We start from the raw sequence: 54,506 nt of genomic DNA on the forward strand, positions 1-54,506 counted from the left end.
AGACCCCTACCCACCGCAGCCTGACCGCTCAACCCGGCGAACCTTCCCGGTCACAGCACTAGCACCGGAGCGGCTGCCGGACCGGGTGCCGGCCCACCCGTAACTCCGGTGGACACGGGGCCCGGACGGCCGGACGATGGAATCACCTCGTGAAGGTGCCCCGGGCCGCCCCTGCGGGCGGGGCCCACGAGGCGCGGGGCCCGTGTGAGGGGCCACCGCTCCGGGAGGCCCGCGGGCCCCCGTTCCTGCCGGGCCCGGCACGCGCCGCACGCTGATCGCCGCGTGGTGCCCGCTCGGCCGTCGCGTGGTCCCCGCTCGGCCGCCTTGTCTCCGAGAGAAGGACGAACAATGAACCGACGTGTACGACTGGCCGTACTGACGCCGCTGGCGGTGTCCTCACTGGCCTTCGGGTCGGTGTCGCTCCTGGCGGGTTCCGCGCAGGCGGCGGTGCCTTCCCTCACCTGCAGCGTGAAGCAGACCCCGACGAGTCCGGGCCACTACGACGTCAACGTCAAGGGCGCGCAACCCGGAGTGGAGGTGGTCGTCGAGGGCGGCTCCGCCACCCACAGCTTCACCTCCAGCGGCAACGCCAACGACAACGGTGAGTTCAACTCCACCAGCGGCTTCATCCCGGCCGGCAAGGTGACCGCCTCTTCGGGCGGCGACAAGGCCACCTGCGGCACGGTCAAGGAAGCCGAACAGCAGGACGCGCAGGCCCAGTACTCCAAGGGCTTCAGGAAGGGCTTCGACGACACGAAGACCACCTGCAAGGCGGTGGGCGAGCAGAAGCAGAACAACCTCACCCAGCTCGACCCGAATTACGAGAAGGGCTACAACGCGGGCGCGAAGGCCGCACTGGAGAGCAAGTTCTGCTGACGCCGCCCGGCCGCCGGGCATCGCACCCGCGCAAGTAACGGGGGTTGACGAGCCGTCAACCCCGGTGCGCGACGGCCCTGCGGCACCCGGCGCCCCGACCGACCGACCGCTCCGCAAGCCCCGCCCGGGCCGTCCCGTTCCCGCAGGGCCCGGCCGGGCTCGCCTCCGTCGAGAGGCCCCGGCCGGCCCCCGCCCCGGAGGCACCGAAGGCACCCGCACCCGCGCCCGCGGCGCTACGCGTCCAGCACCGTCCGCCACTCGGCCACCGCGGTCGCCGTCACCGGGCCCGACCAGCCCGTCGGGCGGGCCGCGCCGCCGATGTGGAAGGCGTTGATGCCCGCCTCCCGCAGCGCCGGGAGGTGGTCCAGCGCCAGGCCGCCGCCGACGAGGATCCGCGCCCCGTAACCCGGTTCGCCCCGTCGCGCCGCCTCCGCCACCAGGACCGGCAGCCCCTCGTCCACCCCCGCCGCCGACCCGGCCGTCAGGAACGTGTCCAGTCCCGGCAGGCCGGCGAGGGCCTTGCGGGCCTGGTCCCGGTCGGCCGCCCGGTCGATGGCCCGGTGGAAGGTCCAGTGGCAGCCGCCCAGCTCCGCGACCACCGCCTCGACGGCGGCGAGGTCCGGCTCGCCGTCCGGGTTCAGGAAGCCGAGGACGAACTCCCGCGCGCCCTCCGCCCGCAGCTCCCGCGCCTGCGCGACGAGGAGGTCGACCCGGCCAGCGGCGAACCCGTCCGTCCGGCGGAGCATCACGCGCAGCGGGATGTCGACCGCCGCCCGGATCGCCGCGAAGGTCTCGCGCGGCGGGGTGAGCCCGTCGGCGGCCATGTCGGTGACCAGTTCGAGTCGGTCCGCCCCACCGGCCTGGGCCGCGACCGCGTCCTCCACGTCGAGGGCGATCACCTCCAGGAGCGCACGGTTGCTCATTCGATCGATCCCATCCTCGGAAAAATAGGTCTAGTCCAATCTCAGAATACGGGCCCGCGCCCACCCACCACCAGCACCACGACCGGCACCGCCACGCCACCCCCACAATGTGCCCATGACCACAGACCTCCGCGACCGCTGGCAGGCCACCACCGCCGCCGCCGGCGCCGCCCCCGGGCTCGACGCCACGCCCTACGCCGACCGCCTCCTCGCCGCCTGGGCGGAGCCGCAGCGCCGGTACCACACCACCGCGCACCTGGCCGACGTACTCGCACGCATCGACGTACTCGCGCCGCACGCGCAGGACCCCGCCGCCGTCGAGCTCGCGGCCTGGTTCCACGACGCCGTCTACCGGCCCGACCGGTCCGAGAACGAAGAGCGCAGCGCCGCCCTCGCCGAGCGCGCCCTGCCCGAACTGGGCATCGACCCGGCCCGCACCGCCGAGGTCGCCCGGCTGGTCCGCCTCACCGTCACCCACGACCCCGCGGCCGGTGACACCAACGGCGAGGTGCTCTGCGACGCCGACCTCGCCGTCCTCGCCGGGTCCCCGGACGCCTACGCCGCCTACGTCACCGCCGTCCGCGCCGAGTACGGCTTCGTCCCCGACGACGCCTTCCGCGACGGCCGCGCCGCCGTACTGCGCCAGCTGCTCGGCCTGCCCCGGCTCTTCCGCACCCCCTACGGCACCGCCCACTGGGAGGCCACGGCCCGCCGCAACCTGGCCGCCGAGCTGGCCACCCTGACGGACGCGACCTGACAAATCCGGCAGGGACCGGGAATGCGTCACCGTTGTGGCTGGTTTGTGCACTACATGCCCGCAGCCCCCGAACGCTCCCGCATGCCCGTCGCCGTCTACGTCCTCGGCCTGTCCGTCTTCGCCCTCGGCACCAGCGAATTCATGCTCTCCGGGCTCCTGCCGCCCATCGCCGAGGACATGGGCGTCACCATCCCGCAGGCCGGCCTGCTGATATCGGCCTTCGCGATCGGCATGGTCGTCGGGGCGCCACTGCTGGCCGTCGCGACCCTGCGCCTGCCGCGCCGCACGACCCTCGTGGGCCTGATCTCCCTCTTCGGCCTCGGGCAGGTGGCGGGCGCGCTGGCCCCCTCGTACGAGCTGCTCTTCGCCTCCCGCGTGGTCTCCGCGCTCGCCTGCGCCGGGTTCTGGGCGGTCGGCGCGGCCGTCGCCATCGCCATGGTCGACAAGGACCAGCGCGCCCGGGCGATGTCCGTCATGATCGGCGGACTGTCGATCGCCAACGTCCTCGGCGTGCCCGCCGGGGCCTTCCTCGGCGAGCAGCTCGGCTGGCGCTCGGCGTTCTGGGCCGTCGGCGCGGCCTCCGCCGTCGCCCTCGCCGGGATCCTGGCGCTGATCCCGCGCATCCCGCTGCCCGCCGAGAAGCCCCGGCTGCGCAGGGAGCTGCGGATCTACCGGGACCGCCAGGTGTGGCTGTCGGTCGGAGTCACCTCGCTCGCCGCGGGCGGGGTCTTCTGCGCGTTCAGCTACCTGTCCCCGCTGCTCACGGACGTGGCCGGGCTGGACTCCGGCTGGGTGCCGTGGATCCTGGGCCTGTTCGGGGTGGGCGCGCTCGTCGGTACGACCATCGGCGGGCGGGTCGCTGACGCGCACCTGTTCGGGGTGCTGCTGTGGGGCATCGCCGCCTCGACGGTGTTCCTCGTCTCGCTGGCCCTGCTCGCGTCCTTCGCGGTGGCGGCGGTGGCGCTGTCGTTCCTGATCGGCCTCTCGGCCTTCTTCACCGCCCCGGCGCTGAACGCCCGGCTGTTCAACGTCGCCGGGGCCGCCCCCACCCTCGCGGGCGCCACGACCACGGCCGCGTTCAACCTGGGCAACACCGGCGGCCCCTGGCTCGGCGGCACCGTCATCGACGCCGGTTTCGGCTTCGCCGCCACCGCCTGGGCGGGCGCCGCGATGACGGTCACCGCCCTCGCCCTGACCGCCCTCGCCCGGCGTCTCGACCGCCCCACGCGCTCCCGCGTCCTGGCCTCCTCCACGCCCCGCCCGGCCCCCGCCGACGCCCTGACCAGGGGCTGAGCAGGCGGCAGGCAGGCCCGAGAGGCGGGGCGGGCAGGGCGGGCGGGGCAGGACCGCTCAGACCGTGCGCCCCTTCGGGCGGCGCAGGCCCGCTTCCGTGATCCGGCGGACGAGCTCCTTGCTGCCCACCTCCACCGCACCCGCCGCCACCGCGTCCGCGTACCGGTACGACGGCACGTCGTAGTGGTCCCGCTCGAACGCCCGCGGCGGGCAGCCGATCGACGCCGCGAAGGCGTGCAACTCCTCGTACGAGACGTCGCTGACCAGGTGCGACCACATCCGGCCGTGACCCGGCCAGGTCGGCGGGTCTATGTACACCGTCACCCGTCGCTCACCGCCGGCCGAAGACGGGGCCGAGTCCGCCCACCGCCGCCACCCGCACGCCCGCCTCCGAGCACACCCAGTGCGGATCCGGCCCGAGCTCCGGCTCGACGTCCAGGGAATGCGGATCGCCGTGCGCGCACACCGGGCACAGCGGCCACCGCCCGTACTTCTCCAGCAGCGCGTCCTGCACGTCCTGCGCGACGAGTCCGGCGAGGTAGTCGACCCCCTCCGGCCACTGCTCCACCCACCACCGGCGGTGCGTGACCGAGTCCTCCACGAGGGACACGACATCGGCCTCGGCGACCTCGCCCGCGACGAGATCGGCGAGTACAAGGGCGCGGGCGGCGTGCAGCGCCTGCTCAAGGGGGGTCGCGTGGTCCATGGGCCCATTGTGAACCCGTACGGGCGAGTACGGGGAAAGCCGATGCGTCTTCACCCGCGGGCCCCGCCCCGGGCATGGCGCCTTGACCCCCACCCCGGACGAAAATACGGTGCCGACCTCAGCCCCCGACGCGAGACGCCCCCAGCGCTAGGACCCGCCCATGACCGCCCACGCGGAACTGCGTGCCCAGCTCGACGCCCTCACCACCGAGGCCTTCCGCCCCGACCTCGCCGAGATCGACCGGCTGCCCACCCTCGACATCGTCCGCCTCATGAACGCCGAGGACGCCACCGTCCCGGCCGCCGTCGCGGACCGGCTCCCGCAGATCGCCGCGGCCGTCGACGCGATCGCCGCCCGCATGGCCCGCGGCGGCCGGCTCGTCTACGCGGGCGCCGGCACCGCCGGCCGCATGGGCGTGCTCGACGCCAGCGAATGCCCGCCGACCTTCAACACCGACCCACGCCAGGTCGTCGGCCTGATCGCGGGCGGCCCCACCGCCATGGTCAAGGCCGTCGAAGGCGCCGAGGACTCCACCGCCCTCGCCGCCGACGACCTCACCGCACTCGGCCTCACCGCCACCGACACCGTCATCGGCGTCTCCGCCTCCGGCCGCACCCCGTACGCGATCGGCGCCGTCGAGTTCGCCCGTACCCGCGGCGCGCTCACCGTCGGGCTGTCCTGCAACGCCGGCTCCGCGCTCGCCGCAGCCGCCGAGCACGGCATCGAAGTCGTCGTCGGCCCCGAATTCCTCACCGGATCCACCCGGTTGAAGGCCGGGACCGCGCAGAAGCTGGTACTGAACCTCATCTCGACCGTCACCATGATCCGCCTCGGCAAGACGTACGGGAACCTGATGGTCGACGTCCGCGCCACCAACGACAAGCTGCGCGCCCGCTCCCGGCGCATCGTCGCGCTCGCCACCGGCGCCCCGGACGACGAGATCGAGGCCGCGCTCGCCGCGACCGGCGGCGAGGTCAAGAACGCCGTCCTCGTCATCCTCGGCGGAGTCGACGGCCCCACCGCCGCCGCCCTCCTCGCGGACACGGACGGCCACCTGCGCGCGGCCCTCACCCGGACGCACTGATCCCCACCGACCGGCAGCCGCCCACCCGACCAGCAGCGAGGCGATCCCACCCATGTCCCCCGACACGCACCGCGCCACGGCCGCCGCGATCCTCCCCCTGGTCGGCGGCCCGGACAACGTCACCTCCGTCGCGCACTGCATGACCCGGCTGCGCATCGGCCTGCGCGACCGCGCCCTCGTCCAGGACGAGGCGCTCAAGGCCGTCCCCGCCGTCCTCGGGGTCGTGGACGACGACACCTACCAGATCGTGCTCGGACCGGGCGCCGTCGCCCGCGTGACGCCCGAGTTCGAGGCGCTGGTGCGCGAGGCGCCCCCCGCACGGACCGCGCCCCCCGCCCGCCCCGCCACGGCCGGGGCCCTCCTGGAACGCGGTACAGCGCTGAAAGAGGCCAGGAAGGCGCGCAACGCCACTCCCGTCAAACTGCTCCTGCGCCGCATCGCGAACATCTTCGTCCCGCTCATCCCGGCCCTCATCGGCTGCGGCATCATCGCCGGGCTGAACGGCCTGCTCACCAACTCCGGCCTGCTGCCCGCCGTCGTCCCCGCCCTCGCCGCGATCGCGTCCGGCTTCATGTCCCTGATCGCCGTGTTCGTCGGCTACAACACCGCCAAGGAGTTCGGCGGCACACCCGTGCTCGGCGGCGCGGTCGCGGCGATCATCGTCTTCCCCGGCGTCGCGAAGATCGAGGCGTTCGGCCAGCACCTCGCGCCGGGGCAGGGCGGTGTGCTCGGAGCGCTAGCGGCCGCGCTGCTCGCCGTGTACGTGGAGAGGTGGTGCCGGACCTGGGTCCCGCAGGCCGTGGACAACCTGGTCACGCCCACCCTCACCGTCCTCCTCCCCGGCCTGGTCACCCTCTTCGGGCTCATGTACCTGGCCGGTGAAGTCGCCGGGGGCATCGGCTGGTTCGCCGACCGGCTCCTCGCCACCGGCGGGGCGTTCGCCGGGCTGGTGCTGGGCGGCCTCTTCCTGCCGCTGGTCATGCTGGGCCTGCACCAGGCCCTGATCCCGATCCACACCACCCTCATCGAGCACTCCGGCTACACCGTGCTGCTGCCGATCCTCGCGATGGCGGGCGCGGGCCAGGTCGGTGCGGCCATCGCGGTCTACTACCGCCTCCCGCGCAACCGGTCGCTGCGCACCACCATCAAGTCGGCGCTCCCGGCCGGTTTCCTGGGCGTCGGGGAACCGCTGATCTACGGGGTCTCCCTGCCGCTGGGCCGCCCCTTCGTCACCGCCTGCGTCGGCGGGGCGGCGGGCGGCGCGTTCGTCGGCCTCTTCAACCAGCTGGGCGCCGGCTTCGGCTCAACGGCCATCGGCCCCTCCGGCTGGGCCCTGTTCCCGCTCCTGGACGGCCCGACGGGTCTCGGCCCGGCCATCGCCGTCTACGCGGGCGGCCTGTCGGTCGGCTACGCGGTCGGCTTCGCCGCCACCTACTTCTTCGGCTTCACGCCGCAGATGCTGACGGACCTCAACACCGACCCCGGCCCGTCCCCCACCCTGACACCCCCCTCCCCCGAACCGGCCCCGGCTTGACCGGTTCTCCGGCCCGTACGAGGACGGCGTGCATAAGGTGATCGGATGATCGAGATTCGTCGCGCCACGCCGTCCGACGGGGACGTGCTCGGGGAGATCCACGCCGCCTCGTGGGAAGCGGCGTACGCCCCCTTCTTCGAGGCGGAGTTCGCCTCCCGGGAGGTACGCGCCCGGCTCACCCGCTGGCACGCCCGGGTCGCCGACGACACGGCCACGATCCTCCTCGCCCGGCTCGACGGCCGCCCGCTCGCCATGTCCTCCTCCGGCCCGTCCGCGGACCGGCCCGCCCTCGCGGAGATCCACACCTTCTACGCCCACCCCGAGGCCTGGGGCACCGGCATCGCCGACGCCCTCATGACCGCGACGCTCCAGCGCCTGCACGACGACGGATACGGCGGCGCCCACCTCTGGACCCTGCGCGACACCCCCCGCTCCCGTCGCTTCTACGTGAAGTCCGGCTTCACCGAATCCGGTTCCGTGCGCACCCACGACTTCGGCGACGGAGCCCCCCTCGCCCAGGTCGAATACCTCCGCCCCCGCTGATCAGGCCCCGCACCCCCCGGCGGCGGTGCGGAGGTAGGCCACCAGGTCCTCCACGTCGTAGCCCAGCTTCGGGCCGCGCTCCGCGGCCATCAGCAGCAGCTGGCCCACGATCTCCGCGCCCCAGCCGTCCGGGCCGTCCTGCGACCACTCCCACAGCTTCTCGATCCCGAGGCCCGTCATCAGCAGCCCGTACCCGGCCCGGATCTCCCCGCACAGCGGCGCCACCGCGTCGAGCAGCCGCGCCCCCGGCCGCTCGCAGCGGAGCCCGAAGCACCCGCCGAAGTCCTCGACCACGCACCCGGTCGGCGGGCACGCCTTGATCGCGTCATAGCGCCGGTCGTCGAACCCCGGGAACTCCCCGGCCGGGCTGTGCACCAGCGAGAACCGCTGCCAGCCGGGCGGCGGAGGCGGCTGAGGCCGCCACGCCTTGAGGCCGAACGCCTCCTGCACCAACGCCGTCGCCTCGTCCGCCGTGTCGGCCGTCTCGCTCACCCTCCGCTTCCCGTCATCGCCGACAGCGGTCCACAGCCCGCTGCGCCCGTCCTGCGACACCCGTACCGAAAGGCCCATGCCCGCACGCTTCCACCCGGCCCTCACCATTCCCTTCTCCAGCCAGCACAACTTCCACGCCAGCTCGAACTCCCATCCGCGCGCCGCCTCCGCCAGCCCCTTCAAGACCGCCTCGCACCGCGCCCGTTCGTCTCCCGTCACGGATGCGCCCGCTCGTGCAGCACGGCGGCCAGCCGTAGCGCGGTGTCCAGGTTGCAGCGCCCGAGGTCGACCAGGGGCAGCCCGTACGTCCCGGCGGCGGACACCCCGTCCACCCCCAGCGACGGGAAGACCACACCCACATCCCCGAGGGCCTCCTTCAACTGCCCCACGGCCTCCTCGGCCGCCAGCATCCGTTCCTTCGGCGAGAGCACCATGACATGTCCCTTTCGCTCTGAGTAATCACGTTCTGCACACAGAGTGGCTACTCGGTAGCTAGCCTTTCAACGTCGGACCCTGCACAAACGCACGTGTTGGACCAGGAGTTGCCATGCCGGGACCAAAGAACCTCGACCCCTCCTCCTCGCCCCGCGCCCTTTTGGGCGCGGAACTCCGCGTCGCCCGCGAACGCGCGGGCCTCACCCAGGCCGAACTGGCCGAACGGCTGTTCGTCAGCGGCTCGTTCATCGGCCAGCTCGAAGCCGGGACACGCCGGATGCACCTCGATGTCGCCCGCCAGATAGACGAGATCCTCCGTACGGACGGATTCTTCGCCCGCAACTGCGAGGCGGCGGCCAAGTCCAAGTACCCGGACCACTCCGCGGCGGCGGCCGAAGCGGAGGCGCTGGCGAAGACCATCCGGGAGTACGCGCCGCTGATCATCCCAGGTCTGTTGCAGACGGAGGCGTACGCGCGGGCCGTGTTCCGCGCGTACCAACCGACGGCGACGGAGGACGTGATCGATGAGCTGGTCAGGAACCGCCTGGAACGGGCGGCGCTGCTCGGTGATCCAACAACCCCCGTGTTCTGGTGCGTGCTTGACGAGGCGATCCTGCGCCGGAGCGGGGACGACCCATCGATCCTCGCCGAGGCCCTGCGTCACATCGCGAGCCTGATCCGGTCACACCGGATCGTCGTGCAGGTGTTGCCGTTCAGCGCGGGTTTCCACGCGGGGCTGCTGGGCTCCCTCAAGCTGATGTCCTTCGAGGACGCTCCCCCGCTCGCCTACGTCCAAGGCATGGGAACAGGCCAGTTGTTCGACGATCCGTCCACGGTCGCCCAGCACACTCTGACCTACGATCTCCTCATGGCCAACGCGCTCTCCCCACGGGAGTCGCTGGCTCTGATCGAGTCGGTGGCGGAGGATTTCGAACATGATCAGCTTGCATGACTATGACCTGACGGCAGCCAGTTGGCACAAGTCCAGCTACAGCGGTGGCGACGGCGGCGACTGCCTGGAGATGGCCACCTGGCGGAAGTCCACCCACAGCGGGGGCGACGGCGGAAACTGCCTCGAAGTCTCCGACGGCCACCCCGGCATCGTCCCCGTCCGGGACTCCAAGCGGCCCGAGGGCCCGCACGTGGTGTTCCGCGCGCAGGCCTGGGCCGACTTCGTGGGGTCGCTCAGAGACCGTTGGTGAACAGCAGCCGGTTGGGGCTGCCCGGGCTGACACCGGTCAGGACGTCCTTGGTGGACGCGTCGCCCAGGAACTCGGCGACCTCCGCCGGGGTCGCGGCCGGGTGCGCCTGCTTGTAGAGCACCGCGACACCGGTGACGTGCGGCGAGGCCATGGACGTCCCGTTCAGGGCCACGCTGCCGCCGCCGAGCTTCGCGGAGGTGATGTCCTGGCCGGGGGCGTAGAGGCTGACGCAGCGACCGTAGTTGGAGAAGCTCGTCTCCTCGTCCCACCTGTTGCTCGCCGCCACCGTCACCACGCGGTCGGCGGACGCCGGCGAGATGTTGCACGCGTCCTCCGAGCTGTTGCCCGCCGCGACGACGGGCAGGACTCCCCGGTCGGAGAGGGCGTTCGCGGCGTTGTTGACCGCCTCGGACCAGGGGCCGCCGAGCGAGGCGTTCAGCACCGCGGGCTGCTTGGCGTTGTTCGCGACCCAGTCCATGCCGGCGATGATGCCCGAGTAGGAGCCCGTGCCGTCGCAGCCCAGGACGCGGACGGCGACCAGGTCGGCCTTACGGGCGACTCCGTACGTCCTGCCGCCGACCGTACCCGCGACGTGCGTGCCGTGGCCCTGGCAGTCCATGCCCTGCCTGCCGTCGCCGACGGCGTCGTAGCCGAAGGTCGCGCGGCCGTCGAACTCGTCGTGGTCGTAGTCGATGCCGGTGTCCAGGATGTACGCCGTCACCCCGGCGCCGTCGCCCTTGGTGGTGAAGTCGTCGTCGAGCGGCAGCGTCCTCTGGTCGATCCGGTCCAGGCCCCAGAGCGAGGTCGGGGAGCCCATCGCCCGCCGGTCGTCGTGCGAGCCGTCCGACACGGCGGAGATCCTCGTGTCCTCCTCGACCGTCTTCACCCCGAGGGTCTTGCGGGCGGCCTCCAACTGGAGCCGGGTCATCGGCACGGCGAAGCCGTTGATGGCGTGGCGGTAGAGGTACCTCGGCTTCAAGCCCAGCTTCTTCGTCAGCGCGCCCGCGTCGACGCCCTTGTCCAGCGTCACGATGTACTGGCCGGGCACCGCGTCCGTCGAGGCGATCAACGGAGCCGGGGTCGGCTCGGGGGCCGCTGCGGACGCGCTGCCGGCGAGGGCCGGGGTCATGGCGAGCAGGGCGGCGGTCGTCACACGGGCGAGCAGGCGCATGGAGGAACTTTCGGGCAGGTGGCTGAGGATGCGAGGCACCGCCACCTCACGGACGGGTACGCCGAAAGGGGCGCGCCCCTTCCATGCATCGGGCACCTACCGGTGCGCCTTGAGGAGCCACCCCCGGTTGGCCGACAGGGAGGGGGCGCATTCGGCGTTCACCACCGCCGGGCCGGGGCGCGCCGCCGGACGTCGTTGACCGGGACCCCCGTGCGTGATGGCGTCGCGGCCATGCGCAACCGACCCCGTTGGACCCGCCGGGCGGCCGTCGCCGTCACCGCCCTCGCCGCCGTGGCCGCCCTGCCCGCCACGGCCGTCACCGCCGCCACCCACGGCTCCGCGCCGCGCGCGGCCCACCCGGCTCCGGACGAGTGGCCGACGTACGTGGTGACCGTACGGCGGGGCATGGACCCGGCCATGGTGGCGGACCACCACGGGATCAGGCCGGTGCACGTCTTCCACACCGCGATGAACGGCTTCGCCGCCCCGCTCTCCCCCGACCAGGTCACCGCCCTGCGGGCGAACCCCCTCGTGGAGTCCATCGAGGAGGACGGCGTCGGCTCCTCGTTCGGCACCCCCGCCTGAACCCGCCTGAACGGACCGGTCAGCTCTGGTCGGTCTCCAGCGTGTCCGCGTGACGGTGGCAGACCTTCCACTCGCCGCCCTCGCGGCGGTAGACCTGGGTCACGCGCAGCACGTAGCGGCGCGGCTCGCCGTTGACGCTGACCCGGGTGCGCTCGTAGCCGGTGGTGTACGCCATGTCGCCGACGACGTCCGCCGCGACGATCTCGTACGCGTACGCGGTGCAGTCCGAGAACGAGTCCGCCAGCCGGTGGAAGAGCTCGCTGATCTGCTCGTACCCGACGGCCGACATCCAGGCGCCCATCACCGAGACCGGCTCGCGCCGGGACCAGAGCGCGAAGCGCGGCCCGGCGTCCCCGTTGTGCACGGCGCTCTCCGCGTCCCGCAGCCGGGTCCGCGCCCATTCGAGGAACGCGTCACGCTCGTCGCTCATCTCCGGCCTCCCGGGGCTCCACTTCGACCCGCTCACTTCCCACCGTAAACGCCGCAGTGCGCGGGGGCCCGTGGGTGGAGACTGGGAGGACCGGGAATCTTGGAGGCGTCATGGCTCAGGCCGAACAGGTCTTGTGGCGGTCACACGCGGCGAACCGGTGGATGCAGGCGACGGCCGTCTTCCTCGCCCTCGTCGCGGTCGGGCTCGCCGTCGTGGGGCTGGTGGGGCCGGTGGCCCTGGTGTGGGCGCCGGCGGCGGTGCTGCTCCTGTCGGCCCTGCTGCTCCTGGTGTTCGCCTCCGTGACCGTGCGGATCACCGGCCGGGCGCTGGAGGTGGCGTACGGGCCGCTCGGACGGCCCGTGAGGCGCTGGTCCCCCGGGGAGATCGAGGTACCGGCCCGCGTGGAGGAGCGCAGGCCCATGCAGGTGGGCGGCTGGGGCTACCGCATCAGCGGGCTCGGTACGACGGTGATGGTGCGGCGGGGCCCCTGCCTCGTCATCCGCTCCCGGGGCAGGGACTTCGCGGTCAGCGTGGACGACGCCCAGCGGGGCGCCGCCCTCCTGAACTCGCTGCCCCGGTGAGGTGGCGCCCCGGCGGCCGGCTCAGGGCCCGGTTTCGAACTCGGGCGGTTCGAGGCCGTTCAGGCACCCGGTCTCGGGTGCGGCCGGGGTGTCGAAGAAGGAGACGGCGATCTCCTGGGCGCACTTCGAGGTCGCGAACACCACGTGCGGCTCGTAGGGGACGGTCACGACCTTGGCCCTGCTCAGCGTACGGGCGACGTACGGCCCGTTGTCCGCGCCGGTCTGGGAGTCGAAGCTGCCCGACAGCGCGAGGGTGGGGATGTCGCCGCGCGTGACCTCCCGGATCGAGGGCGCCGCTGCGGGGACGTTCCAGACGCCGCAGTCCTCACGCAGGAACGTGAGCTGCGGAGCCTGGGCCTGCACGGAGCGGGGGAAGGACGGGAACGCCGCCTGGCCGCCCCGCAGCGCCTGCTCCTGGCTCTCGTACGGTGTCCACTCGCTGCAGAAGACGCCGTAGGAGAGACCGTGCGCGACCCTGCCCACGGCTGCCGGGCTGAGCTTGCCGCCGGCCCACTGCTTCGCGATCCGCTGGGGTTTGCCGTGCGCCAGCTCGTCCAGGGCGGCGGGAACTTGGGGCGCCACGTGGGTGGCGGAGGTCATCCAGTTCACCAGGGCCCCTCCGTCCAGGACGACCTTCACCGGCTTGTCGCTCCCCGGGAGCGTGACGGTGGTCGTGACCGGCTTGGCTTCGAGGTCGCGGACGAGCTTGTCGAAGGTGGCCGGCAGGTTCGGGTAGCGCTTGGCGCAGGCGGGCTGGTCGGCACATGCCTTGAACAGGCCGTCGAAGCCCTGCCGGGCGCTGCTCCAGGTCAGGGCCGAGCCGCCCTTGGACGGCGGCAGTATGCCGTCGAGGGCCACCGAGCGGAGTCCGCCCGGGTGCAGGCGCATGTAGACCAGTGCCAGGTGGGTGCCGTAGGAGATGGAGTACAGGTTCCACTGCTTGATGCCGAGCGCGGTGCGCAGGTCTTCGTAGTCCGCCGCGCTCTCCGTGTCGTTGTAGGCGCCGAGGTCGATGCCGCGGGCCGCCAGCCGGTCGTGGCAGGCCTTCGTGGCCGCGACGTGCAGGCGCTCGGTGGACGGCGCGTCGTAGACGAGACCGACCGCTTTCGCGTTGAACTCGTCGATGTTGGGGCACAGCAGGTTCGGCTCGGCCGAGTACGTGCCGCGCTGGGACATGAAGACCACGTCACGGTCGCGGTTCAGGCCGCCGTCGATCGCCATCTTCGCCTCGCCGACCGCGTCGTCCCCGGGTCCGCCCGCGAGCCACACGATGGGGTCGGGTTTCGGTGTGGCGGACTTGGCGGGCACGATCGCGACACCGAGCCTGATCGTCTTGCCGTTCGCCCCGGCCCGGTTCTCGGGGACGGTGAGGGTTCCGCAGCGGGCTCCCTTGAGCGCCTCGATCGGTTCCGGCGTCCTGGGGCAGGGGCCCGGTTGGTAGCGGGCGTCGCCCGCGGTGCGGGCCGTGGTGCCGATGGGCGCCCCGGGGCCGGGGCCGACGTCGGTGCGGGACCGCGCCTGGGCTGCGGGCGCTGCGAGCAGACCGGTGGCGAGGAGGGCGGCCGCCATGCGCACGGTGCTGCGGCGGGGCCCGTGGTGGGGTGTCATCTGCCCTCCCGGTTACTTCGGGACGATCGTGAACGGTTCGGGTTCGAGACCGTCCACGCACGAGGTGTCGGGAGCGGTCGGGCGGGCGAAGAACGAGGCGAGCACGCGCTGCGCGCACGGGGACTGCGGGACCACCCAGTGGCCGATGCCGGGGATCTGTACGGCGGTCGAACGGGACAGGTCGCGGGCCACGCCCTTCGCCCAGCTCGCCCCGGTCTTCACGTCGAACGTGCCGGAGACCACGAGCGCCGGCACCGAACTGACCGTGGGCACCCGCTGGACCTCCGAGCGGTCCGGAACGTCCCAGATCCCGCACACCGGGTACTGGAACGGCAGTTGCGGAGCCTGGGCCAGGACCGAGTCGGGCCACCCGGGGAAGGCCTTGCGGCCCGCCTTGAGCACGTCGTGTCCCGAGTAGCCCGGAGCCCATTCACTGCACGCTATCGAGTTCGTCAGGCCGTGCGCGAACATGCCGACGTGCTGGACCGAGCCGGCCGCGCGGGCCTCGGCGAACCGCTCCGGGTTCCCGCGGCTGAGCTCGTCGAGCGCCGCCGGGATGTCCTTGGGCCGGGGGGTGAAGGCGACGATCAGGTTCAGCAGCGCGCCCCCGTCGAGGACGGTCTTGACCGGCTTTCCGCCGTTAGGCGGCGTGACGTCCAGCGTCAGGGGGTGGGCCTCCAGCTTGCGCACCTGTTCGGTCAGCGTGCGGGGGAGGTCCGGGTAGCGGTCCTTGCAGGCGGGCTGCGCCGCGCAGGCCTCGAAGATGTTGTGGATGCCTTCGGCGGTGCTGCCCCAGGTCCACGGCAGGGTCACGAACTGGGAAGGTGCGACCGAGTCGATCGCCACCGCGCGGATCCCCTCGGGGTGCAGGCGCAGGTAGGTGAGGGCCAGGTTGCTGCCGTAGGAGTACCCGTAGACGTTCCACCGGGGGATGCCCAGCGCCGTGCGCAGGTCGGCGAAGTCCGCGGCGTTCTCGGTGGTGTTGTAGGCGCTCAGGTCGACTCCGCCGGCCGTCAGGCGGGCCCGGCAGTCCTTCACCGCCTTGAGCATGAGCTGCTCGGCCTGCTGGGAGTCGTAGCCCAGGCCCACGGCCTGCGCGTTGAACCGGTCGACCTCCGGGCAGGCGAGGTTCGGCTGGTCGTAGAGGTTGCCGCGCTGGGCCATGACGATCAGTTCGCGGTCCTTGTTCAGGCCGGAGCCGATGAGGAAGGGGATGTCGTCGAAGGTGTCGGCGCCGGGGCCGCCCGCCATGAACACCACCGGGTCCGCGGCGGGCTGGTGCGCGACGGCCGGGATGCGCGCCACGGCCAGCTTGATGGTCCGGCCACCGGGGCGGGAGCGGTTCTCGGGGACCTCCAGGGTGCCGCACCGCGCCTTGGCCAGTGCTTCGACGGGCTCGGGTGGCTTCGGGCAGGCACCGGGCACGAACCGGGGGGCGGCCGGGCCGGGCGTCGGGGCGGGAGTCGGGCCGGTCGCGGCGGCTGACGTGGTGCCGAACGCCGACAGGCAGGCCAGCGCGGCCGCGGCGGTCACCGCGTGGATGCTGTGCTTGGGCATGTGATCCCGTCCTCTGCCAACATCGGCGGCGGTCGGCCGGAACTCGTGTTTTCGACGCTACCGGGTGGTCCGTTCGGCTGCACGCCGGACGGCGCCTTGTTCTTGAATGGTCACTCATGTATTTTCGTGGCATGCCCCGCCCCCGCGAGTTCGAACCCGACGCCGTGCTGGACCAGGCCATGCTGCGATTTTGGTGGCAGGGCTACCGGGCCACCTCGATCGAGGATCTCGTCAAGGCGACCGGCGTGAAGCCCGGCAGTCTCTACAGCGCGTTTCCGGGCGGCAAGCGCACGCTGTTCCTGAGGTCCCTGGAGCGGTACTCCAAGCTGGTCGTCCCGCAGAAGCTGGGCGAACTCGCGGCGCCCGGCGCCTCACTGAGCGAGCTGCGCGGCTACTTCGACGGGCTGGTGAGCGACCTGCTCAGCCCGGAGGGCCGGCAGGGGTGCCTGCTCGTGAACACCGCGATCGAGAACGCGGCCGAGGACGACGAGGCCGCCGCCGTCGTGCGCGGCCACCTGGCCCGCCTGGAGCAGTGCATGACCACCGCCCTGCGCAACGCCCGCGACACCGGCGAGGTCCGCGCCTCGGTGGACCCGGCCGGCAGCGCCAAGCTGCTGGTGGCGACGTGCCAGGGGCTCATGGTCGTGGGGAAGGCGAACCCCGACGGGACGGTACTGCGCGCGATCGTCGACAACGCCTTCACCGTCCTCGCCTGACGGGCCCGCGCCAGGGGCCACCGTGAGCGGTGGCCCCTTTTTTCAGCCCTCGTAGTTGAATGACCCTTCAAGAATGGAGCATGCCCGATGAAGGCCATCGTCATATCCGCCTACGGCGCCCCCGAGGTACTGCACGTCACCGAACTGCCCGACCCCGTGCCCGCGCCGGAAGAGGTGCTGATCCGGGTCGAGGCGTTCGGCCTCAACCACGCCGAGGCGTACATGCGCGCCGGCAGCTGGGGAGACGTCGCGGCCGTCCCGGGGATCGAGTGCGCGGGATCGGTCGAAGCCGACCCCTCGGGCCGCCTCGCCCCCGGAACCCGGGTCGTGGCGGTCCTCGGCGGCATGGGCCGTACCCGCAACGGCAGTTACGCCGAGCTGGTCACGGTGCCGGCCAGCAACGTGACAGCGGTGGACTCGTCGCTGGGATGGGCCGAGCTGGCGGCCGTGCCCGAGGTCTACGCGACGGCGTGGAGCGGGCTGTTCGGCAACCTCGGCCTGCGCCCGGGCGAGCGGGTCCTGGTCCGCGGAGCGACGTCCTCCCTCGGCCAGGCCGCCGTCAACCTCGCCGTCGACCACGGCGCGAGCGTGCTCGCGACCACCCGCAATCCCGCGCACGCACTACTCCTCGAGGAACTCGGCGCCGAGGAGGTCCTCATCGACGACGGACACCTGGCCGCCCAGGTCAGCGGGGGCGGCCACGCCGTCGACGCGGTGTTCGACCTCGTCGGCAACAGCGTCCTGCGCGACTCCCTGGCCACGGTCCGTCCCCGTGGCCGGGTCTGCCAGCTCGGTTTCCTCGGCGGCTTGGAGCCGGTGCGCGACTTCAACCCGATCACCGACCTCCCCTCCGGCGTGCAGCTGAGCTTCTTCGGCAGCGCCTTCGTCCTGGGCGGCCCCGACTTCCCGCTCGCCGACGTCCCGTTGGACGCGATCTACGCCAAGGTCGAGTCCGGGGTCCTGTCGGCGAGGCCGGTGCGGACCTTCCGTTTCGAGGAGATCGTCGAGGCCCACCGGGTCATGGAAGCGGGTGGGGCGCTGGGCAAGATGACCGTCGTCGTCGGCTGAGCGCCCCCGCCGGGACCGGGGCCTACGTCCGGTCCCGGTACACGCGCAGCTCGGAGACCTCGTACGACATCTCCGTGACCTCCGGCTCCGGCGCCGGGTGGTAGTTGCCCGCGCACACCGAGAGGTTGACGATGAGGTAGGCGCGCCAGCCGCGGCCCACGCCCCGGCGGTCGGAGAAGACGCGGGCGCCGTTGACCCACCAGACGACCGAGTTCCGGCCGAACTCCACGCGCAGGTCCACCCAGGCGCCGGGCCGGACCGAGGGGTCGCGGTGGTAGCGGTGGGCCTCCCGGACGTGGTTGGAGAGTTCGAGCAGGTCGGGGTTGTCGGGGTGGTACTCGAAGACGTCGATCTCCTGGCCGCCGTCGCGCCAGGTCCAGATCGCGGGCCAGGCCCCCAGCTCCGCGGGGAGCCGTACCCGTGCCTCCAGCACGTCGCCGGTGCGCACCATGAAGCCCTCGTCGCTGCCCTCGGTGGTGAGCAGGCCGGTGTCCCAGTTGCCGTCGGGGCGGCGGGTGGCGCGGAAGACGCCGGTGCGGCTGTAGGCGGGGTCTTCCACCAGGTGGTCGAGTTTGTTGTCGCCGGGGTTGACGGGGCCGCCGTCGGGATAGGCCCAGGAGCGGCCGGCGACCCATTGGGCGGGAGAGGTGAAGTCGGCGGTGAAGACGGGGGCGCGGCGGGGTCCGGGTACCGCCGCTCCGCCACCGCCTCCCGGGGCGAGGCGGGACGTCAGGCGTCCCAGCCAGCCGAGCAGGTCCGTGTCCATGGAGAGTGTCTGCCCGCAGGCGGAGCCGACCATGCCGGATCCATCGCCCTGGGTAGTCGCACGGTTGCGTTCAGCGACGGGTATTGCGGGCCGCCGCGAGGAACGCGCGGATGAGCTCCGGTGACTTCACTCCGCGCTCCCGCTCGACGCCGCTGGAGACGTCCACGCCCCACGCGCCGGTGGCGAGCAGGGCCGCCCCGACGTTGTCGGGGTCGAGGCCCCCCGCCAGCAGCCAGCGGCCGCGCGGCGCGGTGAACTCCTCGGAGGCCCAGTTCCACGGCTTGCCGGAGCCGGGGTCGGGGGCGTCGAGCAGCAGCAGGTCCTCGCCGTACTCCCCGGCGGCCGCGACGGCGGTGGCGGTGGCGCGGATCAGCGTCCGCCCCTCCGCGCGCAGTTCCCCGTAGTACTCGGGCCCCTCGTCGCCGTGCAGCTGTACGGAGCGCACCCCGCTCTCCTCCGTCAGCCGCCGGACCTCCTCCACCGACTGCCCGCGGAAGACCCCGACGGTCAGCACCCCCGCCGGCACCCGCCCGGCCAGCTCCCGCGCCTTCGCGGCGTCGACGGTGCGCGGGCTGCCCGGGGCGAACACGAACCCGACGGCGTCCGCCCCGGCCCCGACGGCCACGTCGACGTCGTGCGCGGTCTTCAACCCGCAGATCTTGACGAAGGGTGCGCTGCTCTCGCTCATGCCTCCGAGTCAACCAGACCGCCGCCCCGCCCGCGGACCTGTCCCGAGGACCGGGAACGCCCGAGGGCGGCACCCCTGGTGGGGTGCCGCCCTCGGAACATGGAGCGTGGTGCGGACTGCCGATCAGCCGGGGCCGATCAGAAGTCCATGTCGCCGCCCGGCATGCCACCCGGCGCGCCGGCGCCGGCCTTCTCGGGCTTGTCGGCGATGACGGCCTCGGTGGTCAGGAACAGCGCGGCGATCGACGCGGCGTTCTGCAGCGCGGAGCGCGTGACCTTCGCCGGGTCGATGATCCCCTCGGCGATCATGTCGACGTACTCGCCGGTCGCGGCGTTCAGACCGTGACCGATCGGGAGGTTGCGCACCTTCTCGACGACGACGCCACCCTCGAGACCACCGTTGACGGCGATCTGCTTGAGCGGGGCCTCCAGGGCGAGCTTCACGGCGTTGGCGCCGGTCGCCTCGTCACCGGTGAGCTCCAGCTTCTCGAAGACCGAGGAGGCCTGGAGCAGGGCCACGCCACCACCGGCGACGATGCCCTCTTCGACGGCCGCCTTCGCGTTGCGAACGGCGTCCTCGATGCGGTGCTTGCGCTCCTTGAGCTCGACCTCGGTCGCGGCACCGGCCTTGATGACGGCCACGCCGCCGGCCAGCTTCGCGAGGCGCTCCTGGAGCTTCTCGCGGTCGTAGTCCGAGTCGGAGTTCTCGATCTCGGCGCGGATCTGGTTGACGCGGCCCTGGACCTGGTCGCTGTCACCGGCGCCGTCGACGATGGTCGTCTCGTCCTTGGTGATGACGACCTTGCGGGCGCGGCCGAGCAGGTCGAGACCGGCGTTCTCCAGCTTGAGGCCGACCTCCTCGGAGATGACGGTGCCGCCCGTGAGGATGGCGATGTCACCGAGCATGGCCTTGCGGCGGTCGCCGAAGCCCGGGGCCTTGACGGCGACGGACTTGAAGGTGCCGCGGATCTTGTTGACGACCAGGGTCGACAGGGCCTCGCCCTCGACGTCCTCGGCGATGATCAGCAGCGGCTTGCCGGACTGCATGACCTTCTCCAGGAGCGGCAGCAGGTCCTTGACCGAGCCGATCTTGGAGTTGACGATCAGGATGTACGGGTCGTCGAGCGACGCCTCCATACGCTCCATGTCGGTGGCGAAGTACGCCGAGATGTAGCCCTTGTCGAAGCGCATGCCCTCGGTGAGCTCGAGCTCCAGACCGAAGGTCTGGGACTCCTCGACGGTGATGACGCCTTCCTTGCCGACCTTGTCCATGGCCTCGGCGATGAGCTCGCCGATCTGGGTGTCGGCGGCGGAGATGGAGGCCGTCGAAGCGATCTGCTCCTTGGTCTCGACATCCTTGGCCTGCGCGAGCAGGGCGGCGGAGACGGCCTCGACGGCCTTCTCGATACCACGCTTGAGGGCCATCGGGTTGGCGCCGGCGGCCACGTTGCGCAGGCCCTCGCGGACGAGCGCCTGGGCCAGCACGGTGGCGGTGGTCGTACCGTCGCCCGCGACGTCGTCCGTCTTCTTGGCGACTTCCTTGACCAGCTCGGCGCCGATCTTCTCGTACGGGTCCTCGAGCTCGATCTCCTTGGCGATGGACACACCATCGTTGGTGATCGTGGGGGCGCCCCACTTCTTCTCAAGGACGACGTTGCGACCCTTGGGGCCAAGGGTGACCTTGACGGCGTCGGCGAGCTGGTTCATGCCACGCTCGAGACCGCGCCGGGCCTCCTCGTTGAACGAAATGATCTTGGCCATCTGAAGTGGTCCTCCAGGACTGGGGTGGATTGCTCCTGGACCGCGCCCGCGCCCGCGACGGACGGCCGGCGAGCCCGGCGGTTCCTTCCCGCCGGACCCTTGGGCCTCACCGACCCGGTCCTCGTTTCAGTAGCACTCTCACCTGGAGAGTGCTAACGCCAATGATTAGCACTCGACCCCGTCGAGTGCAAGCGGCTTCGGCAACGCCGGGCCAAGACCCCGCCCCGGACGCACGAGGGGCCCACATCCCGTGTCCGGGATGTGGGCCCCTGGTGCGCCTGACGTCTTGAGAGCGTCCGACGTCGAAGACCTGTTGCGTCGGTGGTCGATCGCGCCGGGTTAGCCGAGTGCGAGCTTGACCATGTCCGCCTGAGGACCCTTCTGGCCCTGCGAGATCTCGAACTCGACCCGCTGACCCTCTTCAAGGGTGCGGTACCCGTCCATCTGGATGGCGCTGTAGTGGACGAACACATCCGCACCACCGTCGACCGCGATGAAGCCGTAGCCCTTCTCCGCGTTGAACCACTTGACGGTGCCCTGAGCCATGCCTAACTCCCCTATTACTGGCCCTTGCGCAGGACCGCACTTCGCGGACCCGGGTCAGAACTTGCGCCGGAACGCCTCGACCGCGGCTGAATGTATCCGCACCGGTGCTGTCTGCAACAGGTCATTCCGACGAGAATTCTGGACAAGGAGGAATATGGAAATCAAGTGAAAAGTAGGCATATTCCCGGGCAACTCGGGCCCGACATCCGACACCAAAGCCTCATACCAGACTCGCATGTTGACTCAATGTCAACCCTCCGGCGGCCCGCTCATATGCGGCGGGCAAGAACAGCGGAGGGGACTTCCCCAACTCTACCGCGCCCAATCAACGAGAATTACCCCCTCCGCTTTTAGCGGAGGGGGCAATTCAGGTGGGACGCGATGTGGCTACAGCGGGAACCCGGCTGTCAGCAGCCGCCGGCCACGGCGGGGATGATCGAGACTCCCGCGCCGTCCGGCGTCGGCGTCTGCAGGCCGCCCTCGAAGCGCACGTCGTCGTCGTTGACGTAGACGTTCACGAAGCGGCGCAGCTTGCCCTGGTCGTCTAGGACGCGGGCCGCGATGCCCGGGTGGCTCTTCTCCAGGGACTCGATGACCTCGGAGAGGGTCACGCCCTCGGCGGGGACCTCGGCCTGGCCACCGGTGTAGGTGCGCAGGATGGTGGGGATGCGGACGTTGACGCTCATGGCGCTGCTGCCTTTCCGGAAGCGGTGGGATGGGTCGGGCCTCAGGCCAGGCCGGCAGCGCGGAACGCGTCCAGGCTGGGGCGGATGGTGGCGGTCTGGCCGCTGTCCGAGGCCACCGCCTCCAGGGTCTTGAGGCCGTCACCGGTGTTGAGGACGACCGTGGTCAGGGAGGGGTCGAGCTGCCCGTTCTCGATGAGCTTCTTCGTCACGCCGACGGTCACGCCGCCCGCGGTCTCGGCGAAGATGCCCTCGGCCCGGGCGAGGATCTTGATGGCCTCGACGACCTGCTCGTCGTTGACGTCCTCGACGTAGCCGCCGGTGCGGCGGGCGATGTCCAGGACGTACGGGCCGTCCGCCGGGTTGCCGATGGCCAGGGACTTGGCGATGGTGTTCGGCTTCTGCGGGCGCACCACCTCGTGGCCGGCCTTGAAGGCCGTCGACACGGGCGAGCAGCCCTCGGCCTGGGCGCCGAAGATCTTGTACGGCTTGTCCTCGACCAGCCCGAGCTTGATCAGCTCCTGGAGCCCCTTGTCGATCTTCGTCAGCTGCGAGCCGGACGCGATGGGGATCACGATCTGGTCGGGCAGCTGCCAGCCGAGCTGCTCGCAGATCTCGTAGGCCAGCGTCTTGGAACCCTCGCCGTAGTAGGGGCGCAGGTTGACGTTGACGAAGCCCCAGCCCTCGCCCAGCGGGTCACCGATGAGCTCGGAGCAGAAACGGTTGACGTCGTCGTAGTTGCCCTCGATGCCGACGAGTTCGCCGCCGTAGACACCGGCCATGACGACCTTGCCCTGCTCCAGGTCGTGCGGGATGAACACGCAGGAGCGGAAGCCGGCCCGGGCGGCCGCGGCGCCGACGGCGCCGGCCAGGTTGCCGGTGGAGGAGCAGGAGAGCGTCGTGTAGCCGAAGGCGCGGGCGGCCTCGACGGCGATGGCGACGACGCGGTCCTTGAAGGAGTGCGTCGGGTTGCCGGAGTCGTCCTTGACGTAGAGCTTGCCGGTGACGCCAAGCTCCTTGGCCAGGTTGGCCGCGTCCACGAGCTTGGTGAAGCCCGGGTTGAGGCTGGGCTTGGAGGCCACGTCCGCCGGGACGGGCAGCAGCGGGGCGTAGCGCCAGATGTTGTCGGGACCCGCCTCGATCGCGGCGCGCAGCGCCTCCGGGTCACCGGTCGGCAGGTCGTACGCGACTTCGAGCGGTCCGAAACACTCGGCGCAGGCGAAGATCGGGCCGAGGTCGAAGCGCGTTCCGCATTCGCGGCAGGACAGGCCGGTGGCGGGTCCGAGATCGACAGAGGTGCCGGTGGATCCGGCAGAGGTGGCGACAGTCTGTGCAGCCATGATGGCGAGGCCCTTTCTCCTCATCTTCCCCATGGCGCACTTCGCCATGAGACGGAATTGGCACCTTCCCTAGCCGGGGACCTCGCTGACGTCGCTGTGTGCGCGATCGCGAGAACCGACTGGAGGGTTGCCGGGGCTTCAACGGGCCGTGTCCCTCTGCCCCTCTGGATGAGCGGTATGGCGCGGCGCGTGCTCTGCGGCACGTCCGGGCATTTGTGCACGAGGACCCCGGCATGCCGTGGTCCTTCGCGTTGTTCAAGACTGTAACCGAAGGCCCGGGTGGTTGAGACAGCTGTCCGAACGGCGAGATGGATCACATTTCGCCCGAAAGCGCCTGCCGATCCGCCGCGACCCCGCGTCCTGAACACATCGATCCCGGGAGTGCCCGAAGTGCTGGAAGAGGTGGAGCGCTGGCTGGCCGACCGCTCCTGGCCGGCCGCCGACCGTCCGCTCGGCCGGCTGCTGGAGCGCAAGCGCGCGTCGGGAGCCACGGTCAGCGTGGTGCTGCCCGCGCTCGACGAGGAGGCCACGGTCGGCGCGATCGTCGAGGTGATCCGCCGTGACCTGATCGAGGGACTGCCGTTCCCCTTGGTGGACGAGCTGGTGGTGGTCGACTCCGGGTCGAGCGACCGTACGGCGGAGGTCGCCGCGAAGGCCGGAGCGCGCGTGGTGCACCGTGACTCGATCCTGCCGCGGCTGCCGGCGGTGCCCGGCAAGGGCGAGGTGCTGTGGCGCTCGCTGCTCGCGACCACCGGCGACATCGTCTGCTTCGTGGACGCCGACCTGCGGGACTTCTCGTCCGCGTTCGTCTCCGGCATCGTCGGCCCGCTGCTGACCGAACCGGACGTGCAGTTCGTCAAGGCGATGTACGACCGCCCGCTCGGCGACGCCCCGGGGCAGGGCGGCCGCGTCACGGAGCTGGTGGCCCGGCCCCTGCTGAACCTGCACTGGCCGCGGCTGGCCGGGTTCGTCCAGCCGCTGGGCGGCGAGTACGCCGTACGGCGCTCCCTGCTGGAGCGTCTGCCCTTCCCCGTCGGCTACGGCGTGGAACTGGGCCTGCTGGTGGACGCGCTGCACACGGTCGGGCTGGACGCGCTGGCCCAGGTCGACGTCGGCGTTCGGCTGCACCGCCACCAGGACGGGCAGGCGCTCGGCCGGATGGCCGCGGCGATCTACCGCACCGCGCAGCTGCGGCTCTCGCGCGGACACTCCCCCGGCCACCGCCGCGGGTACCCCCAGGTGCGGCCGGCGCTGACCCAGTTCGAGCGGGGCCCGGAGGGCTTCGTGGCCCGGACGTACGCCGTCGACACCGAGGAGCGGCCGCCGATGCTGGAGATCGAGGAGTACGCGATCCGCCGCGTGGCGTGATGCGGTGTGGCGTGACGCGGCGGCGGGTTTGAGGCGCGTGCGACGGGGTTAGGTTCGCGGCATGGCTTCCCAGGTACTCGTCGCCGCGAACCGCGGCCCCCTCTCGTACGCCCACGCCCCCGACGGCACCCTCAGCGCCCGGCGCGGCGGGGGCGGTCTCGTCTCCGGACTGTCCGCGGCGCTCGCGGAGCAGCCGGACGCGGTGTGGATCTGCGCGGCGCTGTCGGAGGGCGACCGGGAAGCGGTGCGGCGCGGGGTCTCCGAGCCGGGTGTCCGGATGCTGGACATCGATCCCGCGGTGTACGACGCCGCGTACAACGGCATCGCGAACTCGGTGCTCTGGTTCACCCACCACCACCTGTACGACATCCCGCGCGAGCCGGTCTTCGACGCGGAGTTCCGGCGGCGCTGGGACGCGTACGTCCTGTACAACCGGGCCTTCGCGGACGCGCTGGCGGCGGAGGCGGGCCAGGGCGCGGCGGTGCTGGTGCAGGACTACCAGCTGGCGCTGGTGCCGGGGATGCTGCGCGTGCTGCGGCCCGACCTGCGGATCGCGCACTTCACGCACACCCCGTGGGCCTCCCCGGACGTCCTGCGGATGCTGCCGCGGTACGTGGTGGAGGAGCTGACCTGGGGGATGCTCGGGGCGGACCTGCTGGGCTTCCACACCGGGGAATGGGCGCGGGCGTTCTTGTCGGCGATGCCGTTCGACGGCGCGGAGGGCAGCGCGGAGGAGGTCCGCGAGGGGATCGTGGAACACCGGCGGGAGTCGGTGTGGGCGAGGCGCACGACGGAGGTACGGGCGTTCCCGCTGGGCGTGGACGGGGACGACCTGCGGGCGCTGGCGCACCGGCCGGAGGTCGACGACAAGCTGGCGGGGCTGCGGGCGGAGGTCGGGGACCGCAAGACGATCGTCCGGGTGGACCGGACGGAGCTGTCGAAGAACATCCTGCGCGGCCTGCTGGCGTACCGGGAGCTGCTGATGACGCACCCGGAATGGCGGGAGCGGGTGGTGCACATGGCGTCGGCGTATCCCTCGCGGCAGGACCTGGCGGTGTACCGGGAGTACACGGCGGCGGTCCGGGAGCTGGCGGCGCAGATCAACGCGGAGCTGGGGACGGCGGACTGGCAGCCGGTGCTGGTGTCGGTGGAGGACGACTTCGCGCGCTCGCTGGCGGCGTACCGGATGGCGGACGTGGCGCTGGTGAACCCCGTCCGGGACGGGATGAACCTGGTGGCTAAGGAGATCCCGGTGGTGTCGGAGGCGGGGTGCGCGCTGGTGCTGTCGACGGGGGCGGGAGCGTACGAGGAGCTCCGCTCGGATGCGCTGACGGTGAACCCGTACGACGTGTCGGAGACGGCCGCGGCGTTGCACGCTGCGCTGGCGATGCCGGATGCGGAGCGCGCGGAACGCACGAAGCGCCTCTCCTCGGCCGCCACCGCCCTCCCCCCTACGTCCTGGTTCACGGCCCAACTCACGACCCTCCAGTCCCCCTGACCCCAGCCCTCCCCCGGGCCCCACCGGCGTTTGAGGCGCGGGCCCGGGCAGAGCCCAGGGAACCCCCTCCAGCCCCGCCGGGACGGCAACTCCAGCCCCGCCGGCGTTTGAGGCGCGGGTCCGGGCGAAGGCCAGGGGCCCCCTCCAGCCCTGCCGGCACGGCAACTCCAGCCCCGCCGGCGTTTGAGGCGCGGGTCTGGGCAGAGCCCAGGAGCCCCCTCCAGCCCCGCCGGCGTTTGAGGCGCGGGCCCGGGCGAAGCCCAGGGAACGGTGGAAGGGCGGGTAGGGGACGGCTCCGCGCAGCGGCAACCCGGGCTGCGCCCGGGCTTGCGGGGCTCCGCCCCACACCCCGCGCCTCAAACGCCGGCGAGGCTGAAAAGGGCCGCGGCCGCCAAGGAGGCCGGCCTCCGCCCACACCCCTCGCCGCAGGCAAGGCAGAACCGGCCGAGCCTTGGGGGCCGCGCCGCGCGGCGAAGTAGAACCGCCCTGGGCCCCGGGGGCCCGCCCCGCACCGCAGGCAAGGCAGAACCGGCCCGGCCCAGGGGGCCGCCCCGCAGCGGACGGCAGAACCGGCCCGGGCCCCGGGGGCCCGCCCCGCGCCTCAGACGCCGGCCAGGCGAAACGCCCGGAGGTCAGCCCCGCAGGGCCGCCGCCAGGGTGGCCAGGAACGCGGCCACCTCCGCCGGCCCCGGGAGGACCAGGTCCGCACGGGAGGCCAGCTCCGGGACCTCCGACGAGCTGCAGACCAGCAGCCCCGGCAACCCCTCCGCCCGCCGCTTCTCGACGGCGGCATACGCCGCGAGGTCCCCCAGGTCGTCACCCGCGTACAGCACCGCCTCCGCGCCGACCTCCTCCAGGTACTCCGTCAGGGCGACGCCCTTGTCCATCCCCGGCGGCCGCAACTCCAGCACCGCCCGCCCCGGCTCCACCACCAGCCCGTGCCGCGCCGCCAGCTCCGCCAGCGGCTCCCGCAGCGCTTCGAAGGCGGCCTCCGGATCCTCCGCCCGCCGGGTGTGGACGGCCAGCGCCCGGCCCTTCTCCTCGATCCAGGTCCCCCGCCACGCCCCGATCGACTCCAGGAACCCCGGCAGCTCGGCCCGTACGGCCGCCACCCCCGGGTGCTCGGCGGGCGCGTGGACGAGCCCGCTGACGGCGTCCCACCGCTCGGCCCCGTAGTGCCCGAGGACGACGAGGTGTTCCAGCCCCGGGACCCCGGCGAACCCGCCGTGCCGCACGGCGACCCCGGCCGGCCGGCCGGTCACGACGGCCACGGCCAGCACCTGCGGCGCGAGCGCCGCCAGCGCGGGTACGGCGTCCGGGTGGGCGCGCGCCTGGTCCGGGTCGGGAACGATGTCGGCGAGGGTGCCGTCGAAGTCGAGGGCTACGACGGATCGGCGCGGCGCCCGGAGGAGGGCTTCGAGTCCCTCGCGACCGGCGGCGGTGGCGGGCACGGGCATCGGCGTATCGTGCGCATGGCTCCCCATAGGGACGACCCTAACGGTCCAGTCGTACGACTGCTATCGCCGGGCCCGCTGCGCCGCGCGGATCCGCCGGAGCCGGTTGACGGTGCCCGGCGCGTGCTCCAGGGCCCGCGGGTCGTCCATGAGGGCGTTGAGCAGCTGGTAGTACCGGACCGGGGTCATCCCCAGCCCTTCCCGGATGGCCCGTTCCTTGGCTCCGGGCCCGGACCAGGTTCGTCCCTCGTACGCGAGCACGGCGGCCTCGGCGGCCGTCAATCGCCCGTCGTCCGTCATACGGCCAGATTAACGCCGCCCACCGACACGCCCCCGGCCGCCCTCAGGCTGCCTCGGGGCCGCCTCGGCGCCCGGCGCCCACCCTCAGCGCCCGGCGTCCGCCTTGCGCGCCGCCAGCGCGATGTCACCGAGGACCTTCTCCGGCCGGCCGCCCGGCTGGACCACCTTGCCGATGTTCTGCTTGACGTCCTCGCTCACACCGGCCCACGACTTCTTGCCCACGGGGTACAGCCGCGCCGTGGGCAGCGCCGTCAGGAAGGTCTTCAGCTGCGGCGCGGAGCCCCCGGTGGCGGCTTCCATCGCCCGGTAGCCGCTGGTCGTGACGGGCAGCAGGTCGTACTTGCCGGTGAACGCCGTCACGTTCTTCGCCTCGTACAGGTAGTCGAGGAACTTGCCGGTCTCCGTCTTGTGGCCGTTCTTGAAGGCCATGACCCAGTCAGCGACGCCCATCGTCGGGTGGTCGGTGCCGTCGGCCGTCGGCATCGGCACCATCCCGAACTTGATCCCCTTGCCGCCGGCCTGCTTGAGCAGGGTCGGGTGGCCGTTGAGCATGCCGACCTCGCCCCGCGCGAAGCCGTCGAAGGCGGCCTGCCGGTCGAGCTTGCCCGGCTCGACGGGGCCGGTGAGGCCCTGGCCGACCATCTTGTCGCGCAGGAACTCGAACGTCTTGACGTTCTCCGGGGAGTCGATCTCGTAGCTGTCCTCGTTGTCGGTGTAGCCGCTGCCGCCGGCCAGCATCCACATCATCGTCTCGGCCTGCGCCTCTTCCCGGCCGAGCGGCAGCGCGAAGGGGGTCTGGACGCCGGCGGCCTTGAGCTTCTTCGCGGCCGCTTCCAGGTCCGCCCAGCTCTTGGGCTGCCAGCCGCCCTTGGTGTCCTTGGGTATGACACCGGCGTCGGTGAGCAGCTTCTCGTTGTAGAAGAGCAGCCGGGTGCTGGCCACGAAGGGCATGCCGTACTGGGTCTGCCCGACCTTGCCGGCGTCGGCGAGCGGCGCGAGGAAGTCGGCCTCGGTCTGCACGGAGAGCAGTTCCTCGGCGGAGTAGAGCTTGCCGGCTCCCGCGTAGTCGGCGTAGGCGCCGATCTGCGCGATGTCGGGGGCCTTGTGCGCCTTGACCATCTCGGCGACCTTGGCGTCGACCTCGGTCCAGGAGTAGACGCTGACCTCGACGTTGACGCCGGGGTGGGTCTTCTCGAAGGAGCTTGCGAGGTCCTTCCAGTAGGTGGTGGAGGAGTTCTGCGGATTGTCGCCGTAGTCGGCCGCCACGACCCGCAGGGTCACCTCGTTGTTCCCGGTGAGGCCCTGCACGGTTCCACAGCCCGTCAGCGTCACGGCGGTCAGGCACAGCGCTGCCCCGGTCGCGGCCAGGCTCAGGTAACGGCCCTTCACAGTTCTGATCCACCCCTTGTCGTACCTACTATTCGTCGTAAGGTCTACACCACTTTCGGGCTGCTTGACATCCGGAACGCGCCGCCGGTCCGGACCGTGTCCGGACCGTTGCCGGAGCGGGCTCCCGGATTTGTATGGCCGCTCAACATTCCTCCCAATGGACTAGACCTTTGCCTCCCGAGCACGCGAGACTGTCTTCTGTGAAACCCGTGAAACACGTCATCGCCCTCGATGTGGGCGGCACCGGGATGAAGGCCGCCCTCATCGCCGGGGACGGCTCCCTGCTGCACGAGGCGCGCCGCGCCACCGGCCGCGAGCGGGGCCCCGAAGCCGTCGTCGAGACGATCCTCGGCTTCGCCGCCGAACTCCTCGCCCACGGGCGCGAGCACTTCGGCCGGGCCGCCTCGGCCGCCGGCGTCGCCGTCCCCGGCATCGTCGACGCCGAGAACGGGACCGCCGTCTACGCGGCCAACCTCGGCTGGCGCGACGTACCGATGCGCGAGCTGCTCAGCACGCGCCTCGGCGGCATCCCGGTGGCCCTCGGGCACGACGTACGCACGGGCGGTCTCGCCGAAGGCCGCATCGGCGCCGGCCGGGACGCCGACCGGTTCCTCTTCGTCCCGCTCGGAACCGGCATCGCCGGCGCCATCGGCCTGGCCGGCCGCATCGAGGCGGGCGCCCACGGCTACGCGGGCGAGATCGGCCACATCGTGGTCCGCCCCGGCGGGCCGGCCTGCGGCTGCGGCCAGTACGGCTGCCTGGAGACCCTCGCCTCCGCCTCCGCCGTCAGCCGCGCCTGGGCCGCCGCCAGCGGCGACCCCGACGCCGACGCCGCGCACTGCGCCAAGGCCGTCCGATCCGGCGACGCCCGCGCCCGGGAGGTGTGGCTGGCCGCCATCGGCGCCCTCGCCGACGGGCTGGTCACGGCGATCACCCTGCTGGACCCGCGCACGGTGATCATCGGTGGCGGGCTCGCGGAGGCGGGAGAAACCTTGTTCACACCACTTCGGACGGCCGTGGAGGAGCGCGTGACGTTCCAGCGGCTGCCCGAGATCGTTCCGGCGGCCCTCGGGGACACCGCCGGATGCCTGGGCGCAGGGCTGCTCGCCTGGGACCTACTCGCCACGGAGGTACCTGCCTGATGGCCGCAAGCACACAGAGCACTGTTCTGTCCGGTGCCAAGGTGGTGCTGCCCACCGGGACCGTGGCGGGCGGCCGCGTCATCGTCGACGGCGAGCGGATCGCGGGCAGCGCATCCCCGGGCACGCCCGTCGCCGACCTCACCGGGCACTGGATCGTCCCCGGCTTCGTGGACATGCACAACCACGGCGGCGGCGGCGCCTCCTTCACCTCCGGCACCGCCGAGGAAGTCCTCAAGGGCGTACGGACCCACCGCGAGCACGGCACGACCACGCTCATCGCCTCCACCGTCACCGGCGAGCTGGACGAACTCGCCCGGCGCGCCGGGCTCCTCGCCGAGCTGACGCAGCAGGGCGAGATCGCGGGCATCCACTTCGAGGGGCCCTTCATCAACGCCTGCCGCAAGGGTGCCCACAAGGCGGACCTGCTGCGCGACCCCGACCCGGCCGAGGTCCGCAAGCTGGTCGACGCCGCGCACGGCACCGCCCGGATGGTCACCCTCGCCACCGAACTGCCCGGCGGCCTGGACTCCGTACGGCTGCTGGCCGAACACGGGGTCATCGCCGCGATCGGCCACACCGACGCCACCTACGACCAGACCCGCCGCGCCATCGACGCGGGCGCCACCGTCGCCACCCACCTCTACAACGCGATGCCGGGCCTCGAACACCGTGCCCCCGGCCCGATCGCCGCGCTGCTGGAGGACGAGAGGGTCACCGTCGAGCTGATCAACGACGGCACGCACCTGCATCCGGCCATGCTCGAACTGGCCTTCCACCACGCGGGCGCCCACCGCGTCGCGCTGATCACCGACGCGATGGACGCGGCCGGCTTCGGCGACGGCACCTACCACCTCGGGCCGCTGGAGGTCGAGGTCAAGGACGGCGTCGCCCGCCTCGTGGAGGGCGGCTCGATCGCCGGGTCCACACTGACCCTGGACACCGCCTTCAAGCGCGCGGTGACCGTCGACCGGCTGCCCGTCGAATCGGTGGTCCAGGCCATCTCCGCCAACCCGGCCAAGCTGATCGGCCTGTACGACCAGGTCGGCTCGCTGGAGCCCGGCAAGTACGCCGACCTCGTCGTACTGGACGCCTCCTTCGAGCTCAAGGGCGTCATGCGGCGCGGCGAATGGATCGTCAACCCCGGCGTCTGAGGCGCCGATCGGCTGGACGGTGACGGGCCGTCGCCCCGCGGACTGGGCGGACGGCCCGCGGTTTGGCATGATCCCGGCACACACCAAGACCGGGGCTGACCATGATCCTCACCGTGACCCTCAACGCCGCGCTCGACGTCACCTACCGGGTGCCGCGGCTGCTTCCGCACACCTCGCACCGGGTCACCGGCGCGACCGAACGCCCCGGCGGCAAGGGCGTCAACGTCGCCCGCGTACTCGCCGCACTGGGCCACCAGGTCACGGCGACCGGCTTCGCGGGCGGGGCGGTGGGCGCGGTCGTACGGGAACTGCTGGCCGCCGACCCCGGCGTGACGGACGCCCTGGTGCCCTGCGCGGACACCACCCGGCGCACCCTGGCCGTCGTCGACGAAGCATCCGGCGACACCACCCAGTTCAACGAACCGGGCCCGCAGATCACTCCCGCGGAATGGGCCCGGTTCCTGACCCGCTACGAGGAACTCCTGGCCGGGGCCCGCGCGGTCGCGCTGTGCGGGAGCCTGCCGCCGGGCGTGCCGGTGGGCGCGTACGCCGTACTCGTCCGCACCGCCCGCGCCGCCGGGATCCCCGTCCTGCTGGACACCAGCGGCGAAGCACTGCGCCGGGGCGTCGCCGCCCGCCCCGAGATGATCAAGCCGAACGCCGCCGAGCTGGCCGAGCTGACCGGCTCCCGAGACCCGCTGCCCGCCACCCGCGACGCCCGCCGCCGCGGCGCCCACGCGGTGGTCACCTCCCTCGGCCCGGCCGGCCTGCTCGCCGCCACCGCCGACGGCACCTGGCAGGCCGCCCCGCCCCGCCCGCTCAGCGGCAACCCCACCGGAGCCGGTGACTCCGCCGTCGCGGGCCTGCTCTCGGCCCTGACCGAGGGGCTGGACTGGCCGGCCCGCCTCACCCGCGCCGTCGCACTCTCGGCGGCAACCGTGCACGCCCCGGCGGCGGGAGAGTTCGACCCCCGCACCTACGAAGAGGTGCGGGGGTCGGTGAAGGTGACGGCCGGTCAGGCCGGTTGACCTCCCGCTACGACGGCGGCCTCTGGAGCCAGAGCTGGTCGATGATGATCTCGCACTGGTTGCCCGTCTCGCACGACATCTTGACGGTGTTGGGACCCTTCTTGAGGTCCACCAGCGAGTACGTGTACGTCCACTTGTCCCACTCGCCGGGCTTGGCCTTGGCGAAGTTGGCCATGTTTATCGGACGTTCCTGCTTCTCGTCATTGACGGTGAGCGTGGTTTTGGCGTCCTTGCCGGGAACGTTGTAGCTGATGTAGACGGCGTACTGGCCCGCCTTGGCCACGTCCAGGCTCCAGGTCAGCGCCGCGCCCGGCTGGTTGAAGTTGCCGACGTACTGGCCGCCCGCGCTCTTCGCACCGGGCACCGTGCTCGTCAGCGCCGCGCCGCCCGTCAGGGTCATGCCCGCGCCCGAGGCGTCCGCCTTGGGCAGCGGGCCGTCCGAGGGCTGCGGGGAGCCGCTCGGCTGCGGGCCCGGGGAGTTGTCCTTGGGCGCCGCCGACTGCTTGCCGGAGCCGTTCGCCTGGCCCTTGCCGTCCTTGTCGCCCTTGTCGCCGAAGGTCAGGGCCGCGCCGATGCCGATCGCCACCGCGGCCACCACCGCGATCGCCGCGATGAGCAGACCGCGACGGCTCGACCCGCCACCGCCGCCGTGCCCGCCGTGCCCGCCGTTGCCGGGGAGCGGCTGGGCGTGCGTCTGCTGCTGCTGCTGCTGCTGCTGCTGCGGAACGCCGTAGCCACCGGCCTGGAGCGCCTCGGGGGCCTGGTACTGGGCCTGGTAGCCCTGCTGCGCCGGTCCCTGCTGGTACGGCACGGGGCCGCGCTGGCCCCGCCGGTCGCCTACCGTGCGCACCTGGTTGTACGAGGTACGGGGCACGCCCGGCTGCGCGCCGGCCTGCCCACCGGCCGCGGGACCGGGATATCCGTACCCACCGCCGGAACCGGGCGGGGTGGCACCGGCAGCCTGGCCGTCCGCGTAGAGGTAGCCGAACGGATCTTCGTCCTCGGGCTGGTTCGCCCCGCCGTGCGGACCGCTGTTCGCGGGCGTCGTCATCGCAGGTCACTCCTTTCGACCCACGGGAGCCTACCCCGAACACGTGCGCCCACGGGCGGCCGATCGGCTCAGCCGGCCCGGCGGTGCGCCTTGGAACGGGACCTTTTCTCGATGTACATCCGCTGGTCGGCGGAGCGCAACACCTCGTCCGCCGACATGCCGCAGCTGGCCCAGCCGATGCCGAAACTCGCCCCGACGCGGACCGCGCGGCCGTCCACCCGGATCGGCGGGATGATCGCGTTCCGCAGCCGGACGGCCAGGTCGGCGGCGTCGGCCGCGCCCAGCCCGTCGGCGAGGACGACGAACTCGTCACCGCCGAGCCGGGCGACCGTGTCCCCGTCGCGCACGCCCGTCGTCAGCCGCCGGGCGACCTCGATCAGTACGGCGTCACCCGTGTGGTGGCCGAACCGGTCGTTGATCGACTTGAAGCCGTCGAGGTCGCAGAAGAGCACCGCGAGGCCCTTCGTCCCGTCGTCGATGTCGGTGGCGGGTGCGACGGTGTGCACGTGGTGGTCGTACGGGCCCACCTCGCCCGGGGGCGCCGCGGGACTTTCGAAGGGGTCGCCGTACCCGTCGGGGCGAAAGCCGTGCTCCGCGGCACCACCTCCCGCCTCCGGGCGCCCCTCGAAGGCCGCGTCCAGCGCCTCCACGGCAGTGGCCCGTACGGACTGTGGCCGACGGCACAGCCGGGCGCCGAGCCGCGAGCGCAGTTCGGCGCTGTTGGGCAGGCCGGTCAGCGCGTCGTGGCTGGCCCGGTGCGCGAGCTGGAGCTCGTGCCGCTTGCGCTCCTCGATGTCCTCGACGTGGGTGAGCAGGAACCGGGGCCCGTCGGCGGCGTCGGCCACCACGGAATTGCGCAGCGAGACCCACACGTACGTACCGTCGCGCCGGCCCAGCCGCAGCTCGGCCCGGCCGCCCTCGGCCGAGGTCCGCAGCAGCGTGCCGATGTCCTCGGGGTGGACGAGGTCGGAGAAGGAGTACCGGCGCAGCACGGAGGCCGGCCGCCCCAGCAGCCGGCACAGCGCGTCGTTGGTCCGCAGCAGCCGGCCGTGCTGGTCGCCGCCCATCTCGGCGATGGCCATGCCGCTGGGCGCGTACTCGAAGGCCTGGCGGAACGACTCCTCACTGGCGCGCAACGCCTGCTGTTCGCGCTCCAGCCGCACCAGGGCCCGCTGCATGTTCGCTCGGAGCCGCGCGTTGCTGATCGCAATCGCCGCCTGGAAGGCGTACATCTGGAGCGCCTCGCGCCCCCAGGCGCCCGGGCGGCGGCCGTTGCGCGGTCTGTCCACCGAAATGACACCCAGAAGTTCCCCGCCGGACGCGTACATGGGTGCATAGAGCCGGTCTTCGGGGTGCCACTCGTCGGCGAAGCGGGGATCGGGGCCCTCGGTGTGCCACTGGGGCACGTCGTCCTCCAGCAGGACCCAGCCCTCGGTGTGCGGGATGAACCGCAGCCCGTCCCAGTCCTCACCCATCGTCAGACGGCGTTCCCAGGAGGGGCGGGAGCCGACGCGTCCGGTGATCAGGGCCTCGGCGGCGGGGTCACCTGCGAAGGCGGCCACGACGAGATCCCCGTCGGGGCGCACGAGGTTGACACAGGCGAGTTCGTAGCCGAGGCCCGCGACGATGCCGTCCACGACGGTCTGCAGAGTGTCCGCCAGGCTCCGGGCCGTATTGAGGTCGGCCACCACCCGGTGCAGCTGCCGCAGGGTCGCAAGACGGACGTACGGCTCCGACTCGGTCTCCATTGCTCGCTCTCCCCGAGACCTCGACAGCAACTCCAGGTGTGTCATCGGCGGTTCGTTGCGGTGTCCCGTCCACTGAATCACAGTGAGCTGTGCGGCAGGTACACAGGGTCAACAAATCTTGCCGTCTGTGACTCAAGTCACATGAGATGAAGAACGTGCCCGGAAGAGGCGCGAGAGGCTTCGCCGCGACTGGGAGCGCTCCCTCTCCTTTCCGCGGGCAAACGATACGCGCGGTCCTAGGACCCGGGGTCCGTACGCGCCTGGGACCAAGGCCCGATGTGCGCCGCGAGGGAGCGAGACTAGCGTTCCAGGCGTGCCGAAGACGACCCTGGAACCCGCCCCCACCGCCCCCACCCCGCATCCTGAGGGGGTGACCGACGAAGAATTCCGCGCCGCGATGTCCCGGCTGGCGGCCGGCGTAACGCTGATCACCGCCCACGAGCCCGCGCTGACGGCCGGCGGTCCGCGGGGGGAGGACGTCGGCATGACGGCGACCGCCTTCATGTCGGTGTCCCTGGACCCCCCGCTGGTCCTGGTGAGCCTGCGCGAGGGCTCCCGGATGGACGACCTGCTGGCGGAGCAGCCGCTGTGGGCCGTCTCGGTCCTCGCGGACAGCCAGCTCCAGGTCGCGGGCCGGTTCGCGATGAAGGGCCGGATCAGCGACCGGCTGCTGTTCGCGGGCGTCCCGTACGAGCGGGGTGCCGTCTCGGGGGCCCCGCTGCTGACGCAGGCGCTGGCCACGCTGGAGTGCCGTACGGAGTCCCGCGTCCCGGCGGGCGACCACACCCTGGTCGTCGGCCGGGTCCTGTCGGCCGCCCTGCCCAACCCCGACGCGCCGCCGCTGACGTACTTCCGCGGGCGCTACCGGCACCTGGCGCGGTAGGGGCGGCCCGGTACGGCCCGCCGCGCGGGCGGGCTACCAGTCGCGGCCCGTACGGCCCCGCTTCGTCTCGGCCCGCGCCTTCTTCTCCCGCAGCCGCCGCTCGTTGATCCCGCGCGGGATCTTCGTCGCCCGCCGCTGCTTCGGCGGCGGCGCCGTCGCCTCCGCCAGCAGCGACGCCAGCCGCACCAGCGCCATCTCCCGGTTGCGCAGCTGCGAGCGGTGCTCGGAGGCCCGTACCGTCAGCACCCCGCCCACCAGCCGGGACGCGAGCCGCTCCAGTGCCCGCTCCTTCCACACCTCCGGCAGCGCCTTCGTCGCCCCGAGGTCGAACAGCAGCTCCACCCGCGAGTCGGAGGTGTTCACGTGCTGGCCGCCGGGCCCGGAGGAACGCGAGAACCGCCAGCCGAGCTCCCCCTCGGGCAGCGCGACGGAACCACGGATGACATAGGGACCAGGCATGGCCCTATGATCCCGCCCCGCACCGCACCCCGTCACCCCATTTCCCCGCGCCCGCCCGCCGCCGCGCGGGCCGTGGAACCTACCGGCCCCCTCCCCGCGTTATGCAGGGCAGCGGTAACTTGACCACGTCCGGCGGTCATGTGATTGAGGAAGGGACACCAGTCAAAATGGCAGTAAGCCTGTCCAAGGGCGGCAACGTCTCGCTTAGCAAGGAGGCCCCCGGCCTCAGCGCCGTCACGGTCGGCCTCGGCTGGGACGTCCGCACCACCACCGGTGTCGACTTCGACCTCGACGCCTCCGCCATCGCGGTGAACGCGACGGGCAAGGTCGTCTCCGACGGTCACTTCGTCTTCTTCAACAACAAGTCCACCCCGGACCAGACCATCGTCCACACCGGTGACAACCGCACCGGCGAGGGCTCCGGCGACGACGAGTCCATCAAGGTCAACCTCGCCGGCCTCCCGGCCGATGTCGACAAGATCGTCTTCCCGGTCTCCATCTACGACGCCGAGTCGCGCAGCCAGAACTTCGGCCAGGTCCGCAACGCGTACATCCGCGTCGTGAACCAGGCCGGCGGCGCCGAGATCGCCCGCTACGACCTCTCCGAGGACGCGGCGACCGAGACCGCCATGGTCTTCGGCGAGCTCTACCGCAACGGCGCGGAGTGGAAGTTCCGCGCCGTCGGCCAGGGCTACGCCTCGGGCCTCACCGGCATCGCCCAGGACTTCGGCGTCAACGTCTGATCTCCCCCGGCACGGCCACTGCCGGGGCCCCTCCCCGCGATCGGCACCGGGGAGGGGCCCCGCCGCCGATGCGGGCGATGACGGCTACGGCTGCGGCTGCGGCTACAGCTGCGGCTACGGCTACGGCTTGGGACTGTCCTCGCCGTACAGCCACACGTCCCAGACCTTCTTCAGATCACGGCCCGTCCGCTGCTGCGCGTAGGCGGTGAAGTCCGCCGTGCTCGCGTTCCCGTGGCGGTGGTCCGCGGCCCAGCCGCGCAACAGGTCGAAGAACCGCTCGTCACCCGCCTCCTGGCGGATCCGCTGCAGCACCATCGCGCCCCGGTAGTACACCGGGGCCTCCGAGATGTCCTCGGGCCCGGGCGGGGCCGCGGGCGGGAAGGCGTCCCAGTGGGCGGCGTCCGCCCCCTCGAAGGACGTGTCACCGGCGAGGAGGGCGTCGAACCGTTTCTGCGCGCCGGGCCCGCCGTGGTCCTCCGACCACAGCCACTCCGCGTACGTCGCGAACCCCTCGTTGAGCCACATGTCCTTCCAGGACTTCGGCGACACCGAGTCGCCGAACCACTGGTGCGCGAGTTCGTGCACGGTGAGCTCCACCGAAGGGGCGCCCGAGTAGACGGGTTTGGTCTGCGTCTCCAACGCGTACGGCAGTGTGCCGTCCGGCACCACGATCGTTCCCACGGTGGCGAACGGGTACGGCCCGAACCGCCCGGCGCCCCACTCCACCACCTCCGGCAGCCGCCCCAGCGCCGCCGCGCTCCGGGCTTCCTCGCCGGGCGCCACCGCGTTGTAGACGCCGATGCCCGAGGAGGTGCGCGAGGTGGCCACCTTGAACTTCCCGATGGCGGCGGTGGCCAGGTAGCTCGCCATCGGCTCGGCGCTGTGCCAGGCGAAGGCGGTCCGCCCGTCGCCGGTGTCCCGGCGGGACGCCAACTCGCCGTTGGACACCGCCTCGTAGCCCTGCGGGACGGTGAGGGTGATGTCGTAGGACGCCTTGTCGCTGGGGTGGTGGTTGCCGGGGAACCAGGTCATCGACCCGACGGGTTCTCCGACGGCCACCGCCCCGTCGGCGGTCGTGATCCAGCCCTCCTGGGAACCGTCCGCGTCGGTGAGGGGCCTCGGCGTACCGCTGTAGCGGACCTCCGCACGGAAGACCTCGCCCTTGCCGAGGTCCTTGCGCGGGCGCACCGTCAGCTCCCGGCCCGTCCGGTTGTACCGGGCCGGCTCGCCCTCGACGGTGACCGCGTCGACGCGCAGCCCGCTGAGGTCGAGATTGAAGGAGCTCAGGGTCTGCTCCGCGCGGGCCGTGATGACGGCCGTGCCGGTCAGCTGCCGGTCGGCGGGGCGGTAGCCGAGGTCCAGGGCGTAGTGGTCGACCTGGTAGCCGCCGTTGCCCGCCTTGGGGAAGTACGGGTCCCGCAGCCCCGACGCGCCCGGCCGGCCCTGCACGGTCGAACCCGTACAGCCCGCGGTGAGGGCGACGAGGGCGGCGACGGCGGGCGCGGCGAGCCGGGTCAGCCGAAGCCGGTTGAGCCGGTTGTCCCGGTTGGGCCGGTTGGGCCGGTTGAGCCGGTTGGGCCGGTTGGGCCGGTTGAGCGCGCGGTGATCCACGCGCTCGATCCTATGCGGGCGGGCGCGAGCGCGGCCTGAGCCCTCTCCGGGCGATCTATGCCGGCCCGAGAAGGCCGCCCGGACAGGGCCTAATTGCCGAGCGCGTCGGCACCGGCCTTGGCGAACTTCTCGTCCAGGTCACCGCTCGGGGCGCCGGCCACGCCGATGCCCGCGACCGGGGCGCCCTTGGCCTGCACCGGGGTGCCGCCGGCCAGGAAGAGGGTGCCGGGAATGTCCTTGAGGTTGGGGGCCTGGGCGAGACGGCCGGCGAGCACCGAGGTCGGGGCGTTCCAGGACACGGCGGTGTAGGCCTTGCGCTGCGCCGACTCGTAGGACTGCGGACCGGCGCCGTCGCCGCGCAGGGTGACGACGGTGTTGCCGTTGCGGTCCACCACCGCGACGGTGACCTTCTGCCCCTCCTTCTCGGCGGCCTCCAGCGCGGCCTGGGCCGCGCGGGTGGCGGCGCCGACGGTGAGGTGGGTCGAGGTGGTGAAGTTCCTGTCGTCGCCCTTCGGGCCGTCGGACTGGGCGGCGCCGGCACTGACGGCGCCGAAGGTCCCGGCGCCGAGCGCGACGGCGAGGGCGGTACCGGTGAGAACGCGGGTACGGGTGTTCATGCTGCTGCTCCAGAGGTAGGTGGTCCGCTGCTCCAAGCCTCACCCGGTATCCCGCCCCGCCCCGTCCCCGCACCGGACGACCCCGGGGTCGTCCGATCGGCCGATGCGCCGCGCTCACCTGCCGGTTTGGCTCAGGATGTACCTACGCCCCACCCCCAGGAGCCCGCGTGACCCCCGCCCCCGACCCCACCCCCGCCAAGGGCCCCGCCGGCGCGTCCCCGGGCCCGGGGGCGGGAGCGCCCGACACCGGCGGCACCACGGCCACCGCCACCGCCGCCGCCCCCGGGACGCGGATGCTGGGCGCCGTCACGCACGCCGCGTTCTTCCTGCTCCTCGGTGCCTCCGTGGCCCGGTTCCTGCTGCACCATCCCGGCGAGCCCCGGACGCCCTGGGTCATCGCCCTCGGGACCACCCTCGCCCTGCTGTACGTCCTCGGGCCCGCCCTCGGCGCCGCGCCCACGGTGCGGCGCCTGCTCTGGCTGGGCGGGGTCGTCGCCACCTGGGTGGTCCTCGTCCTCCTCGCACCCAGCTTCGCCTGGTGCGCCGTGCCCCTCTTCTACACCGCCCTGCGCACCCTTCCCCCGCGCGCTGCGGTCGTCCTCGTCGCCCTGCTCACCGCCCTCGTCGTCGCCGCCCAGCTCAGGCTGTCCCCGTCCTTCGACCCGAACCTCCTCCTCGCCCCGCCCGCCGTCGCCGCCCTCGCCACGGCCGTCTTCGTCCACATGGAGCGCCAGACCCGGGCACAGCGCACCCTGATCGACGACCTCCTCCGCACCCGCCGGGAACTGGCCGCCACCGAGCGCCGCGAAGGCACCCTCGCCGAACGCCAGCGGCTCTCCATGGAGATCCACGACACCCTCGCGCAGCACCTGTCCAGCCAGCAGATGCTGCTCCAGGCCGCCGACCGCACCTGGGACAGCGACCCCGGCACCGCCCGCGCGCACGTCCGTACCGCCACCGAAACCGCCGCGCGCGGCCTCGCCGAGGCCCGCCGGCTGGTCCACGACCTCGCCCCGCCCGAGCTGGCGGGCGGCGGGCGCCTCGCCGACGCCCTGCGCGCGCTGGACGCCGGCCCGGACATCGAGGTCCGCTTCCACCTGGAGGGCACGCCCGCCCCGCTGCCCGACCGCGCCGAATCCGCCCTGCTGCGGATCGCCCAGGGCGCCCTGGCCAACGTCCGAGAGCACTCGGGGGCCCGGACCGCCGCCCTGACCCTGAGCTTCCTGGGCGACCAGGTCGTCCTGGACGTCGCGGACGACGGACACGGCTTCACCGAACCCCGCGAAACCCGCGCCGACACCCCCGGCCGGGGCCACGGCCTCCCCGCGATACGTGCCCGCGTGCGGCAGCTCGGCGGCACCCTCACCCTTGAATCCACCCCCGGCGAAGGAACCGTCCTGTCCGCCGCGATCCCCCTGGAGCCGGTCCGATGACCACGATCCTCCTCTGCGACGACCACGTGGTCGTCCGCGCCGGTCTGCTGGCCCTGCTGGGCAGCGAACCCGACATCGAGGTGCTCGGCGAAGCGGGCAGCGGCGAGGAGGCGGTCGCACTGGCCGCGAAGCTCCGGCCCGAGGTGGTGCTGATGGACCTCCAGCTGGGCGCCGGCATCGACGGGGTGGAGGCCACCCGCCGCATCACCGCCGCCCCGAACCCCCCGCACGTGCTGGTCCTGACGACGTACGACACCGACGCGGACATCACCCGCGCCATCGGGGCGGGCGCCACGGGATACCTCCTCAAGGCGGAACGCCCCGAGGAACTCTTCGCCGCGATCCACTCGGCGGCGGCCGGCCGCACCACCCTCTCCGCGCCGGTGGCCAGCCGTGTGATGGCGCACATGCGGGGGGCGCGCCCGACGCTGACGGACCGTGAACTGGACATCCTCACCCAGCTGGCCCGCGGCCTCGGCAACCGCGACATCGCCCGCGCCCTCTTCATCAGCGAAGCCACGGTCAAGACCCACCTGGGCCGCATCTACGACAAACTCGGCGTCGACACCCGCGCGGGCGCCGTCGCGGTGGCCAAGGAACAACGCCTCCTCCCGTCGTAGCCACCGGGCCCACCCATTTCAGCCCCACCGCCGGCTGAGGCGCCTTCCAGCCCCGCCGCCCGCTTGAGGCACCTGCCAGCCCCGCCGCCGCTTGAGACGCGGGCGCCCGGGGGCCCGCCCCGGCAACGCCGCCGCACCCGCCCACCCAGGGGCAGCAAGACCCAGCCCCGCCGCCGCGCCCGCCCAACCGGCGGAGCCCCCCGCCCCCACCCGGCGGAGCCACCCCACCCCGTGACACCATCACTACGTGCTCGACATCGGCTACTCCCTCTCCCGCCGCTTCCCCGACCCCCCGCAGACCGACTACCGCTCGGCGGACATCCGCACCCTGCGCCACGACCTCTTCTGCGGAGACGTCTACCTCGCCGACACCGACGCCGACCGGGAGTTGTCCACAGCCTGGGGATGGGTTCCCGTCCTCGACTTCGCCTGGGCGCTCTGCGACATCGTCGAGCAGCTCGACCAAGACCCCCGCGGCAGCCGCTCCGCCAACCGCCAGTACGCCGAACTGGACTTCACCGAGTCCTCCGACCGCATGCTGTTCGAGCGCCGCTTCGGCTGGGTCGACATCGAGGCCGACTGGATGCCGCCCGAGGAAGCCCCCCTGACCTTCACCCACCGCCTGCTCCGCCGCGAGGCCCGGGACTTCCTGCACGACCTCATCGCCGACCTCGTCGACATGCACGACGGCCTCGCCGACAACCCCGCCATCTGGACCCTCCAGGCCCGCTTCCCCCGCGTCCCCGCCTGAGCCCTGACCGGCGCACTCGGGCCGGACGGCCCGGACCGGCACCCCGGTCACGGCACCACCCGCACCCCCAGCTGCGCCGCCAGCGCCGGGGCCAGGTCGTACAGCTGCGCCGGGCTGATCACCGCGCCCGCCAAGGCCTCCACGCCCCGGGCGATCCCCAGCTCCACCGCTTCCCGCAGGTCCACGTCGGCCATCCGCGCCCCCAGGAAGTCCGCCCCCCGCAGCGTGCAGTCCCGGAACTCCACCCGCTCCAGCACCGCCCCCGCGAAGTCCGGCTCCACGAGAACGCACCCCTCGAAGACCACGTCCTTGAGCCGCGCCTTCCGCAGGTTCAGGTAGTCGATCTTCCCGCCCCGCACGACCACCCGTTCCAGCACCGCCCCGTGCAACTGGACGCCGCCGAGACGCGCCTCCACCAGCTCCACGTCCCGCAGCGACGCCCCCGACAGGTCCGTCCCCACCCCCCGCACCCCCTCCAGTACCGAGTCCAGGATCCGCGCCTTCGCCAGCCCCGCCTCGTCCAGCCCGCACCGCCGCAGCGCGCAGTCCATGAACCGGGCCCCGATCCCCTCCTGGCCACCGAAGTCCACGTCCGTGAACTCCACCCCGTCGTAGTCCCCGTCCGGCTCCAGCCCGCCCCCCTCCCACGCCACCAACTCCGGCAACCGCACCTCCGCGCGCTTGGCCGCCTTCACCGATCCGCCCCGGCCCTGCCCCTTCCGCACCATTCCCCCATCGTGACGCACCCCACTGACAACGCCCCCACAACGCCCCGGCGGCGCCCGCCTAGTCCGCCGCCCCCGACTCCGCCAGGCCCGCCAGGCCCGCCAGGCCCGCCAGCGCCCCGTCCGTCAGCCGGTACACCGTCCACTCGTCCTGCGGCCGCGCGCCCAACGCCTCGTAGAACGCGATCGTCGGCTCGTTCCACTTGAGCACCGACCACTCCAGCCGCTCGTACCCCCGCTCCCCGCAGATCCGCGCCAGCTCCGCCAGCAGCGCCTTCCCGTATCCGCCACCGCGCGCGCCGGGACGCACGTACAGGTCCTCCAAGTAGATCCCGTGCACCCCTCGCCACGTCGAGAAGCTGAGGAACCACAGCGAGAACCCGACGGCCTCCCCCTCCTCCGTCTCCGCGACGTGCGCGAACGCCGCCGGCCGCTCCCCGAACAGCGCCTCCCGCAACTGCTCTTCGGTGGCCCGCGCCTCGTGCGGCACCCTCTCGTACTCCGCGAGTTCTCGGATCATGGACCGGATGACGGGAACGTCCGCCTCCACAGCGTTGCGAATCATGCCCGCACCCTACGACCGGCCCCAGGCGGCCCCTGCGGCCGCATCAGCCAACCGGCCCCCGATCCGGCCCGGAAACGCGACACCCCGTCCCTGGACACCCCTCGGAAACCGGGTGTAGCAAACTCCCCATGACGATCAACGGCGGCATTTCCTTCTGGTACGCGACGGACCACACCGCCACCGCACCGCCCCGCGCCCCCCTCACCTCCGACGCCACGGCAGACGTCGTCATCGTCGGCGGCGGCTACACCGGCCTGTGGACCGCCTACTACCTCAAGTCCTCCGCACCCGACCTCCGCGTCACCGTCCTGGAGCAGAAGTTCTGCGGCTACGGTGCCTCCGGCCGCAACGGCGGCTGGCTCTACAACGGCATCGCCGGACGCGACCGCTACGCCGCGCTCCACGGCCACCAGGCCGCGCTCCGCCTCCAGCAGGCCATGAACGAGACCGTCGGCGAGGTCATCGGCGTCGCCGCCAAGGAGGACATCCAGGCCGACATCCACCACGGCGGCGTCCTCGAAGTCGCCCGCACCCCCGCCCAGCTCACCCGCCTGCGCGCCTTCCACGAGGGCGAGCTCTCCTTCGGCGAAACCGACCGCGTCCTGCACGACGCCACCGACACCCGCGCCCTCATCGACGTCGCGGACGCCGTCGGCTCCAGCTGGTCCCCCCACGGCGCCCGCATCCACCCACTGAAACTCGTCACGGGCCTGGCGGCGGCCTGCGAACGGCTCGGCGTGGTCATCCACGAGTCGACCCCCGTCACCGAGATCGACCCCGGCCGCGCCCGCACCCCGTACGGCACCGTCCGCGCCCCGTACGTCCTGCGCTGCACCGAGGGCTTCACCGCCGCCCTCAAGGGCCACAAGCGCTCCTGGCTCCCCATGAACTCCTCGATGATCGTCACGGCCCCGCTGGCCCCGTCCACCTGGGAATCCCTGAACTGGTCCGACGCGGCGCTCCTCGGCGACATGGCCCACGCCTACATGTACGCCCAGCGCACCGCCGACGACCGCATCGCGATCGGCGGCCGCGGGGTCCCCTACCGCTACGGCTCGCGCACCGACAACGACGGCACCACCCAGGAACGCACCATCGCCTCCCTCACGGCCCTGCTCACCTCCTTCTTCCCGGTGCTGACCGGAGTGGAGGTCACCCACGCCTGGTCGGGGGTCCTCGGCGTCCCCCGCGACTGGTGCGCCACCGTCACCCTCGACCGCACCACCGGCCTCGGCTGGGCCGGCGGCTACGTCGGCTCCGGCGTGGCCACCGCCAACCTCGCCGGGCGCACCCTGCGCGACCTGGTCCTGGGCGCGTCCACGGACCTCACCGCCCTCCCCTGGGTCAACCACCGCGTCCGCCGCTGGGAGCCGGAACCCTTCCGCTGGCTGGGCGTCCAGGCCCTCTACGCCGCCTACCGCGAGGCCGACCGCCGCGAAACCACCACCCACACCCCCGCCACCACCCCCCTGGCCCGCCTCGCCGACCGCATCTCCGGCCGCCACTGACCGCCCCCGGACACGCGCAATGCCCCGGACCTCAAAGGCCCGGGGCATTGCGTCTGCGTCTGATCCCCTACGGTCTACGAGCGGTTGACCTCGGAAGGTACCTTTTATGGATCCAGTCGATATTCAGCGATCGACTGAACGAACTGATTACGGGCAAGAGGGTCGATAGCCTCCGCTTCCTTACGTTGCACTCGGCTTGCAGAGTGGTATTCGGTGGAGAGGTAAGGGGGCCCCTTAGGCAGGGAGGCAAAGTGTACCGTCGTCAGGGAAAACGGATCGTCGCCCAGGATTTTGCGAGCCCAACTGCTGGCCGGGAAATTCGTCCGCGTGCAAACATTGGAGGACCTCGGTTGAGTTTTACATGGTGCGAGCTTTGAATCGCCCGTGGGAGTGGCCGTGGAGACGTAGACAGTCAAGCGGACAAAATTCTGCCCGCCGTCGCGCGCGTCAAATACGAATGAGCGAGTTCGACTCTCCCCGGGCGCCAACGACTCCCCAGTGGCCATTAGGTCATCGAAGCTGAGTAGAGAGACAAATTTTCCGAAGTGATGCCGATCCGGCTCCGACAAATCCAGTAGCTGGCTAACCTTTCCCGCACCCATGCCTTCCGCCGATTCCATCCTATGTCCAGTAACCGTAAACATAGCGCCAAGTACGTCGGCTGACGCTTCACCTTTGTTTTGCAAGGTTACAGTGCCCAGCAATCGGGTGACCCCGCGGGAGCTATTCACTTTTTCAATCCGCGTCGCGACGTCCACTTTGGGGCGTTCATATGCAGGCTTGTAAAAGGTTAGGTATGCGAACTGGGCAAAACCAAGCAAGGGCAGCAGGGAGCCTAGTGCAACCCACCCAAAGTTGACATGCCCACTGGCTAGGGCAGTCATTAGAAGCACAACGGCGTACACGAAAAGGAGAATTGAAAGACAAAGTAGCGGGGCATCGAAGCCGTCCATGATTGGACTTTTAAGTTCAATCCAAATGGGAATAAACAGCATCGGGAGTGCGGCCGCCTGAGCGAGCAACACGAGCGGATAATGCCAGGGGTTTCGATCCCGAGAGAACCCGGGGAGCGCCAGCTGCCAACCGTGGTTGGGATGCCCACACTTTGTGTGAAGTACCTGCGCAAGCGCCGCCAGGCTTAGAGCGGCCAGCACCGATCGCAATAGGGTCGAGAGCGCCTGCTCCTTGCCGAATGTCGAAATATCGGCAATCGCGCTGGCCAGAAACGTGACACCTTCAACGAGAAGGATAATCACGAGGAGACGGAAATAGGCCCGATACCTGCCCGGGTGGTCCTGCTGTCTCAGCATGCGGTAATGATAGAAAAGGCTGGTTTCTCGCTAAGAGCGACACGCACTCAGCAAGCAACTCGACCCCATTTGGCGCACGAGACAGAAACGTTCTTCCGCGCATTAAGGTCCTGGCGAATAGAAGAAGCCCTGTACGATTTCTGTCCCTGATCATCCTCGACGGATCCACTTTGGCCAGCTCTGAGGGAACGTGTACCCGAACGAGCCTCGACCTCCGAGGCGGGTTGGCCGTGGAGCCGCCGCCCCAGCCATAACGGGGTTCTCCACCCCGCAACCCTGAGCCGTAAGCGTGCGGTCTTCGGCCGGGGTGGAGCAGGGCACAGAAGGGGCGCAGGCCCGGGCGACCGACCGCGCCGGGCCCGGCGGGTGCCTTGACGGCGTCGGGAAACTCCTATCCCGCCGTTGCACACTCCTGGCTCGGTGCGGACCGGGGCCGGCATAGGCGTACTCGGCAAGCGTCATCGGCGCAGATGCGCTGATGAACTCGACTGCTGGCCGGAACTTCTGAGCAGTCGCATAGGCTCGCCGCTCCTCGTGCGGCTTGCTGACGAGTAGTACAGACGAAACGTGCACTCCGCGATCTGCGAGGAGTGCACGGGAAAAGCGGATATTCTCGCCCGTGTTTCGCGCGTTCGACTCGACAAGCACGGCCTCCGCCGGCACACCCAGCTCCAGAGCCCGCTCCCGGTAGTGCTCCGCCTCGCCCCGCGGCATCCGCTCGCGCGTGGTGCGGCTAGTGGCTCCCGTGAAGACGAGCGCGACGCGAACACCGCCCCCGCCCTGGAAGGAGCGGCGCGGACATCGACGTGGCCCGCCCAGATCCGCGACATCGTCATCGCCACCTCCGACCGCCACCCCGCCTCGACCCGGTCTCCGCGAAAGCCGCGGGCCCCGACCACACCCGCCGCTGGGACCAGAACCGCACCGCCTGGATCACCGAGCACCACACCACCCCGCCCGTCGAGTCCCAGGTCCCGGCGGGCGGTTCGGGCCTGAACCTCTCCGCGCTCCGCACCGACCCCACCCCGGCCGCGCCGGCAGTGGACGCGGTCGACGCCGAGTTCGAGCGGCTCATCGGCATCGAATTCACCACCACCCCCCAGCCCCAGACCCCCGACACCCCGGCGGAACCGAAGGCCGAACCCTCGGGGCTGAACCTGTCCGCGCTCCGCGACGACAGGGAAACCGGGCCCTCCTGGCTCCCGGACGCGATCACCGCGATCCGCGCGGCCGGCGCCGAGGGCATGAAGCCCGCCGCCGTCGCCGACCTCGTCGGCCGCAGCCACGGAGCCGTCCGCAAGACCCTCAAGGCCTCCGCCGAACGCGGTGAACTCCACTACCACCCGCTACGGCGACCCCATCTACCACCCGCCGCGATCCAGCAGCCCGCACTGTCGCTTGCGGGAACTCCCGCCGGGGGTCGAGACGGTCACCCTCCCGAACGGCTATCGCACCCTCGCCTACACCCAACCCGCCCGCGACCCGCTCCGCGGCCGCCCCGGGACCTGGCCCCGGACCCGCGTCTGAGACCAGAACTGAGACAGAGAGCACCCGTGCCGCCCGCGCCCGGCGCCGCCGCAAGATTCGGTGAAACACGAAAGCCCAGCTCAGAAGAGGTCAGAGCTGGGCCTTCACCAGAGCCCCCTGTCGGATTCGAACCGACGACCTACGCATTACAAGTGCGTTGCTCTGGCCGGACTGAGCTAAGGAGGCACCGACGCTGCGCGGCACGCAGAATCGCCTTCACTTTACACAGCCCGCCAACCCGCCAGCGAAGAACTTTCCGACGTCACGTCCCGGGGGTGCTGACACGAGGCGGGCGGGCGGGTAGCGTCGGGCGGAGTCCGGTTACTGGACTAGACCTTCCACTCGGATCGTCCGGCACGTTCCTGCCGGTAGAAGGGATTCACCACCATGGCTTCTGTCACCTTCGACAAGGCGACCAGGCTGTACCCCGGCGGCGACAAGCCCGCCGTCGACCAGCTCGAGCTGGAGATCGAGGACGGGGAGTTCCTCGTCCTCGTCGGCCCCTCGGGCTGCGGCAAGTCCACCTCGCTGCGCATGCTCGCCGGCCTGGAGGACGTCAACGGCGGCGCCATCCGCATCGGTGAGCGCGACGTGACGCACCTGCCGCCCAAGGACCGGGACATCGCGATGGTGTTCCAGAACTACGCGCTCTACCCCCACATGTCCGTCGCGGACAACATGGGCTTCGCCCTCAAGATCGCCGGCGAGGACAAGGCGACCATCCGTCGCAAGGTGGAGGAGGCGGCGAAGATGCTCGACCTCACCCAGTACCTCGACCGCAAGCCGAAGGCGCTCTCCGGCGGCCAGCGCCAGCGCGTCGCGATGGGCCGCGCGATCGTGCGCAAGCCGCAGGTGTTCCTCATGGACGAGCCGCTGTCGAACCTCGACGCCAAGCTCCGCGTCTCGACCCGTACGCAGATCGCCGCCCTCCAGCGGGACCTCGGCATCACCACCGTGTACGTCACCCACGACCAGGTCGAGGCCATGACCATGGGCGACCGGGTCGCGGTCCTCAAGGACGGTCTGCTCCAGCAGGTCGACACCCCGCGCAACATGTACGACCGGCCCGCGAACCTGTTCGTCGCCGGGTTCATCGGCTCGCCCGCGATGAACCTCGTCGAGGTGCCGATCACCGACGGTGGCGTGAAGTTCGGCGAGAGCGTCGTCCCCGTCTCCCGCGAGGCGCTGACCGCGGCAGCCGACGCGGGCGACCGCACCGTGACGGTCGGCGTCCGTCCCGAGCACTTCGACATCGGCGACGCGGGCGGCCTGACGATCACGGTGAACGTGGTCGAGGAACTCGGCGCCGACGGCTACGTCTACGGTTCCGTCGCCGACGCCACCGCCGGCAAGCAGGACCTCGTGGTCCGCGTCAACGGCCGCCAGGTGCCCGAGAAGGGCTCGACGCTGCACGTGGTGCCGCGCCCCGACGAGATCCACGTGTTCTCCACGTCCTCGGGCGCCCGCCTCTCCGGCTGACGGTCGCGGCAACGGCAACGGTGAAGGGGCGCTCCGCCAAGGGGTGCCCCTTTCCGGCAAGTTGCCCGTGACCGGCATCCCGGGCAGAACGGGCCATTCAGCCCCACCCGTCAACCCGGTAATCGAAAACCCGCGTCGAACCATCCCCCGACCGGGTGACTGATTGTCGCCACATCTTCACCGAGCGCTACTCTCGCCTTCGTGACCCACACTGCCCGCCGTATCGGCCGATCCCTCGCCCTGGTCCTGCCCGTCGTCCTGGTCCTGTCCGGGACGCTGGCGGTCACCATGGTCCCCTGGGCGGACAACTCCTCCTCCCAGATCCTGACCGCCTCTGCCGAAGGCGTGTCCGTTCCCGCCAAGCCGCGTGCCGCACAGGACCTGTTGCGCGACAAGCTGCTCACCGAGCTGCGGCAGGGCGAGGAGCCGGGCGACGTCCTCACGCACCTCCAGCAGGAGGTCGACCGGCGGCCCTCGCTCGCCGAGCACTGCGTGGGCATCGCGCGGGCGCTGGGCCGGGCCGCCGTCGAGGCCTACGGACCGACGAAGGCGCAGTCCTTCGCCCGCCCCGTGTGCGACACCTCGTACGCGTCCGGCGTCGCCTCCATGGGCTGACGGCCCGACCGGCGGGTTGACGGCCGCCGAGTCGGCCGTCGCCGCGGGGGGCTCCTGCCTACGCTGACGGGCATGACCGACGTTCCCCCCGTACCGCCCCGACCCCCGCACGACGCGGCCGCGTTCCCGGCTGCCCCCACCCAGGCCGTGGTCCTGGCGGGCGGCCAGGGCACGCGGCTGCGGCCGTACACGGACGACCGCCCGAAGCCGATGGTCGAGATCCCGGGGACGGGCATGCCGATCATCGGGCACCAGCTCGCCTGGCTCGCGGCGGAGGGGGTGACCGATGCCGTCGTCTCCTGCGGACACCTCGCCGGGGTCCTCCAGGACTGGCTGGGCCGGGCCCGGCTGCCGCTGCGGGTGACGACCGTGGTGGAGGAGGAGCCGCTGGGCCGGGGCGGCGGCCTCAAGTACGCCGCCCGCCACCTCCCGTACGCGGACCAGCCCTGGTACGCCACCAACGGCGACGTCTGGACCCGGTTTTCGCTGCGCGAGATGGCCGCCTTCCACAAGGAGCGCGACGCGGTGGCCACACTGGCGCTGGCCCGGCCGCGGATCCCGTGGGGCGTCGTGGAGACCAACGGGTTCGGGCAGGTACTGGACTTCATCGAGGCTCCGCAGTCGCCGTACCCCGTCAACGCCGGCGTGTACGTGTTCGGCCCGGCCTTCGCGGCGCTGCTGCCCGACCTGGGCGACCACGAGCGGACCACGTTCCCCCGGCTGGCCCGGGAGCGCCGCCTCGCGGGCTTCCCGCTGCCCCAGGGGGCCTACTGGCGGGCGATCGACACGGCGAAGGACCTGACCGAGGCCGCCCGGGAGTTGGCCGCGCACGGCGGCTCCTGAGCGGCCCCCCGAGCACCCCACGAGCGACGGCGCGCGGGCACGTACGACGGCACGCACGACGGCACGCACGGGGCACGCCCGCGCACGCCGAAGGGCCCGGCGCGCTCCTCGCGCGCCGGGCCTCGGGTACGGGTACCGGTCCTCAGCCGAGCAGGCCGCCGACCAGACCGGGCTTCTTGGCCCCGCCGCCGCCGCTGCCGCCCCCGCTGCCGCTGCCCGAGGAGGACGTCGGCGGCTGCTGCGGGCTGGACTGGCGCGGCGCGCTGCTGCGCGGGGTGCTCTGGCCGTTCCCGGCGCCGCTGCGGCTCGCGGACGGTGACTGCGCGCCCGTCCCGGCGCTCTGCGAGGGCGCCGAACCGGCCCCGGCGTGCCCGGACTTGGCGGCGGGCGCGGAGGCGCTCGCCGAGGGCGTGGCGGGCTTGGACGGCTGCTGCGAGGGCTGCTGCTGCCGCTTGGCCGGCGCCTGCACCGGCAGCGGGGTGCCGGGCAGGTAGTTGCTCGGAGCCCGACCGGGCCCCGGGACGGTGACCACGGCGGTGGAGCGGACGGCCCCGCCCAGGAGGGAGCCGACGAGCAGGGTGAGCCCGCAGATCACGCCGCCCATGAGGGCCCCGCGCCGCAGGACGCGCCGACGCAGCTGCCAGACCTCGGAGCGCGGGCCGAGCGTGCGCCAGGCTTCACCCGCGAGGCGGCCGTCGAGCGAGTAGACGGGGGCGCCCGCGATGATCAGGGGGCTCCAGGCGGCCAGGTAGATGATGTCGGGCGCGTCGTACGCCGGGACGGTCTTCCAGCTCACCGTCATCAGCAGCGCCGCGGACAGCAGCGCGCCGAAGCAGGCGGCGAACCGCTGCCAGAGCCCGAAGACCGTCAGCACGCCCACGATGACCTGGAGGAACGCCACGGTGAGCCCCGCGCCGACGGGGTGCGCGAGGGCGAAGTCGCGCAGCGGCTCGGCCAGTGCCCAGGGGTGCAGGGTGTGCAGCCAGGTGACCATGGAGCCGCGTTCGCCGCCGTCGAAGTAGACGGGGTCGCACAGCTTGCCCATGCCGGCGTAGATGGAGATGAAGCCGAGGAACACGCGCAGCGGGAGCAGCACGACGCCGAGGTTCATCCGGCGGCCGGGGTAGTAGGAGGCCTGCGCGCGGGCGTCGGAGGCCGACCGCCGCGTTTCGTCCCCGCTTTCGCCGCTGTCCCCGTCGTACCCGGTGCCGTACCCGTCGGGGGGCCCGTAGTCGTAGGACGGCCCCCCGGGCCGGCGGACCGCGCCGAGCGGGCGGGTCTCGTCGGGGTCGCCGTAGGTGCGCTGGCCGATGACGGTCGGCGTGGCGAGGGTGTCGTCGGCGAGGTCGTGCGCGAGGTCGACGCGCGGGATGGTCTGGGTGGCGCCCCCGTCGAAGCCGTCGGGGCCGCGGCCCGCCTCCCGGACCGCCTGGAGCAGACCGCCCATCGCGGCGGTGTCGCCGGGGTCGGCCTTGCCGCTCCAGACGACGGGGGCCCGGCGCCGGGTCGCCCCGGCGGCGGCGGCCACGGCACCGCCGAGGACGGGCGCCCGGCCGGGGGCATTGGATGGCAGCGAGGGCTTGGAACGCGCGCTCGGGCTCGGTGCGAGCCGCACGCGGAAGCTTGCGTGGTTGACGATGACCTGTGCGGGATCGCACGGCACCTTGACCATGCTCAGCGCGGGCTGGTCGTCGAACCCTGACGTTCTGGTGTCCACACTCATCTAACCGAGTGACGAGTGATAAGGACACTGCCTTGACAGCAGGGATGTGTCCGAGACCCGTCAAGATCAAGTCACCCCGCCCGGAAGGGGCGGGGTGACACGCTCACGGGTCACGTTCCCTGAGCCGAACGGATCAAGGGACGCCGGCCGATCGGCCTGCGGTGATCAGGTGCGCGGCGCCTCGGCGCGACGGCGGGCGGCCTCGTAGAGCACGACGCCGGCGGCGACACCGGCGTTCAGCGACTCCGCGCCGCCCGGCATCGGGATGCGCACGAGGTAGTCGCAGTTCTCGCCGACGAGCCGGCCGAGGCCCTTGCCCTCGGAGCCGACGACGATGACGACCGGGCCGGCCAGCGCCGCCAGGTCGTTGACGGTGTGCTCGCCTTCGGCGGCCAGGCCGACGATGGCGATCCCGGCCTTCTTGTACTCCTGGAGGGCGCGGGTCAGGTTGGTGACGCGGGAGACCGGGGTGCGGGCGGCGGTGCCGGCCGAGGTCTTCCAGGCGCCCGCGGTCATACCGGCGGCGCGGCGCTCGGGAATGACCACGCCGTGGCCACCGAAGGCGGAGACGGAGCGGACGATCGCGCCGAGGTTGCGCGGGTCGGTGACGCCGTCGAGGGCGACGATCAGCGGGTCCTCGCCGTTGTCGTAGGCGGCGGTGGTGAGGTCCTCGGGGTGCGCGTACTCGTACGGCGGGACCTGGAGGACCAGACCCTGGTGGTTGAGCCCGTTGGTCATGCGGTCGAGCTCGGGGCGCGGGGCTTCCATCAGGTTGATGTTGCCGCGCTGGGCGGCGAGCTGGAGGGCCTCGCGGACGCGCTCGTCGTTGTCGATGAACTGCTGGACGTAGAGGGTGGTGGCCGGGACGCCGTCGCGCAGCGCCTCGAAGACCGGGTTGCGGCCGACGACCATCTCGCTGGTGCCCTTGGGGCCGCCGCGGCGGGGTGCGGGGCGGCGCTTGGCGGCCTGGCGGGCCATGGCGTTGCTGATGCGGTTCGCCTTGTGCTTCTTGCGGTCCTCGGCCTTGGGCGTGGGGCCCTTGCCCTCCAGGCCCTTGCGCCGCTGGCCACCGCTGCCGACCGTAGCGCCCTTCTTGTTGGACGTGCGGCGGTTCCTGCGCTGGCTGTTCCCGGCCATGACCTCTACCTGTTTCGTTGGTGCTGCGGTGTGTACGTATGAAGAGTGTGCCGCCCGGGACGCCGGGCGGCACAACGGGACTGCTCCGGTGGACTCGGCTCCTGTGTGCCCGTCGGGCTCAGCGGGGGCCGAGCGTCCAGCGGGGTCCCGTGGGGCCGTCCTCGACGACCAGGCCGGACTGCTGGAGCTGGTCGCGGATGGCGTCGGCGGTGGCCCAGTCCTTGCGCGCACGGGCGGACTCGCGCTGCTCCAGGACCAGGCGCACCAGGGTGTCGACGGCGCCGTGCAGGTCCTCGCCGCGGTCACCCTCGCCGGCCCAGGACGGGTCGAGCGGGTCCAGGCCGAGCACGCCCAGCATGGCCCGTACCTCCGACAGGCGCGCGATGGCCGCGTCCTTGTCGTCGGCGGCCAGCGCGCTGTTGCCCTGCCGGACGGCCGTGTGGACGATGGCGAGCGCCTGCGGCACGCCGAGGTCGTCGTCCAT

General features: G+C 72.1%; 55 protein-coding genes, 1 tRNA gene, 1 pseudogene and 1 riboswitch (1 of these 58 running past the window's edge). Of the genes and pseudogenes, 26 read left to right on the forward strand and 31 right to left on the reverse strand.

Features of this window, described 5'->3' with window-relative positions:
- The first annotated feature begins 348 nt into the window (after nt 1-348).
- On the forward strand, nt 349-876 hold the full coding sequence (locus tag IE207_RS28280) for a hypothetical protein (protein WP_190187159.1): 528 nt from the start codon (nt 349-351) through the stop codon (nt 874-876).
- A gap of 233 nt (nt 877-1,109) precedes the next feature.
- On the opposite strand, the gene IE207_RS28285 is transcribed toward IE207_RS28280, so the two are convergent.
- Nucleotides 1,110-1,799: a copper homeostasis protein CutC gene (locus IE207_RS28285; RefSeq protein WP_190187160.1), complete on the reverse strand. Its 690-nt coding sequence runs from the start codon at nt 1,797-1,799 to the stop codon at nt 1,110-1,112.
- Nucleotides 1,800-1,914: 115 nt separating this feature from the next.
- On the opposite strand from IE207_RS28285, the gene IE207_RS28290 reads away from it, so the two are divergent.
- Nucleotides 1,915-2,556, forward strand: a complete 642-nt coding sequence (locus IE207_RS28290; RefSeq protein ID WP_190187161.1) for an HD domain-containing protein — start codon at nt 1,915-1,917, stop codon at nt 2,554-2,556.
- A gap of 81 nt (nt 2,557-2,637) precedes the next feature.
- Nucleotides 2,638-3,849 (forward strand): Cmx/CmrA family chloramphenicol efflux MFS transporter, encoded by a 1,212-nt coding sequence (locus IE207_RS28295; RefSeq protein WP_190187264.1) that lies wholly within the window; start codon nt 2,638-2,640, stop codon nt 3,847-3,849.
- Between the two features lie 57 nt (nt 3,850-3,906).
- On the opposite strand, the gene IE207_RS28300 is transcribed toward IE207_RS28295, so the two are convergent.
- Both IE207_RS28300 and IE207_RS28305 read right to left on the reverse strand, forming a co-directional pair.
- Nucleotides 3,907-4,173, reverse strand: a complete 267-nt coding sequence (locus tag IE207_RS28300) for a DUF4031 domain-containing protein (RefSeq protein WP_190187162.1) — start codon at nt 4,171-4,173, stop codon at nt 3,907-3,909.
- Between the two features lie 7 nt (nt 4,174-4,180).
- On the reverse strand, nt 4,181-4,555 hold the full coding sequence (locus IE207_RS28305; RefSeq protein ID WP_190187163.1) for a DUF8819 family protein: 375 nt from the start codon (nt 4,553-4,555) through the stop codon (nt 4,181-4,183).
- 160 nt (nt 4,556-4,715) lie between these two features.
- Between IE207_RS28305 and murQ the strand changes: the two genes are divergently transcribed.
- The 3 genes from murQ to IE207_RS28320 are packed head-to-tail and all read left to right on the forward strand — an operon-like array spanning nt 4,716 to nt 7,716.
- Nucleotides 4,716-5,639, forward strand: coding sequence for an N-acetylmuramic acid 6-phosphate etherase (gene murQ / locus IE207_RS28310; RefSeq protein WP_190187164.1), 924 nt, complete (start codon nt 4,716-4,718; stop codon nt 5,637-5,639).
- A 52-nt stretch (nt 5,640-5,691) separates the two neighbouring features.
- Complete coding sequence (locus IE207_RS28315) at nt 5,692-7,173, forward strand: PTS transporter subunit EIIC (protein ID WP_190187165.1); 1,482 nt, start codon at nt 5,692-5,694, stop codon at nt 7,171-7,173.
- Nucleotides 7,174-7,218: 45 nt separating this feature from the next.
- The gene (locus IE207_RS28320; RefSeq protein WP_190187166.1) at nt 7,219-7,716 is read left to right on the forward strand and encodes a GNAT family N-acetyltransferase; all 498 of its coding nucleotides are present in this window, start codon (nt 7,219-7,221) and stop codon (nt 7,714-7,716) included.
- Here the strand turns inward: IE207_RS28320 and IE207_RS33480 are convergent, their stop codons facing one another.
- Both IE207_RS33480 and IE207_RS28330 read right to left on the reverse strand, forming a co-directional pair.
- Nucleotides 7,717-8,427: a hypothetical protein gene (locus IE207_RS33480; RefSeq protein WP_229874101.1), complete on the reverse strand. Its 711-nt coding sequence runs from the start codon at nt 8,425-8,427 to the stop codon at nt 7,717-7,719.
- The gene (locus IE207_RS28330; protein WP_190187167.1) at nt 8,424-8,642 is read right to left on the reverse strand and encodes a hypothetical protein; all 219 of its coding nucleotides are present in this window, start codon (nt 8,640-8,642) and stop codon (nt 8,424-8,426) included. Before IE207_RS28330 ends, IE207_RS33480 begins: the two co-directional genes overlap by 4 nt.
- A 113-nt stretch (nt 8,643-8,755) precedes the next feature.
- Here IE207_RS28330 and IE207_RS28335 point away from each other — a divergent pair, with 113 nt between their 5' ends.
- Both IE207_RS28335 and IE207_RS28340 read left to right on the forward strand, forming a co-directional pair.
- The gene (locus tag IE207_RS28335; RefSeq protein ID WP_190187168.1) at nt 8,756-9,595 is read left to right on the forward strand and encodes a helix-turn-helix domain-containing protein; all 840 of its coding nucleotides are present in this window, start codon (nt 8,756-8,758) and stop codon (nt 9,593-9,595) included.
- On the forward strand, nt 9,579-9,845 hold the full coding sequence (locus IE207_RS28340) for a DUF397 domain-containing protein (protein ID WP_190187169.1): 267 nt from the start codon (nt 9,579-9,581) through the stop codon (nt 9,843-9,845). The genes IE207_RS28335 and IE207_RS28340 overlap by 17 nt, the downstream gene beginning before the upstream one ends.
- Here the strand turns inward: IE207_RS28340 and IE207_RS28345 are convergent.
- On the reverse strand, nt 9,829-11,016 hold the full coding sequence (locus tag IE207_RS28345) for a S8 family peptidase (RefSeq protein ID WP_190187170.1): 1,188 nt from the start codon (nt 11,014-11,016) through the stop codon (nt 9,829-9,831). The genes IE207_RS28340 and IE207_RS28345 overlap by 17 nt on opposite strands.
- Nucleotides 11,017-11,247: 231 nt before the next feature.
- Here IE207_RS28345 and IE207_RS28350 point away from each other — a divergent pair, with 231 nt between their 5' ends.
- A complete protein-coding gene (locus tag IE207_RS28350; protein WP_190187171.1) occupies nt 11,248-11,601 on the forward strand; it encodes a protease inhibitor I9 family protein in 354 nt (117 codons plus the stop codon).
- Between the two features lie 19 nt (nt 11,602-11,620).
- On the opposite strand, the gene IE207_RS28355 is transcribed toward IE207_RS28350, so the two are convergent.
- Nucleotides 11,621-12,031: a nuclear transport factor 2 family protein gene (locus tag IE207_RS28355; protein WP_190187172.1), complete on the reverse strand. Its 411-nt coding sequence runs from the start codon at nt 12,029-12,031 to the stop codon at nt 11,621-11,623.
- 110 nt (nt 12,032-12,141) lie between these two features.
- Here IE207_RS28355 and IE207_RS28360 point away from each other — a divergent pair, with 110 nt between their 5' ends.
- The gene (locus tag IE207_RS28360; protein ID WP_190187173.1) at nt 12,142-12,612 is read left to right on the forward strand and encodes a hypothetical protein; all 471 of its coding nucleotides are present in this window, start codon (nt 12,142-12,144) and stop codon (nt 12,610-12,612) included.
- 21 nt (nt 12,613-12,633) lie between these two features.
- Here IE207_RS28360 and IE207_RS28365 read toward each other — a convergent pair whose 3' ends face one another.
- Entirely contained in the window at nt 12,634-14,220 is a 1,587-nt protein-coding gene (locus IE207_RS28365) for an alpha/beta fold hydrolase (protein ID WP_190187174.1), read from the reverse strand.
- 12 nt (nt 14,221-14,232) lie between these two features.
- Nucleotides 14,233-15,777, reverse strand: a complete 1,545-nt coding sequence (locus IE207_RS28370) for an alpha/beta hydrolase (protein ID WP_190187175.1) — start codon at nt 15,775-15,777, stop codon at nt 14,233-14,235.
- Between the two features lie 131 nt (nt 15,778-15,908).
- Here IE207_RS28370 and IE207_RS28375 point away from each other — a divergent pair, with 131 nt between their 5' ends.
- Together IE207_RS28375 and IE207_RS28380 are read left to right on the forward strand one after the other, a co-directional pair.
- Complete coding sequence (locus IE207_RS28375) at nt 15,909-16,493, forward strand: TetR/AcrR family transcriptional regulator (protein WP_190187176.1); 585 nt, start codon at nt 15,909-15,911, stop codon at nt 16,491-16,493.
- 87 nt (nt 16,494-16,580) lie between these two features.
- Complete coding sequence (locus IE207_RS28380; RefSeq protein WP_190187177.1) at nt 16,581-17,561, forward strand: zinc-binding dehydrogenase; 981 nt, start codon at nt 16,581-16,583, stop codon at nt 17,559-17,561.
- A gap of 22 nt (nt 17,562-17,583) precedes the next feature.
- Here IE207_RS28380 and IE207_RS28385 read toward each other — a convergent pair whose 3' ends face one another.
- The 6 genes from IE207_RS28385 to thrC all read right to left on the reverse strand — a co-directional run bounded on the left by IE207_RS28385 (nt 17,584) and on the right by thrC (nt 23,344).
- Nucleotides 17,584-18,360 (reverse strand): LamG domain-containing protein, encoded by a 777-nt coding sequence (locus tag IE207_RS28385; protein WP_229874103.1) that lies wholly within the window; start codon nt 18,358-18,360, stop codon nt 17,584-17,586.
- A gap of 37 nt (nt 18,361-18,397) precedes the next feature.
- On the reverse strand, nt 18,398-19,015 hold the full coding sequence (locus IE207_RS28390; protein ID WP_190187178.1) for a phosphoribosylanthranilate isomerase: 618 nt from the start codon (nt 19,013-19,015) through the stop codon (nt 18,398-18,400).
- Between the two features lie 137 nt (nt 19,016-19,152).
- Nucleotides 19,153-20,775, reverse strand: a complete 1,623-nt coding sequence (gene groL, locus IE207_RS28395) for a chaperonin GroEL (protein WP_190187179.1) — start codon at nt 20,773-20,775, stop codon at nt 19,153-19,155.
- Nucleotides 20,776-21,114: 339 nt separating this feature from the next.
- Nucleotides 21,115-21,321 carry a cold-shock protein gene (locus IE207_RS28400; protein WP_030009783.1) on the reverse strand — a complete coding sequence of 69 codons (207 nt, stop codon included), beginning with the start codon at nt 21,319-21,321 and terminating at the stop codon, nt 21,115-21,117.
- 407 nt (nt 21,322-21,728) lie between these two features.
- On the reverse strand, nt 21,729-22,007 hold the full coding sequence (locus tag IE207_RS28405; RefSeq protein WP_190187180.1) for a MoaD/ThiS family protein: 279 nt from the start codon (nt 22,005-22,007) through the stop codon (nt 21,729-21,731).
- A 41-nt stretch (nt 22,008-22,048) separates the two neighbouring features.
- Nucleotides 22,049-23,344, reverse strand: coding sequence for a threonine synthase (thrC, locus tag IE207_RS28410; RefSeq protein ID WP_190187181.1), 1,296 nt, complete (start codon nt 23,342-23,344; stop codon nt 22,049-22,051).
- Nucleotides 23,345-23,361: 17 nt separating this feature from the next.
- Nucleotides 23,362-23,519, reverse strand: a riboswitch (SAM riboswitch).
- A 215-nt stretch (nt 23,520-23,734) separates the two neighbouring features.
- On the opposite strand from thrC, the gene IE207_RS28415 reads away from it, so the two are divergent.
- Both IE207_RS28415 and IE207_RS28420 read left to right on the forward strand, forming a co-directional pair.
- Nucleotides 23,735-24,712: a glucosyl-3-phosphoglycerate synthase gene (locus IE207_RS28415; RefSeq protein WP_190187267.1), complete on the forward strand. Its 978-nt coding sequence runs from the start codon at nt 23,735-23,737 to the stop codon at nt 24,710-24,712.
- A 61-nt stretch (nt 24,713-24,773) separates the two neighbouring features.
- Nucleotides 24,774-26,210: an alpha,alpha-trehalose-phosphate synthase (UDP-forming) gene (locus tag IE207_RS28420; protein ID WP_190187182.1), complete on the forward strand. Its 1,437-nt coding sequence runs from the start codon at nt 24,774-24,776 to the stop codon at nt 26,208-26,210.
- A 632-nt stretch (nt 26,211-26,842) separates the two neighbouring features.
- Here the strand turns inward: IE207_RS28420 and otsB are convergent.
- The 3 genes from otsB to IE207_RS28435 all read right to left on the reverse strand — a co-directional run bounded on the left by otsB (nt 26,843) and on the right by IE207_RS28435 (nt 29,353).
- Nucleotides 26,843-27,694 (reverse strand): trehalose-phosphatase, encoded by an 852-nt coding sequence (gene otsB, locus IE207_RS28425; RefSeq protein ID WP_190187183.1) that lies wholly within the window; start codon nt 27,692-27,694, stop codon nt 26,843-26,845.
- Nucleotides 27,695-27,727: 33 nt separating this feature from the next.
- Nucleotides 27,728-27,964: a DUF3263 domain-containing protein gene (locus tag IE207_RS28430; protein WP_136213770.1), complete on the reverse strand. Its 237-nt coding sequence runs from the start codon at nt 27,962-27,964 to the stop codon at nt 27,728-27,730.
- An 84-nt stretch (nt 27,965-28,048) separates the two neighbouring features.
- On the reverse strand, nt 28,049-29,353 hold the full coding sequence (locus IE207_RS28435) for an extracellular solute-binding protein (protein ID WP_229874105.1): 1,305 nt from the start codon (nt 29,351-29,353) through the stop codon (nt 28,049-28,051).
- Between the two features lie 209 nt (nt 29,354-29,562).
- On the opposite strand from IE207_RS28435, the gene IE207_RS28440 reads away from it, so the two are divergent.
- The 3 genes from IE207_RS28440 to IE207_RS28450 all read left to right on the forward strand — a co-directional run bounded on the left by IE207_RS28440 (nt 29,563) and on the right by IE207_RS28450 (nt 32,674).
- Nucleotides 29,563-30,495 carry an ROK family protein gene (locus tag IE207_RS28440; RefSeq protein WP_190187269.1) on the forward strand — a complete coding sequence of 311 codons (933 nt, stop codon included), beginning with the start codon at nt 29,563-29,565 and terminating at the stop codon, nt 30,493-30,495.
- Complete coding sequence (gene nagA, locus IE207_RS28445) at nt 30,495-31,646, forward strand: N-acetylglucosamine-6-phosphate deacetylase (RefSeq protein WP_190187184.1); 1,152 nt, start codon at nt 30,495-30,497, stop codon at nt 31,644-31,646. The genes IE207_RS28440 and nagA overlap by 1 nt, the downstream gene beginning before the upstream one ends.
- Before the next feature lie 101 nt (nt 31,647-31,747).
- On the forward strand, nt 31,748-32,674 hold the full coding sequence (locus IE207_RS28450) for a 1-phosphofructokinase family hexose kinase (protein ID WP_190187185.1): 927 nt from the start codon (nt 31,748-31,750) through the stop codon (nt 32,672-32,674).
- 7 nt (nt 32,675-32,681) lie between these two features.
- Here the strand turns inward: IE207_RS28450 and IE207_RS28455 are convergent, their stop codons facing one another.
- Both IE207_RS28455 and cdgB read right to left on the reverse strand, forming a co-directional pair.
- On the reverse strand, nt 32,682-33,725 hold the full coding sequence (locus IE207_RS28455; RefSeq protein WP_190187186.1) for a CBM35 domain-containing protein: 1,044 nt from the start codon (nt 33,723-33,725) through the stop codon (nt 32,682-32,684).
- A 68-nt stretch (nt 33,726-33,793) separates the two neighbouring features.
- Nucleotides 33,794-35,473 carry a diguanylate cyclase CdgB gene (cdgB, locus tag IE207_RS28460; protein WP_190187187.1) on the reverse strand — a complete coding sequence of 560 codons (1,680 nt, stop codon included), beginning with the start codon at nt 35,471-35,473 and terminating at the stop codon, nt 33,794-33,796.
- Nucleotides 35,474-35,786: 313 nt separating this feature from the next.
- Between cdgB and IE207_RS28465 the strand changes: the two genes are divergently transcribed.
- A complete protein-coding gene (locus tag IE207_RS28465; protein ID WP_190187188.1) occupies nt 35,787-36,356 on the forward strand; it encodes a flavin reductase family protein in 570 nt (189 codons plus the stop codon).
- 33 nt (nt 36,357-36,389) lie between these two features.
- Here the strand turns inward: IE207_RS28465 and arfB are convergent, their stop codons facing one another.
- Nucleotides 36,390-36,815 carry an alternative ribosome rescue aminoacyl-tRNA hydrolase ArfB gene (gene arfB, locus IE207_RS28470; protein WP_190187189.1) on the reverse strand — a complete coding sequence of 142 codons (426 nt, stop codon included), beginning with the start codon at nt 36,813-36,815 and terminating at the stop codon, nt 36,390-36,392.
- 167 nt (nt 36,816-36,982) lie between these two features.
- On the opposite strand from arfB, the gene IE207_RS28475 reads away from it, so the two are divergent.
- Entirely contained in the window at nt 36,983-37,558 is a 576-nt protein-coding gene (locus IE207_RS28475) for a TerD family protein (protein ID WP_136213763.1), read from the forward strand.
- A 120-nt stretch (nt 37,559-37,678) separates the two neighbouring features.
- Here the strand turns inward: IE207_RS28475 and IE207_RS28480 are convergent, their stop codons facing one another.
- Together IE207_RS28480 and IE207_RS28485 are read right to left on the reverse strand one after the other, a co-directional pair.
- Nucleotides 37,679-39,076 (reverse strand): M1 family metallopeptidase, encoded by a 1,398-nt coding sequence (locus IE207_RS28480; protein ID WP_190187270.1) that lies wholly within the window; start codon nt 39,074-39,076, stop codon nt 37,679-37,681.
- A gap of 182 nt (nt 39,077-39,258) precedes the next feature.
- Entirely contained in the window at nt 39,259-39,786 is a 528-nt protein-coding gene (locus tag IE207_RS28485) for a GlcG/HbpS family heme-binding protein (protein WP_190187190.1), read from the reverse strand.
- A gap of 167 nt (nt 39,787-39,953) precedes the next feature.
- On the opposite strand from IE207_RS28485, the gene IE207_RS28490 reads away from it, so the two are divergent.
- The 3 genes from IE207_RS28490 (at nt 39,954) to IE207_RS28500 (ending at nt 42,590) form a co-directional block, all read left to right on the forward strand.
- A complete protein-coding gene (locus tag IE207_RS28490) occupies nt 39,954-41,219 on the forward strand; it encodes a sensor histidine kinase (RefSeq protein WP_373304781.1) in 1,266 nt (421 codons plus the stop codon).
- Nucleotides 41,216-41,839, forward strand: a complete 624-nt coding sequence (locus IE207_RS28495; RefSeq protein WP_190187191.1) for a response regulator — start codon at nt 41,216-41,218, stop codon at nt 41,837-41,839. The genes IE207_RS28490 and IE207_RS28495 overlap by 4 nt, the downstream gene beginning before the upstream one ends.
- 247 nt (nt 41,840-42,086) lie before the next feature.
- Nucleotides 42,087-42,590 carry a hypothetical protein gene (locus IE207_RS28500; RefSeq protein WP_190187192.1) on the forward strand — a complete coding sequence of 168 codons (504 nt, stop codon included), beginning with the start codon at nt 42,087-42,089 and terminating at the stop codon, nt 42,588-42,590.
- Between the two features lie 47 nt (nt 42,591-42,637).
- Here the strand turns inward: IE207_RS28500 and IE207_RS28505 are convergent, their stop codons facing one another.
- Nucleotides 42,638-43,318, reverse strand: a complete 681-nt coding sequence (locus IE207_RS28505) for a pentapeptide repeat-containing protein (RefSeq protein ID WP_190187193.1) — start codon at nt 43,316-43,318, stop codon at nt 42,638-42,640.
- A gap of 58 nt (nt 43,319-43,376) precedes the next feature.
- Complete coding sequence (locus tag IE207_RS28510; RefSeq protein WP_190187194.1) at nt 43,377-43,880, reverse strand: GNAT family N-acetyltransferase; 504 nt, start codon at nt 43,878-43,880, stop codon at nt 43,377-43,379.
- 128 nt (nt 43,881-44,008) lie between these two features.
- Between IE207_RS28510 and IE207_RS28515 the strand changes: the two genes are divergently transcribed.
- Entirely contained in the window at nt 44,009-45,388 is a 1,380-nt protein-coding gene (locus IE207_RS28515) for an NAD(P)/FAD-dependent oxidoreductase (RefSeq protein ID WP_190187195.1), read from the forward strand.
- A gap of 104 nt (nt 45,389-45,492) precedes the next feature.
- Here the strand turns inward: IE207_RS28515 and IE207_RS28520 are convergent, their stop codons facing one another.
- From IE207_RS28520 to IE207_RS28530, 3 genes and pseudogenes are all read right to left on the reverse strand, one after another.
- Nucleotides 45,493-46,698, reverse strand: coding sequence for a hypothetical protein (locus IE207_RS28520; RefSeq protein ID WP_190187196.1), 1,206 nt, complete (start codon nt 46,696-46,698; stop codon nt 45,493-45,495).
- A gap of 444 nt (nt 46,699-47,142) precedes the next feature.
- A pseudogene (locus tag IE207_RS28525) lies at nt 47,143-47,517 on the reverse strand (YdcF family protein); the annotation flags it as partial.
- Between the two features lie 819 nt (nt 47,518-48,336).
- Nucleotides 48,337-48,411: transfer RNA gene (locus IE207_RS28530), tRNA-Thr, on the reverse strand.
- A 201-nt stretch (nt 48,412-48,612) separates the two neighbouring features.
- Here IE207_RS28530 and IE207_RS28535 point away from each other — a divergent pair.
- The 3 genes from IE207_RS28535 (at nt 48,613) to IE207_RS28545 (ending at nt 51,162) form a co-directional block, all read left to right on the forward strand.
- A complete protein-coding gene (locus IE207_RS28535) occupies nt 48,613-49,704 on the forward strand; it encodes an ABC transporter ATP-binding protein (RefSeq protein ID WP_190187197.1) in 1,092 nt (363 codons plus the stop codon).
- A gap of 201 nt (nt 49,705-49,905) precedes the next feature.
- Nucleotides 49,906-50,319 (forward strand): hypothetical protein, encoded by a 414-nt coding sequence (locus tag IE207_RS28540; RefSeq protein WP_136213738.1) that lies wholly within the window; start codon nt 49,906-49,908, stop codon nt 50,317-50,319.
- A gap of 72 nt (nt 50,320-50,391) precedes the next feature.
- Entirely contained in the window at nt 50,392-51,162 is a 771-nt protein-coding gene (locus IE207_RS28545; protein WP_190187198.1) for a nucleotidyltransferase family protein, read from the forward strand.
- Nucleotides 51,163-51,304: 142 nt separating this feature from the next.
- On the opposite strand, the gene IE207_RS28550 is transcribed toward IE207_RS28545, so the two are convergent.
- The 3 genes from IE207_RS28550 to cysS form a co-directional block, all read right to left on the reverse strand.
- Nucleotides 51,305-52,885, reverse strand: coding sequence for a DoxX family protein (locus tag IE207_RS28550; RefSeq protein WP_190187199.1), 1,581 nt, complete (start codon nt 52,883-52,885; stop codon nt 51,305-51,307).
- 165 nt (nt 52,886-53,050) lie between these two features.
- Nucleotides 53,051-54,022, reverse strand: a complete 972-nt coding sequence (gene rlmB, locus IE207_RS28555) for a 23S rRNA (guanosine(2251)-2'-O)-methyltransferase RlmB (RefSeq protein ID WP_190187200.1) — start codon at nt 54,020-54,022, stop codon at nt 53,051-53,053.
- 118 nt (nt 54,023-54,140) lie between these two features.
- Nucleotides 54,141-54,506: the 3' portion of a cysteine--tRNA ligase gene (cysS, locus tag IE207_RS28560; RefSeq protein ID WP_190187201.1), read on the reverse strand. It continues 1,035 nt past the right edge of the window; only the last 366 of its 1,401 coding nucleotides appear in the window; the start codon falls outside the window, past its right edge; the stop codon is at nt 54,141-54,143.

This window comes from Streptomyces cirratus, from assembly GCF_014650775.1.
In the GTDB taxonomy this organism is placed as follows: Bacteria; Actinomycetota; Actinomycetes; order Streptomycetales; family Streptomycetaceae; genus Streptomyces; species Streptomyces cirratus.

Bases quoted from the DNA above. Each gene is read 5' to 3' on its own strand.
- IE207_RS28280 (WP_190187159.1), top strand. From the start codon at position 349: ATGAACCGACGTGTACGACTGGCCGTACTGACGCCGCTGGCGGTGTCC.
- IE207_RS28285 (WP_190187160.1), bottom strand. From the start codon at position 1,799: ATGAGCAACCGTGCGCTCCTGGAGGTGATCGCCCTCGACGTGGAGGAC.
- IE207_RS28290 (WP_190187161.1), top strand. From the start codon at position 1,915: ATGACCACAGACCTCCGCGACCGCTGGCAGGCCACCACCGCCGCCGCC.
- IE207_RS28295 (WP_190187264.1), top strand. From the start codon at position 2,638: ATGCCCGTCGCCGTCTACGTCCTCGGCCTGTCCGTCTTCGCCCTCGGC.
- IE207_RS28305 (WP_190187163.1), bottom strand. From the start codon at position 4,555: ATGGACCACGCGACCCCCCTTGAGCAGGCGCTGCACGCCGCCCGCGCC.
- murQ (WP_190187164.1), top strand. From the start codon at position 4,716: ATGACCGCCCACGCGGAACTGCGTGCCCAGCTCGACGCCCTCACCACC.
- IE207_RS28315 (WP_190187165.1), top strand. From the start codon at position 5,692: ATGTCCCCCGACACGCACCGCGCCACGGCCGCCGCGATCCTCCCCCTG.
- IE207_RS28320 (WP_190187166.1), top strand. From the start codon at position 7,219: ATGATCGAGATTCGTCGCGCCACGCCGTCCGACGGGGACGTGCTCGGG.
- IE207_RS28330 (WP_190187167.1), bottom strand. From the start codon at position 8,642: ATGGTGCTCTCGCCGAAGGAACGGATGCTGGCGGCCGAGGAGGCCGTG.
- IE207_RS28335 (WP_190187168.1), top strand. From the start codon at position 8,756: ATGCCGGGACCAAAGAACCTCGACCCCTCCTCCTCGCCCCGCGCCCTT.
- IE207_RS28340 (WP_190187169.1), top strand. From the start codon at position 9,579: ATGATCAGCTTGCATGACTATGACCTGACGGCAGCCAGTTGGCACAAG.
- IE207_RS28345 (WP_190187170.1), bottom strand. From the start codon at position 11,016: ATGCGCCTGCTCGCCCGTGTGACGACCGCCGCCCTGCTCGCCATGACC.
- IE207_RS28350 (WP_190187171.1), top strand. From the start codon at position 11,248: ATGCGCAACCGACCCCGTTGGACCCGCCGGGCGGCCGTCGCCGTCACC.
- IE207_RS28355 (WP_190187172.1), bottom strand. From the start codon at position 12,031: ATGAGCGACGAGCGTGACGCGTTCCTCGAATGGGCGCGGACCCGGCTG.
- IE207_RS28360 (WP_190187173.1), top strand. From the start codon at position 12,142: ATGGCTCAGGCCGAACAGGTCTTGTGGCGGTCACACGCGGCGAACCGG.
- IE207_RS28365 (WP_190187174.1), bottom strand. From the start codon at position 14,220: ATGACACCCCACCACGGGCCCCGCCGCAGCACCGTGCGCATGGCGGCC.
- IE207_RS28370 (WP_190187175.1), bottom strand. From the start codon at position 15,777: ATGCCCAAGCACAGCATCCACGCGGTGACCGCCGCGGCCGCGCTGGCC.
- IE207_RS28375 (WP_190187176.1), top strand. From the start codon at position 15,909: ATGCCCCGCCCCCGCGAGTTCGAACCCGACGCCGTGCTGGACCAGGCC.
- IE207_RS28380 (WP_190187177.1), top strand. From the start codon at position 16,581: ATGAAGGCCATCGTCATATCCGCCTACGGCGCCCCCGAGGTACTGCAC.
- IE207_RS28385 (WP_229874103.1), bottom strand. From the start codon at position 18,360: ATGGTCGGCTCCGCCTGCGGGCAGACACTCTCCATGGACACGGACCTG.
- IE207_RS28390 (WP_190187178.1), bottom strand. From the start codon at position 19,015: ATGAGCGAGAGCAGCGCACCCTTCGTCAAGATCTGCGGGTTGAAGACC.
- groL (WP_190187179.1), bottom strand. From the start codon at position 20,775: ATGGCCAAGATCATTTCGTTCAACGAGGAGGCCCGGCGCGGTCTCGAG.
- IE207_RS28400 (WP_030009783.1), bottom strand. From the start codon at position 21,321: ATGGCTCAGGGCACCGTCAAGTGGTTCAACGCGGAGAAGGGCTACGGC.
- IE207_RS28405 (WP_190187180.1), bottom strand. From the start codon at position 22,007: ATGAGCGTCAACGTCCGCATCCCCACCATCCTGCGCACCTACACCGGT.
- thrC (WP_190187181.1), bottom strand. From the start codon at position 23,344: ATGGCTGCACAGACTGTCGCCACCTCTGCCGGATCCACCGGCACCTCT.
- IE207_RS28420 (WP_190187182.1), top strand. From the start codon at position 24,774: ATGGCTTCCCAGGTACTCGTCGCCGCGAACCGCGGCCCCCTCTCGTAC.
- otsB (WP_190187183.1), bottom strand. From the start codon at position 27,694: ATGGGGAGCCATGCGCACGATACGCCGATGCCCGTGCCCGCCACCGCC.
- IE207_RS28430 (WP_136213770.1), bottom strand. From the start codon at position 27,964: ATGACGGACGACGGGCGATTGACGGCCGCCGAGGCCGCCGTGCTCGCG.
- nagA (WP_190187184.1), top strand. From the start codon at position 30,495: ATGGCCGCAAGCACACAGAGCACTGTTCTGTCCGGTGCCAAGGTGGTG.
- IE207_RS28450 (WP_190187185.1), top strand. From the start codon at position 31,748: ATGATCCTCACCGTGACCCTCAACGCCGCGCTCGACGTCACCTACCGG.
- IE207_RS28455 (WP_190187186.1), bottom strand. From the start codon at position 33,725: ATGACGACGCCCGCGAACAGCGGTCCGCACGGCGGGGCGAACCAGCCC.
- cdgB (WP_190187187.1), bottom strand. From the start codon at position 35,473: ATGGAGACCGAGTCGGAGCCGTACGTCCGTCTTGCGACCCTGCGGCAG.
- arfB (WP_190187189.1), bottom strand. From the start codon at position 36,815: ATGCCTGGTCCCTATGTCATCCGTGGTTCCGTCGCGCTGCCCGAGGGG.
- IE207_RS28475 (WP_136213763.1), top strand. From the start codon at position 36,983: ATGGCAGTAAGCCTGTCCAAGGGCGGCAACGTCTCGCTTAGCAAGGAG.
- IE207_RS28485 (WP_190187190.1), bottom strand. From the start codon at position 39,786: ATGAACACCCGTACCCGCGTTCTCACCGGTACCGCCCTCGCCGTCGCG.
- IE207_RS28495 (WP_190187191.1), top strand. From the start codon at position 41,216: ATGACCACGATCCTCCTCTGCGACGACCACGTGGTCGTCCGCGCCGGT.
- IE207_RS28505 (WP_190187193.1), bottom strand. From the start codon at position 43,318: ATGGTGCGGAAGGGGCAGGGCCGGGGCGGATCGGTGAAGGCGGCCAAG.
- IE207_RS28510 (WP_190187194.1), bottom strand. From the start codon at position 43,880: ATGATTCGCAACGCTGTGGAGGCGGACGTTCCCGTCATCCGGTCCATG.
- IE207_RS28515 (WP_190187195.1), top strand. From the start codon at position 44,009: ATGACGATCAACGGCGGCATTTCCTTCTGGTACGCGACGGACCACACC.
- IE207_RS28520 (WP_190187196.1), bottom strand. From the start codon at position 46,698: ATGCTGAGACAGCAGGACCACCCGGGCAGGTATCGGGCCTATTTCCGT.
- IE207_RS28535 (WP_190187197.1), top strand. From the start codon at position 48,613: ATGGCTTCTGTCACCTTCGACAAGGCGACCAGGCTGTACCCCGGCGGC.
- IE207_RS28545 (WP_190187198.1), top strand. From the start codon at position 50,392: ATGACCGACGTTCCCCCCGTACCGCCCCGACCCCCGCACGACGCGGCC.
- IE207_RS28550 (WP_190187199.1), bottom strand. From the start codon at position 52,885: ATGAGTGTGGACACCAGAACGTCAGGGTTCGACGACCAGCCCGCGCTG.
- rlmB (WP_190187200.1), bottom strand. From the start codon at position 54,022: ATGGCCGGGAACAGCCAGCGCAGGAACCGCCGCACGTCCAACAAGAAG.